Source organism: Rhizobium sp. SRDI943, assembly GCF_057653695.1.
Window position 1 is genome coordinate 2,056,760 of record NZ_CM172787.1, and the last position, 53,975, is coordinate 2,110,734.

Consider the following 53,975-nt stretch of genomic DNA (forward strand, 5'->3'; position numbering starts at 1 on the left):
GCCGGCGGCCGGAATATAGGGCATCAGCGTCAGGTGAACGTAGACGGCGGTACCGCGCGGCAGGTCGTTGCCGAGCTGGCGGATCGCTTCCATGAACGGCATCGCTTCGATGTCGCCGACCGTGCCGCCGATCTCGCAGATGACGAAATCGTAGTCGTCATTGCCCTCGATGACGAAATCCTTGATCTCGTTGGTGACGTGGGGGATGACCTGCACGGTCGCACCGAGATAGTCGCCGCGCCGTTCCTTGTCGATGATGTTCTTGTAGATGCGGCCGGTGGTGATGTTGTCGGTCTTGGTCGCCGAACGCCCCGTAAAGCGTTCGTAGTGACCGAGATCGAGATCGGTTTCCGCGCCGTCGTCGGTGACGAAGACCTCGCCGTGCTGGGTCGGGCTCATCGTGCCCGGGTCCACGTTCAGATAGGGGTCGAGCTTGCGAAGCCGAACCCGATATCCACGGGCCTGCAGCAACGCTCCGAGAGCCGCGGCCGCAATTCCTTTTCCGAGAGAGGAAACCACGCCGCCAGTGATGAATACGTATCGCGCCATGGGATTCACCGGATACCTTTTCAAAAACGATTCCACCAGCCCAAAAATTCTTTTCCAGAACTTTCGATGCGTGGCGCAGGAATCTGAACAAAAGAAAACCGGCAGACCCGAGGGCCTGCCGGCGTTTATGTCGAAGACCGGCTTACTGTCCCGTCGGGACGCCGGAGGGCTGAGCCGGTGCCGGCGCGGCCGGAGCTGCGGGCGTTGCCGGAGCAGTCGTTGCCGGAGCAGTCGTTGCCGGAGCAGTCGTTGAAGGTGCGGTGGCTGCCGGGGCCTGAGTTGCCGGAGCCCCAGTTGCCGGCGTCTGAGCGGCGGGAGCCTGCGGTGCGGGCGTCGCCGCCCCGCTGCTCGGAACGCCGTTGCCGGCCGGCTGGGTTGCTGGAGCCTGTGCGCCACCGCCGAGCGAATCGAGAATGCCGTTGCCCTGGCCGCCTGTAGCCGGAATGCGATCGAGAATGTCGCTCGGACGGCCCTCGTAACGCGTCAGGATGCCGAGGCCGAGCGAGGTCAGGAAAAACAGGGTCGCAAGGATCGCGGTGGTGCGCGTCAGCGCATTGGCCGTGCCGCGGGCCGACATGAAGCCGGAACCGCCGCCGATGCCGAGGCCGCCGCCTTCCGAGCGCTGAATGAGCACGACGCCGACAAGGGCGAGCACGATCATGAGATGGATGACAATCAATACGGTCTGCATGGGTCCAGTCCTGCCCGCCTGGAGACGGACATAAGTAAGAATTCTGGCGGCTCTTTACATGAGGCTTTCATCTATTCCAAGCCCTTCGGCCCGGAATAAAACTAGGAATAAGCAATGCCTCAGGCGAGCAGCGCCTCATAGGCCCGGTAGATGGCGAGGAAGTCGGCCGCTTTCAAGCTCGCTCCGCCGATCAGCGCGCCGTCGACATTGGCGATGCCCATCAGCTCATGGGCATTGGCCGGCTTGACCGATCCGCCATAGAGAAGACGCATCTTGCGGCCTTCGTCGCCGAAGCGAGCCGCGAGCTCTGCCCGCATGAAGGCATGCGCCTTCTCGACATCACCTGATGTCGGCGTCACACCGGTACCGATCGCCCAGATCGGCTCGTAGGCGATAACTGTGGTCTCGGCGGTGGCGCCGTCCGGAACGGAGGCGGAAAGCTGGCGCTTGATGACGTCGAGCGCCTGGCCTGTCCGGCGTTCATCCGCCGTCTCACCGATGCAGATGATCGCCGTCAGCCCTGCGGCAAAGGCGGCCTCCGCCTTGGCGCGGACCAGATGGTCGGTTTCGGCATGGTCGGTGCGCCGCTCGGAATGGCCGACGATGACATAGGTGCCGAAACAATCGGCAATCATCTCGGCCGAGATGTCGCCGGTATGCGCACCGGACGGGTTCTGATGGCAGTCCTGAGCGCCGATCGCCAGCGGGCTGTCGGTGCACAGTGCCGTCGCCACATAGAGCAGCGTCGCCGGCGGGCAGATCAGCGCTTCGACCTTGTCGGCCAGCGGCGGATGAACACCCTCGGCGATCGCCTTGATCTGATCCAGGGAGGCACGCATGCCATTCATTTTCCAGTTTCCCGCCACAAGCGGGCGCACGTCAGGGGTCATGCTGGCCTTCCACAATCTGCATATGCCTTGGGCAATATCAAAAGCTTGTGGCAAAGAAAAGCATCATGCCCCTGACGTAAGGGGAATCTCGTCGATCCCGCGCATATTTCTGCCGAAAACCGCCCTTTCGGCATTTTTGCGCATGGCGTGATCGCAAAAACCGCCGCACATTTTTGCGCGACATGCTTTAGCCAGCCAGAATCCAGTTCAAAACCCGACGCCAGTCGATCATCCGGATCGGCGTCCCGTGATTGCCGGTCTGAAAAAGCGTGAAACGCGCCGGATATTTTGCCTTGTGCAGGCTTTCGAACAGCGCCTGCTGGTCTGTGGCTGCATAGACCGGATCGCGGCTGCCATGGGCGAACCAGAGCGGCAGCTTCGCCTTGTAGAAGGCGCTCCTGGTGAAATCGGGATCAGTGACCCCGCTCATGATCAGCATGCCCTTAAGCCGCTTGACGCTGTCACCATCGCGCGCAATGCCCCAGCAGACCTGGCTGCCCATCGAGGCGCAGGAAAGGATGATGGGCCGGCCGGGCGATTGCGCGCCGGCATGGCGGATGAGGCCGGCAATCGCCGCAACGCCGCTGCTGTCGAAGCTTTTGACCGTCGGCGAATAATAAACGCCGCCATTGCCGGCGACGAGGTTCTTCAGCCGGTTGAAATTGCCGCCGAAGCTATAGTCGTTGGCGCCGAGCCGGCGATCGCCGTCGCGCCCATGGATGAAAATCACCGTGAAAGCGGCACTCTGAGCAGGTCCCACCCTGGTGACATCAAGCTTGATGCCGTCGAGGGACAGCGTCTCGTCCGCTTGCGCCTTGCGGATGCCGAGCGCCACATATTTCTGCTGCACACGCTTTTGCGGGATCTGGTCGCGGCCGTTGATATCGCGCATCTCGTCATAGTCGATGAGCTCGAAGGCGCCGTTATCGCCGGTCTGCAACACGGTCTGCTTCGAAAACAGATCATCCTTGAACGGCGTCAGCACATCGGCTGCCTGCGCTGGTCCACTGGCGGACAGCACGGCTGCGGATAGGAAAAACGCCGCAATTGCGGTGATGATCGTGCAATGACTTGTGGACATTCGCATTCGGATGGTTCCTGAAGCCGGCCGCCGCTTGCCATTCTGCGCCCGGCAACGCAAATCATTGAGGAAAAGGCCGCCAAGTCCGGCGGTGTCGCGTATAGGTGTGCTTTCTGGCAAAATCTGCCTGATTCGCAAACGTGGCATGAAATGCGGTGATTTTGGGTCGGCGGCGGATGCCCGCCCAAGCCAGACCTAAGACAGGATGAAGATCTGAACGGCTCCATGGACGATAGCAACGACCTTTTTTCCGGAATGCCCCTCTCTGAAAAACGCGAGGAGGCGCAGAAGCCCGCCGCTCCGGTCGAACGGCCGCCGGCTCCGGCTGCGCCGGTCGCCGCAGCGCCCCCTGCTGCCGGAGCCTCAGCGCGCCCGGCACCCGCCGCCTCGAACTCGGATGATTACGGCGCCTCGTCGATCCGCGTCCTCGAAGGCCTCGAACCGGTGCGCATGCGCCCGGGCATGTATATCGGCGGTACCGATGAAAAGGCGCTGCACCACCTCTTTGCCGAAGTCATCGACAATGCGATGGACGAGGCGGTCGCCGGTCACGCCAATTTCATTGAGGTCTATCTCGACCTCGAGGGTTATCTGACCGTCTCCGACAACGGCCGAGGCATCCCGGTCGAGAACCATCCGCAGGTGCCGGGCAAGTCGACGCTCGAAGTCATCATGACCAAGCTGCATGCCGGAGGTAAATTCGACGGCAAGGCCTATGAGACCTCGGGCGGCCTGCATGGCGTCGGCGTTTCGGTCGTCAACGCGCTTTCCGACGACCTCGAAGTCGAGGTGGCGCGAAACCGCAAGCTCTACCGCCAGCGCTTCTCCCGCGGACTGCCGCAGGGCGGTCTCGAAGAGCTGGGTGACGTCCACAATCGCCGCGGCACCCGCGTGCGCTTCCATCCCGACCCCCAGATCTTTGGGGATCACATGAAGTTCGATGCCGCCCGCGTCTTCCGCATGGCGCGCTCGAAAGCCTATCTGTTTGGCGGCGTCGAAATCCGCTGGAGCTGTGAGTCGGGCGTGCTGCCCGAAGGCTCCGAGGTCCCTGACAAGGCCGTCTTCCACTTTCCCGGCGGCCTGAAGGACTATCTCCAGGCGACGATGGGCAAGGAGTTCACCGTCACCCGCGAGATTTTCGCTGGCAAGACGGAGAAGGTAAGCGGCCACGGCTCGATGGAATGGGCGATCACCTGGTATGGCGGCGATCCGCAGGTGCATTCCTATTGCAACACCATCCCGACGACCGAAGGCGGCACACATGAAGCGGGGCTGCGCATTGCGCTGACCAAGGGCCTGAAGGCCTATGCCGAGCTGACGCAGAACAAGCGCGCCGCGCAGATCACCACCGACGACGTGATGATCTCGGCCGTCGGCATGCTGTCGGTCTTCATTCGCGAGCCGGAATTCGTCGGCCAGACCAAGGACAGGCTTGCGACCGTCGAGGCGCAGCGCATCGTCGAGAACGCGTTGCGCGATCCCTTCGACCATTACCTTGCCGACAATCCGAACGAGTCTGCCAAGCTGCTCGACTGGGTGATCGAGCGCGCCGAGGAGCGCCTGCGCCGCCGCAAGGAAAAGGAAGTCAACCGCAAGACGGCAGTGCGCAAGCTGCGCCTGCCGGGCAAGCTCGCCGACTGCTCGCAGAACACCGCCGTGGGTGCCGAACTCTTCATCGTCGAGGGCGATTCGGCAGGCGGTTCGGCCAAGCAGGCGCGCAACCGCGCCAACCAGGCAATTCTGCCGCTGCGCGGCAAGATCCTCAACGTTGCCAGCGCCGGCCGCGAAAAACTCGGCGCCAACCAGCAGCTCGCCGATCTCGTCCAGGCTCTCGGCTGCGGCACGCGTTCGAAATACCGCGACGAAGACCTGCGTTACGAGCGCATCATCGTCATGACCGATGCCGACGTCGACGGCGCCCATATCGCATCGCTGCTCATCACCTTCTTCTATCAGGAGATGCCGGAGCTGGTGCGCGGCGGCCATCTCTTCCTCGCCGTGCCGCCGCTCTACAAAATCACCCAAGGGGCGAAATCCGCCTATGCCCGCGACGACAATCATCGCGCCGAGCTGATGCAGACGGAGTTCAAGGGCAAGGCCAAGGTCGAGATCAGCCGCTTCAAAGGTCTCGGCGAAATGATGCCCGCCCAGCTCAAGGAAACCACCATGGATCCGTCCAAGCGCACCCTGCTCAAGGTGCTGATCGACGAGGTGGATTTCGAAGGCACCCGCGCCGCCGTAGACGATCTGATGGGCACCAAGCCGGAAGCCCGCTTCCGCTTCATCCAGGATCGCGCGGCTTTCGCTGAAAACCTCGATATTTAGGGCATGATGCTACCTAGTAGTACCTTCAGCTTGTTCCAAAAAATGGGCTCATCGCGCCGAGCCGTTTTGCGATAGATTTTCTACATTGTCCAAAACGCCGTGCCCGATTTGACTATTCCAGGGAGAACTTGCGGCCCAGGTAAGCGCGAATTGGCGCATCGAAACAAATGGATAAAACATGTGCCACTCCAACAGCGGCCAGGACGGTGACGCTCACGGTGATTAACCGTGGAATGAAGCCATCGGCAAAGTGTTCGAATTGAGCACCAAGTTGAAAAACAGGCTGATGGACCATGTAGAGGGGATAAGACAACTTTCCGAGATATCCAGCGAATGGCCGCTCCTCACTCAGTGGGACTGCAGCCGCTAGCGCCACCACGATCGGAATCACGATAGCGATGCAGATGAAATCGTAGATCTCTCTCGGGACCGTCACCGGAAAGAACAGAACACCGATCAGGACGAAAAGTGGGATTTGAGGCGGTATCGCTCCGACGCGACGATGGATCTGCCAGCGAAAGATGAGAACGCCGGCAAGGAACGAAAACCCAACTCTGACAAATCCTTCAAAGAACGCCCGCCAGCTGCCAAATCCAACTGGCCCGATAGTACCCTCGATCGCGACAATCTGGAAAAGCGCCGCCGCCAATAATACGAGAACTGCTATCTCATGCCACAAATGAAATCTTCGGCGAGCGACGGATCCGTAAGTCACGCTGGCGGCCATTTCAAAACAGAGGGACCAGAGCGGATTGTTAATCGCGAACGCCTCTTGCCCCACCAGAAGCCCCAGGGGCAATAGGAGCATTGCACCAACCGCAAGAATTGAAACGTCGGCGAAAGAAAGACTTGCCGTGGAAGCAAATAGCGACGCGAGTACGCCCAAGGCGACGCCAGCCGCGATCATGGGATAAAGCCGTACCACGCGCTTCAGGAAGAATGTACTGCTCGGCAAAACACCGGACTTCAATTTTTGGTCGTACCCATTTGCGATAACGAAGCCGCTAAGGCAAAAGAAGAAATCCACGCCCAGGTAGGCGTAGGAAAGACCGAAGCCAAAAATCTGGCTGGCGTGTAAGAGAGCCACCGATAACGCAGCTATTCCCCGAAGCTCGTCCAGAAAGATAAAGTGGTTCTTTGCTTGAACCGCTCGGCTAGCAAGATGGGAATCATCGGCCGAACCAGGATCCACTGCCCTACGGAATGCTGAAGCGGTCAACTCGTCGGCCACAATTGGGAGCCCTTCTTACCCATGTCTTTGATCAGCCGGAACGCCACGCATCTTGAACTCACCTGATCCATGAATGGCTTCGTCAGATATGCGAGCGCTGTCCGCTCACCGGTCTGTATGAAGGCCTCCACCGGCACGCCCGGAACAGGCGCCGCCCGACCAAGCCTCTGCCACTCGCCATCGGAAACCTCAGCCCGGACGACACAGCAAATGAGACGCGAACGTTGGTCCGCGGCCACGCTTAGCCCTCGCTTTAGATCACAAGCACCATCTTCCAAGTTGCAATTCAGCGCCGATGATCATCAAAAGATGATTATAAATTGAATTTATAAATGAAAAGTGAAACTTACATTTTTACCCTCATCAGAAGAAATAATGTATTAAAAATGCACTCTAGGGTCGAAAGGCTGAATGCGCCTGTGGGGCGGATGGAAACAGTGTAGCGCGCCGCATTTTAGCATTCACGATTTCACGGAACTGATGAAGAACCGTAACAACTCCGTCAAACAACCGGCGCATGAAGCGGTCGGCGCGCCTTCCTCGGAGGGCATTTGCGCCGGTCGAACCGTTTTCAACCCTTGCCGGATATTTGTCATGACCAAGCGTTTTCTCGCGGCTGCCGCTCTCGCCCTTCTGTCAAGCACAGTCTCCGCCAGCGCCACAGATATCGGCGCCACCTTCGCGACCGCCTGCCCCTTCGGAGATTGCGCCGCTGGCATCTCGCTCTCCTATCTCGGTGAATTCGTCATCCCCACAGGCCATATCGAAAACGGCGTCGAATTCGGCGGCATTTCTGGCCTCGATTTCGATGTCGCCACCGGCCATTATATCGCCATCAGCGACGACCGCTCGGAAAGAGGCCCGGCCCGCTTCTATGAACTCAACGTCGATGTCGACGCGTCGGGCCTTAAGCGCGTTTCGGTCGTCAAGCAGGTGACGCTGAAAGACAAGAACGGCGAGCTCTTCGTTGCCCGGACCGTCGATCCAGAATCGATCCGCCTTGGCAAGGATGGCATCTATTGGGGCAGTGAGGGCGACGGCAAGGCGCTGCTGGCGCCCTTCATCCGCGTCGCATCGCCGGACGGTTCCTTCGTCCGCGAATTCAAGCTGCCGGAGGGCTTTGCACCGACCGCAGACAAATCGACCGGCATCCGCGACAACCTCGCTTTCGAGGATCTCGCGGTCGCGCCCTCCGGCGATGTTTTCGTCGGTGTCGAAGCGGCCCTTTACCAGGACGGTCCGAACCCCTCGCTGACGTCGGGCAGCCTGTCGCGCATCGTCCGCTACGACGGCGCCACCGGCGCGCCGAAAGCCGAGTACGTCTATCCCGTCTCGCCGATCCCGAAGGCCGACGGCGGTAATGACAACGGCATGTCTGAAATGCTTGCCCTCGACGATCACCGCCTGCTCGCCGTCGAGCGGAGTTATGCCCAGGGCTTCGGCAACAGCATCGAGATCATGATGATGGATCTGACTGATGCCACCGATGTATCCGCCATCGCGTCCCTCGCCAAAAACGACCAGCGCGTCGTCCCTGTCCGCAAGAGCCAGGTCCTCGATTTGAGGGCGATCGGCCTCGTTCCCGACAATATCGAGGCCATGTCGCTCGGCAAGGCCAAGGACGGCACCGATCTTCTCATTCTCGGCTCCGACAATAATTTTTCGACCAGCCAGAAGACGCAATTCTATGCCTTCAAGGTTGTCAGCCGTCCGCAGCAGTAAGACGCCCGGGTCTGCGGGTCGAATAGCGACGCTTTGTATACGCTTTCATGGTGCGGACCTTGAAACCGCCGGGTTGATGGCCCATAACCAGAGTACAAGAGAAAGAAGAGGCGCGCGTGGGTGTGTTCGACCGTCAGAAAAGCAATCATGAACCGCGATGGCTCGGATCGTCGGCGCAAACGCGCACGCCGCTGATTCCCTCGATTTCGGCGGCGCGCTGGTTGCTGGTCCTGGTCGTTGCTGCCGGCGTCTATTTCTTCTACGGCTTCCTCGTGCCGGTGCTCGCAGCCCTCGTCATCGGCTTTGCCAGCTGGCCGCTCTACCGCAAACTTCTTGCCCGCGTCGGCGGCAATACGACGATCGCCGCGACCATCGCGATCATCATGATCATCACCTTCCTGGTCATCCCGATCGGGCTTGCGGTCACCTATACGACGGGCGAAGTGCGCACCTGGGTCACCTGGGCGATCCATGCCAACCGCGTCGGCGCCCCGACGCCCGACTGGATCGTCGCACTGCCTTGGGCCGGTGCCTATCTCAATGAAGTCTGGACGAGATATATCGGCAGCCCCGGCGCCCTCGGCGAAGTCATCCAGGCGGTCAGCGGCGCCAATATCGGCAACATATACCGCGCCGTGCTCGCGGCCGGGGGCGGCGCCTTCCATCTGCTGCTGACCCTGCTCTTTATGCTGATCGCGCTGTTCTTCGTCTATCGCGACGGTTTTTCCTTTTCCAAGCAGATCGACATGCTGGGCGAGCGCATCCTGCCCAACCGCTGGGAGCGCATTTCCCGCGTCGTGCCGGCGACGATCAGCTCCACCGTCATGGGCATGACGCTGATCGCGATCGGAGAAGGCATCGTGCTCGGCCTTGCCTACTGGATTGCCGGCGTGCCCTCGCCGGTGACGCTCGGCGTTTTGACCGGTGTGATGGCGCTGATACCGGGCGGTGCGCCGCTCTCCTTCACGCTGGTCTCCATCTATCTGCTGGCGAGCGGCTCGCATGTCGCCGGCATCGGTCTCTTCGTCTGGGGGACGGTCGAGCTCTTCATCGTCGACAAGACCTTGCGGCCGAAACTCGTCGGCGGTCCGATCAAGCTGCCCTTCCTACCGACCTTCTTCGGCCTCGTCGGCGGCGTCAAGACGATGGGTTTCCTCGGCCTCTTCATCGGCCCGGTGCTGATGGCGCTGATCGTCGCCATCTGGCGCGAGTGGATCCACGAGGCCCGCAACGCCGATAAGAGCGAAACCGGGCCGCAGATCATCATCGACGAACAGGCCCCGCCGCCGGTCCCCGGTTCGCCGAAAACCATGCCGCGCGTCGCCGAAGGCTGAACATGGCTTCGCAGACCGGCTAACCCAGCCGCTTTTCCATGAACAGGCTGAGCGGATCCGGCAGATAGCTGCCGAAAGGCTCGATTTCCCGATATCCGTATTTGCGGTAGAGAGCGATCGCCTCGGGCTGGTAGATGCAGGTTTCGAGCCGGATCGCCGTCAGCTCCTTTTCTCCTGCGATTGCTTCGAGCGCATTCATCAGGCCGCTGGCGATTCTCAGCCCCCTCGCCTCGGGATCGACGAACATGCGCTTGATCTCAGCCGTGCCGTCACCGGCCTCGACCAGAGCGCAGCAGCCGACGATCGCATCGCCGTTGCGCGCGACGAGGAAGCTCACCGAAGGCTTCTCCAGCACGGAGAGGTCGACCAGATGGTTGCTTTCCGCCGGATAGAGCGATTGCGCATAGGCATCGGAAAGATCGAGAAGGCGGATGACGCCCTCCTGGCGCGGCGGCTCATGGGCGATGGTGACGGACATGTTGGCTCCTCTGCCGGCGCGTAACAAAATTTTCCCCGATATGACGGAGAGTTAATACCCTTGCCTTCATTCGGTTGGAATTGCGCCCTCTAAGACGATGAGGTGCTCAATAATTAAGGAAGCAAAATATGCAAGCGGTGCTGATCGCGATGACCATTCTCGGCTGCGACGATTCCATCAGCCAGTGCAATTATGTCGCGACGGTCGATAAACGCTGGGAAACTGTTTCCGCCTGTGATGCCGAAGCCGAACGACGGCTGAAGACCTATGTGAATGTCAACTATCCCTCGGTGATCGCGGTGTGCGAGGCGCCGAAAGCCATCGCCGCCGCCGAGCCGCCGAAACCAGCGCCCGCGCCTGCCGCCGCGCCCGAGGTCGCCGTCGCAGCGCCCCAACCAGCAGGAAGGATTGCCGGTTTTGCTGAAGGCATCGCCGGACAGGTCCGCGCCCACCTGCCCTCGGGCAGAAGCGTCAAGGACACACTCACCAAGCCGGTGCATTTCGTCTCCGCCAGTTATTCCTGGGTGGTGACGCGGCTAGCTGATTAGGCCGCCGCAAGCGCCGCATAGACGCGGGCCGATTGTCGCTGCTCGTTAACGTGCAGCTTTTCTACCATGTCGAGCAGTTCGCCGATCGCGCCATGCGCATCGTGATGGCGGAATCTTTCGAGAAGACGGCCGCAGACATTGCCGAGCACGCTGCCCGGCGCTTTTCTGGCGGCATCGCGCCACAGCATCGTCGCCTCGACGAAGATCACGCTGATATCCCTCGGCAGGCCGGCGGACTCGTAGAGCGCGCGCACGGCATGCATGCGCCCGGTGGCCAGGATCGAGCGCACGCGGCGCTCGCTGCACGCGGTCAGATCGACAATCGCGCCGGCAAAGAAATCCACCTTTCCGGCGCAGAGCGCATGCATCAGGAAGGACGGCGTCAGCCGGCCGTTGAGGCGCAAATGCGTCACGAGATCGGGTATTTCGCGCGGGGCGATGTCGCCGGCGATCGAAACGATAGCTGCCTCGGTCGCCTCGCGGCTGATGCGCTGAAGCCGCTGCAGGCCGATTGCCGCCTGCGCCAGCGGCAGCCCGATCAGCGCATTGCTGACATGCTGGGTGAGCAGCTGGCGGGCATCGGCGGGAAGATCGCTGCGGTCGAGAAGCAGGTTGCGGACGTCGCAGCAGTCGCCGAGCCGTTCGGCAATGCGTTTCAACGACAGGCTGGAGATCACCGCGCCGTCATTCTCCAGCAGGCAGAGCAGTTCTTCCTCGTCGCCGACCTCCGCAAGGGCGGCGGAAACCGGCCGCGTCACATGCGCTCTGGCGGCGATCAGCATGCGGGTGGCGCCGTTGCCGCGCGCGGCAAGGTCGACGAGATCGGCATCGCTCAAAAGCGGCGAGCAGGTCACCGCGTGGCAGGCGACCTCGGGCTGGTCTTCGGCAAGCGAAAGAATCAGGTTACGCGGCGCATCGGGCGACCAGGCGATCGCCTCGGCAAGCGCAAGCCGCACGCGCGGCGACGGATCGTCGAGAAGAAAGGTCATCGCCATTTCGGCCGCCGCCCGCTCGTCTGCGGACATTTCGGACTGCAGATAGGCGCGCCCGAGGGCGTTTGCGGCCCGAGCCCGGTCACCGGTCTTGGCCGTTTCGATCCAACGAAGGAAAGCTTCTACGATCACGCGACGCCCCAGCACTTGAACGCGATTCCCTCGCGCTCCATTCAATGCTGCGACCGTAGCGGCAAAAGGTTTAAGATTGGTTCACCATGTTTCTTAAGCCTTTGGACGCCTGGCGGTTGGGCTCAGCCTTGCTGGGGCTTCGGCCGGATCATCTCGAAAACATCGCTGCCTTCGCTGTAATCCATGTAGCCCATCCGGGCCAAAGGTCGGGCGATTGACATGTCGAGGCGGCCGTCCCTGACGATCGCTTCATCGATACGGATGCCGACCACTTCCCCGAAGACGAGGACGTTCTCGGACGGTTCTCCCGACAGCGTCTTCGGCTCGATGATCTCGGTGACCTTGCATTCGAGCACCGCGAAAGCCTCGTCGACATAGGGCGCGTCGATCAGTTCGGCCTGCTTCGGCGTCAGGCCGGCGAAGTCGAATTCGCTGTCGCCGTAGGGTAGCGCCGCCGAGGAGAGGTTCATCTTCTCGGCGAGATCGCGGCTGACGAAATTGCAGGTGAAGACGCCGGTCTCGGCCGCGTTGCGCTGGCTGTGCTTGCGTCCGGTTGAAGAAAACATCACCAGCTTCGGCCGGTCTGCAACGGCGTTGAAGAAGGAATAGGGCGCGAGATTGATCGAACCATCCCTGCCCTTGCTGCCGATCCAGCCGATCGGGCGCGGCGACACGATCGCCTTGAACGGATCATGCGCGAGCCCGTGCCGGTTGCTGTCGGTGGTGTAAAACATCAGTCTTCTCCGCCGACCCAGGTTACGGTATCGGCAAGTTCCGGCCGCGGCCGCTCGATCGCCGGAAATGTCGTCGAGCCGATATGAATGAAGCCCGCCACCTTTTCATCAGTCCCGACGCCGAGCAGTGGATAAGCACGCCCGTCATAGGCAAACCACTCCGTCAGCCAGTTGGCGACATAACCATTGGCATTGGCAGCGAGGATGACGTTGAAGCAAAGCGCGCCGGCCGACATCAGCTGCTCCCATTCCGGGATCTTGATATGCGGCCCCGCCTTGCTGACGATGGCGACGACCACCGGCGCACGGGTGAAACGGCTGCGCTCGACCTGAATCATCTCTTCGGAAAGGTCTGGCTTTGTCTGAAGTGCCAGCGCCAGAAGCTCCTCGCCGAGACGCACGCGCTGCTCTCCGCGATAGACGATGAAGCGCCAGGGCGCGATCTTGCCGTGATCGGGGACACGTGAGGCAAGACGCAGGATCTCCTCGATCTCAGCTTTTTCGGGGCCTGGTTCGCACATCTGGAAAGCGGGGATGGAGCGGCGCACGGCGAGGTAGTCGATCAGCTTGATATCGGATTTCATACGGGAGAAGCTCTCATTTTTATGCTGCTGCAAAGGGTGGGTCTTGAATTTGCCATCGCGTTGGTCTTGAAGTGACCTTTGCGATTTCAGAAGTCAATCGGTTCACGAAACAGATGTTTGGCATTTTGCCTTTTGCACGCATCGGCCTTGCCATTGCCCTGATGGTATTGATGCCCCTCGGCGCCGGCGCTCAGGATGCCTTCAAGGAATTCAAACAGCTTGAATCGACGCCGAAGATGCCGAAGCTCGATGCCTTCATCGCGCCCGGCACTGTGCCCGAAGGGGTCAAGCTGCGCGACGTCCCGATGGAGGCCAAGCTGACGGCGGACGGCACGCCGGTTGAGGAGGGCCTTTCCTGGTACGTCTTCAGCCCGATCGCCGGAGCCGACGGCAAGCTGCCGCTGATCGCCAGCGCCAAGGGCGGGCCTGCCGCCTTCCAGCTCGCGCCCGGCGATTATTTCGTCAACGTCTCCTTCGGCCGCGCCGGCGTCACCAAGAAACTGACCGTGCCCGCTGACGGCGAGGTCGACAAGCAGGTGATGGTGCTCGATGCCGGCGGCCTGCTGCTCAATGCCGTCTCCGGCGCCGATGCCCGCATCCGCCCCGACCAGTTGAGCTTCTCGATCTATTCCTCGGAAGTGCGCGACGATGGCGAGCGTGGCCTCGTTATGGCCGATATCTCGCCGAATACCGTCGTCCGTCTCAATGCCGGCACCTATCACGTCGTTTCCGAATATGGCAGCGTCAACGCCGTGATCCGCGCCGACATCCAGGTCGAGGCCGGCAAGCTGACGGAGGCGACGATCCAACATCGCGCCGCGCAGATCACCTTCAAGCTGGTCTCCGATGCCGGCGGCGAGGCGATCGCCGATACCGCGTGGTCGATCCTGACGGCGGCCGGCGACAGCGTCGGCGAAAGTGTCAGCGCCTTCCCCACCATGGTTCTCGCCGAAGGCGGATATTCCGCCGTCGCCCGTAACAAGGACAAGATCTACCAGCGCGATTTCACTGTCGTCGCCGGCAGGAACACCGATGTCGAGGTTCTGATGAAGGACCAGCAGCCGCAGCCGCCCGTGAGCGACGCGGCCCGCACGGTACAGCAGGTGCCGGTCGGCACACCGCCGCCGCCGGGTGTCCAGCCAGCTCCGGTGGCACCGCTGCCCTCCTACGAACAGCTCGTGCCGCAGGGCGGCGACGACACCAGCCTCGATTGATTTTTCCGTGAGCGGTTTCGGCTCGAGCCGACGTCGGCGCCACTGAGAAGACGGATCGCGGCCAGAAGCCCCCCGGCCGTGCAGCTCAGCAGTGCTCAGGCGCGGATTCCATCATTGGCATAGAGTATTTTTCTGAAACGCACCCCGGTCTTGGGGTGACACGTTCCGATAAACATTATGGCCAGAGATCAGCTTCCGACAGCGCCGAAGCCAGGCGCTGTCGGTTCCCGGCCGTTTTCAGGCCGCCTTGGCTTTTTTTGCTTCGGCCTTCCGACGGATGTCAGGCGGTGTCGCTTCGAGGGCAAGGCTCTCGACGGCGGCGTCGAGCCCCATCGAAACCTGGTCCTGGCTGCCGAGGCGGCGGATGTTGACCGTGCGCTCCTCGGCTTCCTTCCTGCCGCAGACGATGATGACAGGAACCTTCGTGACCGAATGCTCGCGGACCTTGTAGTTGATCTTCTCGTTGCGGAAATCGGTTTCGACGTTGAGACCGGCCTCGCGCAGCGCCTCGGCCACTTCAAGCCCGTAGGCGTCGGCTTCCGAGGTGATCGTTGCGACCACCACCTGCAGCGGCGATACCCAGAGTGGCATATGGCCGGCAAAGTTCTCGATCAGGATGCCGAGGAAGCGCTCCATCGAGCCGCAGATGGCGCGGTGGATCATCACCGGCTGCGTCTTTTCGGAGTTGCTGTCGATGTAGAAGGCGCCGAAGCGTTCCGGCAGGTTGAAGTCGACCTGCGTCGTGCCGCACTGCCATTCTCGGCCGATCGCATCCTTCAGCGTATATTCGAACTTCGGACCGTAGAAGGCGCCCTCGCCCGGCAGGATGCCGGTCTTGATGTTGTTCGACTGCTGCTGGATCGTCTCCAGCACGCCCATCATCACGCTTTCGGCGCGGTCCCAGAGATCGTCCGAGCCGACGCGCTTGTCCGGCCTTGTCGAGAGCTTGATGGTGACTTCGTCGAAGCCGAAATCCTTATAGACCGAAAGAATCAGGTCGTTGATCTTCAGGCATTCGGCGGCCATCTGCTCGTCCGTGCAGAAGATATGCGCATCGTCCTGCGTGAAGCCGCGCACGCGCATCAACCCGTGCAGCGCGCCCGACGGCTCGTAACGGTGGACATTGCCGAATTCGGCCAGCCGGATCGGCAGTTCGCGGTAGGATTTCAGCCCGTGCTTGAAGATCTGGATATGGCCGGGGCAGTTCATCGGCTTCAGCGCAAAGACGCGATCATCGTCGGTGTCGTCGCCGGCAACCGTTACCTTGAACATGTTGTCGCGATACCAGCCCCAGTGGCCGGAGGTCTCCCACAGCGACTTGTCGAGCACCTGTGGCGCATTGACTTCCTGATAGTCGCCGGCCAGCCGGCGGCGCATATAGGCAACCAGCGTCTGAAAGACGCGCCAGCCCTTGCCGTGCCAGAAGACGACGCCGGGACCCTCTTCCTGGAAATGGAAGAGATCCATCTCGCGGCCGAGCCGGCGATGATCGCGCTTTTCGGCTTCGGCAAGCATATGCAGGTAGTTGTCGAGTTCCGACTGCTCGGCGAAGGCCGTGCCGTAGATGCGGCTCAGCATCGGATTGTTGCTGTCGCCGCGCCAATAGGCGCCAGCCACCTTCAAGAGCTTGAAGGCGCTGCCGATCTGGCCGGTCGAGGCCATGTGCGGGCCGCGGCAGAGGTCGAACCAGTCGCCCTGGTAATAGATCTTGAGATCTTGCCCTTCCGGGATCGCATCGACGAGTTCGACCTTGTACTGCTCGCCCTTGTCGGCGAAGACCTGTTTCGCCTTCTCGCGCGACCAGACCTGCTTGGTGAAGGCGGCGTTGCGGGCGATGATCTCCTTCATCTTCTTTTCGATCTTCGGCAGATCGTCGAGTGTGAAGGGCTCGTTCTTGGCAAAGTCGTAATAGAAGCCGTTTTCGATGACCGGGCCGATCGTCACCTGGGTGCCGGGCCAGATCTCCTGCACCGCTTCGGCCATGACATGCGCCGCGTCATGGCGGATGAGTTCGAGCGCGCGGTCGTCATTGCGGGTGATGATCTCGATCCTGCCGGTCGTCACGGGATCGGAAAGGTCGCGCACGGTGCCGTCGATCGCAACGGCGACCGCCTTCTTGGCCAGCGACTTGGAAATGGATTCGGCGACATCCCGGCCGGTTGCGCCGGCATCATAGCCGCGCACGGAACCATCGGGAAATGTCAGGGAAATAGCTTGGGACATCGAAATTCTCCTTGTCCAGTCCCGCCAACGAATGCGGGTGGTTGCAACGACAGCGCCTCCGTCCTTGGATGCGCTGCCGCCTGATACTCAGATTTGCTGTGTGAGTAAAGACGAAGCCGGGCTACATGATCATTTCGGCAAGGCCGCACACGGTGTTCCAGTTGCGCATCGTACCGACGCCGATCCGCTTCGTCGTCAGGGCCGAAAGCAGCTTGGATTGGCTCGGCTTGCCTCCGAAATCGATCCAGAGATCGCCGCCGACGACGGCGATGCGCTGCCCCTCCGTCATCAGCGGTTTCAGCGCCTCCACCTTCTTCGGGTCGACCGGCAGGCGCATCACCCGGACGATCACCTGGTCGCCATTGCCGTCCTTGAAGGGGTTGGTGCTGCAAAGCGCCATCCAAGTGCAGTCGCTACGCACGATAATGTCGACATGTTTGCCGAATTTTTCTTCAAAGGCCTCTTCCAACGTGACCTCGAGTTCGTGCGGCCGCATTTCGTCGGCCTCGAAGACGAGATTGCCTGTGGAAACCAGCGTGCGCGGCTCGCGATAACCGAGCTCTTCGGCAAGGGCGCGCAAATCCTGCATGATGACGCGGCGGTCGGGCGTCAGGACAATGCTGTGCAGAAGGGCTATGAAGGTGCTCATGGCGGTCACCCTCTCTTGCGTCCGAGGGCGAGATAGCGCCAAGGGGTCCACCAGCGGAAGCTGTCGCCGAGCATCTCCGGCACCTGGTCGAGGCCGCTGGTGCCGCCGGGGCCGCAGCGGCCGACGCGAAACAGTGTCATCCAGCCGCCGGCCCAGAGGCCATGGCGGGCGATCGACTCGTAGCCATATTCGGAGCAAGTCGGGATATGCCGGCAGGAATTGCCGACAAAGCCGGAAAGCGTCAGCTGGTAGAGGCGGATCAGCCCCATGCCGAGCAGGCGGTCGGGAGACTTGCGGAACGGGCCGGTATAATTGCGGGAAGTGAGTGCCGCCTTTTCACGCGGCTTTGCTGAACCGGCGGCACCGCCGTCGTCCTCATCGTCAGCCTGCCGAGCGCAGAACTCGCACATGTCAGTTACGCCTCGACAATTTCCGCCCGTTTTGCCTCGATCTGCCCGATCGCATCGACAACCGCATCGAAGGTCAGCATCGTCGAGGCATGGCGGGCCTTGTAGTCCCGCACCGGCAGCAGATAGCGCATGTCTTCGAATCGTCCATGGGGCCCCGCCCCGTCCGCCTTCAACATGGCGAGCATGTCCTGGCGGGCCTGGCGCAATTCGTCCGATGTGGCACCGACGACATGGCGGGCCATGATCGAAGACGAGGCCTGGCCGAGCGCGCAGGCCTTTACGTCATGGGCAAAGCCGGTCACGGTGTCGCCATCCATCTTCAGCCAGATCCGCACCTTTGAGCCGCAGAGCTTGGAATAGGCCTGGGCGCTTGCATCGGCATCATCAAGCGCGCCGGTCAATGGAATATTGCCGGCGAATTCGAGGATTTTGCTGTTGTAGATATCGTCCATGCTGGATTTCCGCTCCAAAATCACTGCGGATCGGCCTCTGTGGGGGCGTTATTGTCATCAAAACAAAAAACACACCGTGTCGTGTGAGGATACTTACATACGATGGCCGTCTTCCTATATGTATGTCGTTCGAAGGCCATTAAAATGCAATGGCCTCGTGTAAGTTTGATTGGGAAACCGTGCCGGACGGGCTGAACTGCCCTGAAAGCCCCGGAGCCTGCCAAAGGTGCATGAATTCCCGCATGGGATTGACCAGTGGCGATTCCGACAGATGGGTCCGCGGTGCGGACCAGGAGACCATTGTTCATGGACGCCATCGTAAAGAATTTTCCGCAGACGAACCGCGACTCGGATCGCCCCTCCCAGCAGGAGGCGGAGGAAGCCGTTCGCGTCCTGCTGCGCTGGGCCGGTGACAACCCGGCGCGTGAAGGTCTGCTCGAAACGCCGGCCCGCGTCGTCAAATCGTACCGCGAGCTTTTTTCCGGTTACGACATGGCGGCGGAAGACGTGCTCGGCCGCACCTTCGAGGAGGTTGCCGGTTACGACGACATGGTCCTCGTCAAGGACATTCCGTTTTACTCGCATTGCGAACACCACATGGTGCCGATCATCGGCAAGGCCCACGTTGCCTACATGCCGGACGGGCGTGTGCTCGGCCTGTCGAAGATTGCCCGTGTCGTCGAGATCTATGGCCGTCGCCTGCAGACGCAGGAAACGATGACCGCCCAGATCGCCCGGGCAATCGACGATACGCTGAATCCGCGCGGTGTCGCCGTGTTGATCGAGGCCGAACACATGTGCATGGCGATGCGCGGCGTTCAGAAGCAGGGCTCGACCACGTTGACGACCACCTTTACGGGAACGTTCAAGACCGAGCCGGCCGATCAGGCCCGTTTCATGACCATGGTGCGGAGCCGCTGATACCGGCTCCCTCAGGAGGGCCGCGATGAGTCAACTGATCTTCAATCAACCATCCGAGGACAAGTCGGCGTTGGAAGACGCCGGCGATTTCACGCCGCGTTTCGACGACCGCGGCCTGATCACCGCGATCGTGACCGACGCCGGCGACGGCGAGTTGCTGATGGTGGCGCACATGAATGCCCAAGCGCTGGCGCTGACCATCCAGACCGGCACGGCGCATTATTTCAGCCGTTCGCGCGGCAAGCTCTGGAAGAAGGGCGAGACCTCGGGCAATCTCCAGACGGTGAAGGAAATCCGCACCGATTGCGATCAGGACGCCATCTGGCTGAAGGTCGAGGTCGCCGGCCACGACGCCACCTGTCACACCGGCCGCCGCTCCTGCTTCTACCGGACGATCACGCTCCGAGATGGAAAGCCGATGCTCGATATCGTTGACGACGAGCGCCAATTCGATCCCGCGGACGTTTACGGAAAATAGGCTGTACCTCCCGGGCATTTGCCCCTTATTGCGCCAGAAACCGTCTCTATATACCATTTGGAAACTGATCGGGCAGACTATCGGAACCAAGTGTTGGGAGGGGAGAACGCCATGCTGAGCTGGAGTTTGCATCGTCAAAGCTCTGAAGGCGAAGGTGCCGGTTCCGGCATGTCGACTACGCTCGAGACGATCCCGCCTCCCTCGCCCCTCAAGAAAATCAAGATCGCTCTGGCTCTCGGCGGCGGCGCTGCCCGCGGCTGGGCTCATATCGGCGTGCTGCGCGCCCTCGACGAGGCAAAGGTCGAGATCGGCATGATTGCCGGCACCTCGATCGGCGCTCTGGTCGGCGGCTGCTATCTCGCCGGCAAACTCGATGAACTCGAAAGTTTCGCGCGCTCGCTGACGATGCGCCGCATCGCAAGTCTGCTCGACCTGACGATCGGCGGCAGCGGCCTGTTCGGCGGCATGCGGCTGACCAAGCGCATGCAGGAACATCTCGAGGGCCTGAACGTCGAGGATCTCGACCGGCCGTTCGTGGCGGTCGCGGCCGAGGTCAATACCGGTCATGAAGTCTGGATTGCCAATGGTTCGCTGATTACGGCGCTGCGCGCCTCCTATGCCCTGCCCGGCATTTTCGAGCCGGTGCGCAGCAATCACCGCACGCTGGTCGACGGGGCGCTGGTCAATCCCGTCCCCGTCTCCGTCTGCCGCGCCTACGAGCAGCCGCTCGTCGTCGCCGTCAATCTCAACTACGATCTCTACGGCCGCTCGGCCGTCGTCCGGCACAATGCCAGCCTGTCGCCGCAGGAAGTGCAGAAGCAGGAAGAGGCGCCCTATGCGCGCCTCGGCATGACCGGCGTCATGGTGCAGGCCTTCAACATTATCCAGGACAGGATCGCCCGCGCCCGCCTTGCCGGCGACCCACCGGATATTTCGCTGCAGCCGCGGCTCAGCTATATCGGCCTTTCCGAATTCCACCGGGCTGGCGAGGCGATCGAACGCGGCTACGAGGAAGCCAGAGCCCGGCTCCCCGAGATCAAGCGCATGCAGGAAGTCTACGCAAGCAACCCCTGATGCACGTCGTCCAAAAGCCTGCAGCGCTTTTGCGGCAACGACATCGCTCAAGCACGGCCGGCGAAAACCTCAGCCGGCGATATAGGCCTTGATTTCCTCGGCCTCACGCTCGACTTCAGCGATACGCGATTTCACCACGTCGCCGATCGAGATGATGCCGGCAAGCTTGCCGTTGCTTTCCACCGGCACGTGACGGAAACGACGGCTGGTCATCAGCTCCATCAACTCGTTGACGGTCGTTTCCTCATGGCAGCGATAGACCTTCGCGGTCATGACCTGGGCCAGCGAGTGGTCGAGGCCTTCCTTGCCGTGTTTGGCGATCGCATGCACGAGATCGCGCTCGGTGAACATCCCCGAAATCCGGTTCTCCATGCCGACGACGACGATGGCGCCGATCTTCTTCTTACTGAGGATGGCCGCCGCCTCGGCGACGGTGGTGTTCGGCCCGGCGGTGACGACGTCCCTGCCCTTCAGGTCGAGGATTGCTTTGACTGAACTGGTCATTCGAACCTCCTATGTCCGTGAAACACTTGTCACAGGCATCCGCGGCGGTTTCTCCCCCCGGCACGGATATAGGTCGATCGTGCACTGCTCGGCTCAGGATTGCAATATATCCTTCTCGGTTCCGTCAGGTTCCATCACCGGCGGGCGCGGCGCCCGGTCGAACAACGAAAACAGCAAGAAGCCGAAGACAAATCCGCCGATATGCGCATCCCAGGCAATCGCCTGGTCGCTGTCGCCGACGAGCGGGATGCCGACAGCGATCAGCGCGTTGCCGACCAGCCAGAGCAGCATGAAGATGATTACGGTGCGGCTCTTCAGCGCCTCGACGATGGAAAGCCGGGGATTGAGATGCGCAGGCGCCATCGGTCGCCGTTCGGCCGGAAAGGCGAATCGGCAGGCGGCGCCCATCAGCCCGGAGATGACGCCCGACGCGCCGATCAGCAATGACACGTCCCCCCAGTTCAGGACCGCGTGCAGGGCGGCGGACGCGACGGCGGAAAAAAGCCAGAAGAGCGCGAAACGCAGCGTCCCGATGCGGCGCACGACCGGCGCGCCGAAGGCCATCAGCCAGAAGGCGTTAAAGAGGATATGCTGGACGCTGCCGTGCAGCAGCGAATAGGTGACGGGTGTCCAGAACAGCTCCGGCCCCTGCTGCGACAGCGGAATCACATAGCGGGCGGGAACGAAGCCGAAGGTGAAGAACAGCCAGTTCAGCGCATCGTCGGAGAGCAGGAGCTCCTGCACCGCATAGATGATACCAAGCAGGCAAAGGCTGAAGAACAGCGCTGGCGGAAGGTTGAAGACCGGTTCGCGCGGTGGCCGTGCCGGCGGCTGGACCTCGGGAGGTTCGGGCGCCTTATGCGGCTCGGCCGTCTGCTCATTCATCTGTGTTTCGCCTCGTTGAGGCCACAGCCATACAGGAGCGACTGTCAAAAAAAAAGCCGTCCGAAGTGCCGGACGGCATACCGGGAGCTCCAGGAAAAGACCTCGGCCCGGGCAGGTTGTGCTGAACTTCGAAAGTCGAAGCGATGGCGGGACATTGTCATGACGGGCATCGCATCTCAACCGAAACCATCTCTTAACCTTAACCGCCGTGATTTGGCATGAAATCCGCAAGGTAGAGCCTGTACGGGCAATGACTGCCCAAAAATGCTCCGGAATGGAACAGGTTGGTGTGAAATGCGGCTACAAACGACCATCGAAATTTTTGACTACTGGAACCGTATCCGCGGCGCTGCCGATGCGCCGCTGAAATCACAGGTCGAACCCTCCGCCGTCCCCCATCTTCTCCAAAGTCTCTTTATTCTGGAGACGCGCAAGGGTGGAGATATCGGCTTCCGACTCGCCGGCACCCGCATCTGTGATCTCTTCGGGCGTGATCTGCGCGGCGAACGTTTTTCGTCTCTCTGGGCAAATGGTCAGCTCGCGGACATCGAACGCACGGCGATGGGTGTCATGGACCATGCCATGCCGGCCCTGTTCAACGCCACCGGCTACAGCACTGTCGGTCATCAGGCATCCTTCGAGATTATCATGATGCCGCTGCGTTCGCCGGACGGCGCCTGCGACCGGCTGCTCGGCGCGATCGCGCCGGCAGCGGCCGCGAGCTGGCTGGAGATCGTACCGCTCGAATTCCTGGCGCTCGACCGCAGCCGTCTGCTGCCCGGAAAATTCGACAAGGCAGCACCGGCCGAACTGCGGCGCCCCATCAACAGGATCGTCGCCGGCAAAAGCATCCATTTCGGGCAGGTCATGCGCCGCATGGTGTCGCAGCTGCTGAGCGTGGAGGCGCGCTGACGGTCCCGTTTCGGCACATCTTGCATACTCGTTTTCCGCTATGTCGGGGTGGGGCAGAACAACCTTCTGTTAATGGATTGTGGGTAAAGATCGGTCTCTGTGATTTTCATGAAGAAGCCCCTTGATGCACTCGTTCCAGCCAGCTCAGACGCAACGACCTGCGCCGCGCCCTGAACAGGGCGTATTCCAGCGCGTGCCCATCAATATGCAGGGCCGGCTGATGCTTGCGAACTACGAGGAATTCGAATGCACGGTGATCGACATGTCGCCTGGCGATATGTACGTCACCTGCCTCGGCCGGCCGCGCGCCAACGAACGCGTCGTCGCCTATATTGACCATCTCGGCCGCGTCGAAGGGTATGTCCAGACGATCGATGGCCGCGGTTTCACCATGTCGATCAATGCCACCGACCGGAAGCGCGAGAAACTCGCGGCCCAGCTCACCTGGCTTGCCAATAAACACGAACTCGGCCTGCCCGAGGATCGCCGCCACGACCGTCTGACGCCACGCGACACGAAGACCGATCTGACGCTGGAGGACGGCACGCTTTATTCCTGCCGCATCATGGACCTTTCGCTGTCGGGCGCCGCCGTCGACGTCGAAATGCGCCCTTCGATCGGAACGGCGGTGCGGCTCGGCAACATGCGTGGTCGCGTCGTGCGCCATTTCGTCGAAGGCGTGGCAATCGAATTCCTGTCGATCCAATCTCGCGAGACGCTGCGCGAATTCCTCTAACAACTGCTGAAGATGGCGCTGCCCTGCCGTGGATTCCGTGGCGGGTGCAAATTCTCGACGGACTTCCATCGAACGCGATTGCCAGGTCCGGTGCGCACCCGGTCAGGTCGTGTTGACAAGCCGCACTTCAAGGCAAGAGCTTTGCAAGCCGCAACGAATCTGGCTTTGGAAAACAAGCGCGAAATCCTGTCGCAAGTCGGTCCACTCAGTCGGTAGATACTATTATGAGGGGAACAAGCTGCGACACCAATCGGCACCCAATCAGGTCGCCCAAAATTGTGCAGTGCTGTTGCGTCCCGGAGTGCCCCGCCCTCGCCGGTCTTCCCTTCGTCACGGATATAACGGATAAGGCCCCGCCTCAACTCGAGAGACGCGCCCATGTCAGCTCTTTATCCCGAAATCGAACCCTATGATCATGGCATGCTCGATACGGGCGACGGCAATCTGATCTATTGGGAGGCCTGCGGCAATCCGGCGGGCCGCCCGGCGCTGGTGCTTCATGGCGGCCCTGGTTCCGGCTGTACGACCGCGGCGCGCCGCTATTTCGATCCCGACGCCTACCGAATCATTCTGTTCGATCAGCGCAATTGTGGCCGCAGCCTGCCGAGCGCTGCCGATCCCGAAACCGATCTCTCCCTCAACACCACCTGGCATCTCGTTGCCGATATCGAGCGGCTGAGGGGCCGTCTGGGCATCGATACCTGGCTCCTTTTCGGCAATTCCTGGGGTTCGACGCTGGCGCTGGCCTATGCTGAAACCCATCCGGAGTGTGTCGCCGCGATCGTCCTGTCAGGCGTGACCACCACCCGGCGCTCGGAAATCGACTGGCTCTATCGCGGCATGGCGCCGCTCTTTCCGGAAGAGTGGCATCGTTTCCGCCAGGCTGTTCCTCCTGGCAGCCAGGGACGGGACGAGGACATGGTCGCCGCCTATCATCGTCTCATTAACGATCCGGACCCGGAAACGCGCATCAAGGCGGCGCGCGACTGGCATGATTGGGAGGCAGCCTCAATCCTGCTCGCCGATCCCCAAGGGCGGCCGCGCCGCTGGGCCGATCTGGCCTATTTGCTGACGCGCGCCCGCATCATCACCCACTACTGCAGCAATGGCGCATGGTTGGAGGACGGCCAGCTTTTGAAGAACGCCGCGCGGCTTACCGGCATTCCCGGTATTCTGCTGCAGGGAAGGTTCGACATCGAGGCGCCGCTCGTCACGGCTTGGGAACTCGCCCGCGCCTGGCCGCAAAGCGAGCTCAGCATCCTTCCGCATGCTGCCCATTCCATCGCAAATCCGGATATGAGCGCGGCGATTGTGACTGCCGCCGATCGATTTCGCGATTTTCCTCAAAAATAATTTTCCCGCCTACATCGGCGATCTGAGCGATATTCTGCTTTCGAACCGGCCGAATTGGTCGTTTCCGGCGGCATCGTCGACCGGCGGCACGCCGCCGCAGATCGCTTATCGGCCGGCGGAATTTACCCGGCTCAACGAAAATCCTTAACATGAGGACGGCAACGCAACCTTTTCACGGGCGAAAGCCTTGTTGCCTGGATTACAATTTTAATCGAATTCGAGACAAATCCGCATCGAATTTTATGCGTATTCGAATCTGTTTTTAGCCAAGGTTTATCGGTATTTGAATCAACTAAGCCTTTAATTCTATTGTGTAATTTTCCGTGAGATAAAAACGTCTGTGCCATTGTCACCTCAACTTACGGGGAGACGGCAATGACAACTGCGAATATCCTGAAAGGCGGCCTTCTGGCTGGTGCGATCATGATGGCAATGGCGGGTTCGGGACAGGCGATGCCCGCCAGCATGGCCCTGGCAGGCAATGCCAGCCCTCCGATCGGACACTACGAATTCTGCAAGGCGAATCCGACGGAATGTGTTGAAGTCGGCGGCGATGCCGGACCGGCCATCCTCACCGAGGATCGCTGGAAGGAAATTCTCAAGGTCAACTACACCGTCAATTCGACGATCCAGCCGATGACCGATGAGCAGATCTACGGTGTCGAGGAGCGCTGGGCCTATCCGCGCACCGTCGGCGACTGCGAGGATTACGCCCTGCTGAAGCGCAAGATGCTGATCGACGACGGTTTCTCGCCGTCCGACACGCTGATCACCGTCGTGCTGCAGCCGAATGGCGAAGGCCATGCCGTGCTGACTGTTCGTACCGATCACGGCGACTTCATTCTCGACAACATGCGCAACAAGGTGCTGCTCTGGTCGGATACCGAATACACCTATCTGAAGCGCCAGTCCGCCGACGATCCGGCCCGCTGGTCGAAGCTTCAGGACGGCCGCGCTGTCGCGGTCGGTAGCGTCAAGTAAGAACAGCCTGCCGGCCAATGCCGGCTGCAGCCTGCGGCCCGGTCAGTCCCCGCATCCCGTCCCCGACCGGTGCCCAAGAGCCGTTCCCGCTGTCCCGGGAACGGCTCGCCCCTTTCCGAGACTTCCCTTACGAAAGCGCTTCGCGATCTCAAGCTGCGCTCCTGCGCTTCAAGTCTTTGTTTTTACGCATGTCGTTATCGCAAACCGCTGCATAGTTTTGCGCGACGGGGTTTAGCACCTTAGTGAATTGTTAACCCTGCCGGTCCGATCATGGCGATGAGAATCATCATCGGACCGGCGGCTCATGTTCTTCCTGCGGCGGACCGAAACGCGAAGAACCGCCATGAGCCATGCCGCGCACAGCGCACCCGACGAGCAGCCGCTTCTTTCCATGGGGTTTCTCCTCCGCACGATGGCGGTGATCGCCGCCCTGGCGGTCCTGACTGTTGCTATCAGCATCGGCGGCCGTTGGTTCGGCCGGCATATCTCGCTTGCCGGAAATACCGACAGCACGGTTGAAATTCAGCTGGCCATCGGCCGCGACACCGTAAAATTCCCCGAGAACGCCATCCGCTTCCCAAGCCAAAGGCATGACGGCGCCGCCGAGCGCGTCGATCTCTACCTCGCCTGGCCGGAGATGCAGGGTTACGGCAAGGAAAATCACGTTCGATTCGACGATATCGCCCAATCCTCCGGGCTGATCTTCCTGCAGATCACCCAGAGCACCATGTCGCGCGACATGTCCGGGCGGCTGGAGCCGATCTATTCGCATCTGCTCGAAGGCCCGGCCGAGCCGTTTCGCGACGGGCTGACGCTGCATCGTCTTCGCGCCGATGCGGGTTACGGCGATGAGGTGCTGCTGACGGCGCCCGTCAAGGGCGGGCCGGATTACGTCGTGCGCTGCATATTGCCGTCAGCTCCGGATAAGGCGGCGGGCGGAGATTGTCAGCGCGATATCAAAGTCGGCAGGGATCTCAGTGTTCTCTATCGTTTTTCGAGCAGCCATCTCGACGACTGGGAACATATTGATGCCGCTATCCGCACCTTTGTAGACGCGCGTCTTGTGAACCGTTCTGCGACAGGTCTCTAAAATGCTCCACGGACAGCGAAATAAACGATTCATCATAAACGGATTGGTAACGCCCAACCGGTAGTTTTAGCAGACGAGCTGCGCGGCGGGAGGTGTGCGGTTCCTGCCAAATTCTGAAATGCCAAATATCTGAAATGCAAGCGAAGAGTGGAATAGTGTCAAGGTCAGTCTCCTCCGTATCATCGTCCCGATCCGGCAGCTTTTTCGCAAGGCTGCTGGCGATCCTTTCGGTGGCCGTCACGATCGTCCTGGTCGACTCGGTGAATGCCGACGCGGAAGCGGCAAATCCGAAATATGCGGGCATCGTCGTCGACGCCAAGACCGGCAACGTTCTCTACAGCGAGAATGCCGACCGGCTGCAATACCCCGCCTCCCTGACCAAGATGATGACCCTCTATATGACCTTCGAGGCATTGGAGCAGGGTCGCATCCGTCTCGATACGCCGGTCCCCTTCTCCGCCCATGCGGCAGCCCAGGCGCCTACCAAGCTCGGTGTGCGCGCCGGCGGCACGATTACCGTTGAGCAGGGCATTCTCGGTCTCGTCACCCTGTCGGCCAATGATGCGGCAACCGCGCTCGGCGAAATGCTGGGCGGCGGCAGCGAGGATCGCTTCGCCCAACTGATGACCGCCAAGGCGCATGCGCTCGGCATGACGCGCACCACCTATCGCAATGCCAACGGCCTGCCGAATACGGCGCAGATGACGACGGCGCGCGATCAGGCCCGCCTCGGCATCGCCCTTCGCCAGCATTTCCCGCAATATTACGGCTATTTCTCCACGCGCGCCTTCAAGTTCGGCAGCCGCACGATCCGCAGCCACAACCGCCTGGTCGGTTCGGTGCGCGGCGTCGACGGCATCAAGACCGGTTACACGCGGGCTGCCGGTTTCAATCTGGTGAGCTCGGTGCAGGTCGACGGCAAGTCGATCGTCGGTGTCGTGCTCGGCGGCGCCTCGACGCCTGCTCGCGATGCCCAGATGCGCAATCTGATCGCCAGTTACCTGCCGAAGGCATCGAGCCGCGGCGGATCGTCGGCGCTGATCGCCCAGGCAGCCCCTGCCCCGGCGATGATCGAGACACCCGCTCCGGTCCAGCCGAAGAAGGCCCAGCAGCAGGTCGCAAAGACGATCACCGCAGCGCAGCCGCCGGTTTCAGCCGCCGCTGCCGATCTCAGCCTGCCGCACAAGGGGCCGCTGCCGGATGCGCGTTATCAGGTCGCCGAGACCGAGGTCGCCTATGCCGAGACTGCTGCGCCGAAATCCGACAATCCGCTGGTGGCGCAGCCGATGCCGGCGCCGACCAAAGTCAAGACCATGGCCTTCAAGCAGCAGGCATCGGTCGCCGTGCCGACGCCGGCACCCGCCTATATGCCGCCGGAACAGGGCGACACGTCGGTCGATAACGTCACCACCGCCTCGACCACTCCCTCCCCGACTCGTGCCGCTTCAACCAGCAACGGTCCGACCGGCTGGGTGGTGCAGGTCGGCGTCTCGCCGAACCGGCAGATGGCCATGGATCTTCTGGAAAGCGCCAAGAGTAAGGGCGGCAAGGCGCTGGCCTCGGCGAAGCCCTTCGCGGTTGCCTATGCCGCTGGTGGTGACCAGCTTTACCGCGCCCGCTTCGGCGGCTTCGACGATCAGCGCGATGCCGTCAACGCCTGCAAGGCCTTGAAGAAGGCCGGCATCAAGTGCTGGGCGGCTGCCCAATGAGCTATTCGATGCTGCCTGCAAGATGGTTGGCGGCATCGGTGACGGCCGGAATCGGTGTTTGCGTTTCCGGCCACCGTTCTTGAACTCGATCAGTATTGCGTACGGGGAAAACAATGGCGATCAATGAGAATGTTCCGGGAATGCCTTCAGACCGCCGCATGGCGGCCAAGGGGCGCTCATCTCTGCATCCGCTGCACGAGGCAGCTTTGCGCCTCGCCGAGATTGGCCTGCAACGGCCGAAGGCGAAGTCTCCGAAGACCCGCGATCTCATCAATCTGCTGCTGTGCCACGGTGCCCGCGCCTGGCGCTATTCCCAGCCCGAAGCCCGTATCCATCTGCATGTGACCTCGCCGGACGGCAGTGCGCCGGTGCAGTTGCGCCTGCGCTGAACTGCAGAGTACCGCGCGTCCTTTCAGACGCGCGGGGACGTTCAATCCACGCATACATCTTTCCAAAAATCGCTTCGATTTTCGGGGATTAGAGCAGGCCAAGGTCCGTAAGCTCGCGGCGAAGATCCGCCGGCATTTCGGCAATGCCGGCGCCAAGGCTTGTCAGGTCGCGCGGCACGTCGTCCTCAGTGTAATAACGCCAGCCCTGGAAGGGACGTTTCGGCTGCACGGCCGTCTCGATGACCTCAGGGCCGAGCATCAGGCGGCAGCGCGAGATACCCTCGCCGTCGGTGAAGGTCTCGATGTCGAGCAGCTTCTGCCTCGCCTGCACCTGCCCCTTGATCACCCAGTAGAGCGAGCCGCCGTCAAGCAGCTCCTCCATACGCTTCGGCGCCATGCGCGTCGTATGCACCGAATGCGGCTCGAGGCCGGCGGCGATGGCGCGCAACGAGCGTTCCGCCACCCATTCGCGCAGATCGTCTATCGAGTCGGCGCCGACACAGAGTTTGATGAGATGCAATGCCATGCTGCCGTTGAAATCCTTTTGGCAGCGAGCGTCAAGCGCCAAGCATGCAGCGTCCACAAACTCAGCATTCAACGACGTTGACCGCAAGACCTCCGGTCGAGGTCTCCTTGTATTTCTCGCTCATGTCGTGGCCGGTCTGGCGCATCGTCTCGATACAGGCGTCGAGCGGCACGAAATGCTGGCCGTCGCCCTTGATGGCGAGCGAAGCCGCAGTGACCGCCTTGACAGCGCCGAGCGCATTGCGCTCGATGCAGGGAACCTGCACCAATCCGGCGATCGGATCGCAGGTCATGCCGAGATGATGTTCGAGCGCGATTTCGGCGGCGTTCTCGATCTGCTCCGGCGTACCGCCCATGACGGCGGCAAGGCCCGCGGCCGCCATCGCCGCCGCCGAGCCGACCTCGCCCTGACAGCCGACCTCGGCGCCCGAGATCGAGGCATTATGCTTGATGATGCCACCGATGGCGGCGGCCGTCAGCAGGTAGTCGCGGATGCCGTTCTGGTCCCAGTCCTCGTGGAAATGCTCGTAGTAGCGGATCGTCGCCGGGATGACACCGGCAGCACCATTGGTCGGTGCCGTAACGACGCGCCCACCGGCTGCATTCTCCTCGTTGACCGCCATCGCATAGACGCTCAGCCAGTCATTGGCGAGCAGCGGGTTGACGCGGTTGCTGCGCCACTCCTCCTCCAGCTTGTCGTGAATCCTGCGGGCGCGGCGCTTGACGTTGAGGCCGCCGGGCATGATGCCCTCGACCTTGAGACCACGCTCGATGCAGGAGCGCATTGCCTCCCAGATACGGTCGAGCCCCTGGTCGAGCTCCTCTTGGCTGCGCTGGCTCTCCTCGTTCGCCCGCTTCATCTGGGCGATCGACAGCCCGGAGCGCTCCGCCATCTCGAGCATCTGCTTGGCGGTGGAGAAGGGATAGGGCACACGCGTGCCGCCGGGCGCGTTCTTCTTCGCCCGCATCTGCTCCAGCTCGGTGTCGGTGACGACGAAGCCGCCGCCGACCGAATAATAGATGCGCTTGACGAGCAGCCGGCCGTCTTTGTCATAAGCGGAAAAGACCATGCCGTTGGCATGGCCGGGCAGCGGCTGCTTCTTGTCGAAGATCAAGTCGGTTTTCGGCTGGAACTGATAGCCGGGATGGCCCTCCGGCGTGATGCGGCCCGTGCGCTCCACCGTGTCGACAATGCCGTCCATCTTGTCGGGATCGACGCTGTCGGGCGCTTCGCCCATCAGCCCGAGAATGACAGCCCTGCCCGTGCCGTGGCCGATACCGGTATGGGCGAGCGAGCCGTGCAGGCTGACCTTGATGGCTGTGACCTGCGCGCCCGATGACGGGCGCGGCCATTCGTTCGAGAGGATCAGCTCGAGAAACCGTTTGGCCGCCGACATCGGACCCATCGTGTGTGAGCTCGACGGCCCGACACCAATCTTGAAGACATCGAATACCGAGAGAAACATGGGTGCGCCTTCTGAAGATGAGGATGCAAGCTTAAGCGAGGCCGGTTTCGAATCCGTGCGGCGCACCGACATCGCATGGAGCCGGTGCGACATTCGCACTGCACGCTGGAGCGCCACCCGTCCAATAGGACGCTCCAGCACTTTGAGCTTGCGCATAATCCCGTCCGAAAATCGAATCCGATTTTCGGGATCATGCGCTAAACCAAACGGCCCGTCTTACCAATCATTGCTGCATTCAATGAAGGCTATGCGGAGGAAGAACTGGTTGCCTTATCTTGACAGTCTGCTCCGGCTCCCAATGTCCTGCTGACGTCGATGCTAGACGACACCTTGTAGATTGGGAGATTGGACACATGCCGCTCAAACGGATGGACAACGTAGGAATCGTCGTCGATGACCTCGACGAGACGATTGATTTCTTTCGCGAGCTCGGCCTCGAGCTCGAAGGGCGGGCTGCGATCGAAGGAGAATGGGCGGGGCGTGTCACTGGACTGGGCGATCAGCACGTCGAGATTGCCATGATGCGCACGCCTGATGGCCACAGCCGGCTCGAGCTCTCCCGCTTCCTCAGGCCGCCTGCCGTCGCAGATCACCGCAATGCCCCGGTGAACGCTCTAGGCTACCTCCGCGTCATGTTCACCCTTGATGACATCGACGAGACGCTTGAGAGGCTCCGCAAGCGCGGCGCACAGCTCGTCGGCGAAGTGGTGGACTATCAAGACACCTATCGGCTCTGCTACATCCGCGGGCCTGGAGGGCTTCTCATCGGACTCGCCCAAGAACTTAGCTGAGCTATGCGCGAAGCTTCTCGTTGCGATCATCCTGAATGACCGCGCCGTCGGCTCCATCCCAGGGTTCGGCCGTGGTTGAGATTTGTCGTTGATCGGCCATTGCTGACGTTGCGCCGCTCAGCAGGCGCTTTTCGATTTCTTGCAGGTCGAGGATCGCGCGGTCCATTTGGTCAACCGGAGTTTCGCGCGAAACCAGACGCCAGCGATTATCCTGCCATATCAGGACCAGCAGCCGCCGGCCTGGAACCTCTATCGTCTCGTGGATGAACCATGCCCCGACGACCGCAATGCAAAGCGTCACCACGATGAGCGCCGGTTCGGGCATCATGGCATCAAAAGTCAGACGCGCCAGGAACATGATGGGGACATGGAAAAGGTAAAGTGAAAAACTGATCTTTCCGAAAAACCGCATTGGTGCAGCTGCCAGGACACGGGCTGCGATGGGAGGCTGTCGAGCGACGAGCCCGACAATGACGGCTGCGGCCACCGCACTTTGCAGGCTCCAAAATTCCGGGGAAAAGCCGGGCAAGATATGCCGGTAAACGAAAAACACCGCCAGGAGAAAAAGCGTTGAAATGCCTGTGAGGGCAGATGGAATCCAGCTGTTCCAGAGGGAATGCATCATTCCGGCCAGTGCGCCGAAAAGAAAGTACGGGAGCTTCGAGACGAGCAGGATTCCCGGGCCTGGTAATTCAACCAGGCCATCCACGACGACGACCACGGTGAGGCCCACAATCATGCCGCTATAGCGGCGCGGCTGGGCCAAGCAAAGCCACAGGACGGGAAAGAGCAGATAGAACTGGATCTCGGGTGGTATCGACCAGAAAACACCACTCGAGCCGAGAAGAACGATATGACGGACAAAATCCGTGCCGCTAACGATCGGCTGAACAAAATCCAGATTTTGTATGCTCGACAGCATCGCTACGAGAACGACAGCCGCTAGGTAAACCGGATAGATGCGGGCAAAGCGGCTGACAAGAAAATCCAGAACATTGTCTCTCGTGACCGGCCGTGAGCCGTAGAGATGAGCCATCAGGAAGCCGCTGAGAGCAAAAAACAAACCGACGGCTTCGTCGCCCATCGTCACGAGATGTGGAGCTGTGATCGGAAAGATAAGGCCAATATGCGCTCCAACGACCAGAAGCGCAGCGACACCGCGCAGGCCATCAAGACTCGGGATGTAATCCGGCCGACTCATGGGTCACTTTTGAATTCGGAGTTCAGGTTCAATCCTGAACAATTGGCCATCACGACTTTACAAGCGGTTAACGCGGCGCCCTGCTCGTGCGCCTCTAGACTGGTGTGGCGTTAGAGCGACGCATCGTGCTTTCCGAAAATCGATTCCGATTTTCGGGGCGATGCGCTAGCGTGCATCCTCAAGACGGCAAATTGCTTTGGAAAACGGGACCACTTCTCCATGACAGCCACCAACCGCATCGCCCTCTCCAGCGACCACGCCGCCATTCAGCTCCGACAGGCTATTGCCGGTCATATCGCGGCGCAGGGCTGGATAGCGGTCGATATCGGACCGACAACGCCGGAGAGCACTCACTATCCCAAGCACGGCGAAGCGGCGGCGCGTCTTGTCGCCTCCGGCGATTGCCGGTTTGGCATCATCCTATGCGGCACCGGCCAGGGCATCATGATGGCGGCGAACAAGGTAAAGGGCATCCGTTGCGGCGTCTGCGTCGACACATTCTCAGCCCGCATGATCCGCCAGCACAACGATGCCAACATGCTTTCGATTGGCGTGCGGGTGGTGGGCGAAGGGCTGGCGCTCGATATCGTGGATGCGTTCCTGACCGGCCAGTTCGAGGGCGGCCGGCATGCGACGCGGGTGAGGATGATTGAGGCGCTGGAAGGCTAGCGCCGTCCTTTTCTTCTTCTTTGGGCGCCGTTCCGAATCCCCAAGCGACGGATGACCGCTGCAGTTAGTTCCAGAAGATGCCGGTCAGCGATCCACCAAGCCTTGTCGTTTCCCGACGCCTCGATTATGCCGAACTGCCGCATGGCCAAAAGCCTGCGCCGAGCCGCCGAACTCGGCCATGCGTCATAATCCGGCTTGCGGCATGATGGCCGCGTTCATGCGGAGACTGAACACTGATGACGACGGCGGACTATATCGCTCTGGCCTTCTTTGCCTGTGTCTGGGTGGGCTATTCCTGGCTGCTGCACGGCCGCACCTTCTTCGGACGCACCAGCCTGACCCACGCGATGACCGAACGGCGCCGGGAGTGGATCTACAATTCGCTGCGCCGCGACCTGAAGATGATCGACACGCAGATCATGGCCGGCCTGCAGAACGGCACCGCCTTCTTCGCCTCGACCTCGATCTTCGCGCTCGGCAGTTGCTTCGCTCTGCTCGGTGCGACGGAAAAGGTCGACGCGGTCTTCGCCGATCTGCCCTTCGTCCTCCATGGCGGCCATGCCGTCTTCGAGATGAAAGTCGGCGGACTGGCAGTGCTTTTCGGCTACGCCTTCTTCAAATTCGGCTGGTCCTATCGGCTGTTCAACTACTGCACCATTCTCTTCGGCTCGATCCCGATGATGCGCGACAGCGAGCGCGACATCATCGCCGCCGAGCGTGCCGCCGAACGCGTCATCCGCATGAACGTCATTGCCGGCAGCAATTTCAACGAGGGCCTCAGAGCGATCTTCCTGTCGATCGGCTATCTCGGCTGGTTCATCAACCCTTATGTCTTCATGATGACGACGGCGATCGTTATCTTCGTGCTGACACGCCGGCAATTTTTCTCGCAAGCGCGACTGGCGATCATGGATACCGGCCCGCCATCAAATCTCCACCTTTCTGCTATTCGCCGCGATAGACCGTCGAGCGACGGAAGTGATTTGCCGGAGGAACTTTGATGACATTGCCGGCAAGGGAAACCGAGGCAGCGGCAAAACCGCCGCGCATCGGCCTATTGGATACGGCGCGCGGCGTCGCGTTGATCGCCATGGCGAGCTACCATTTCAGCTGGGACATGGAGTTCATGGGCTATCTCGCGCCGGGCACGGCCGAGACAGGCTGGCTGAAGATCTATGCCCGGGCGATCGCCACCACCTTTCTCTTCATCGTCGGCGTCAGCCTGGTGCTGTCGAGCAAGCCTGAGATTCGCTGGCCATCCTTCTGGAAGCGCTTCGGCATGATTGCCGCGGCAGCCGCGGTGATCTCGATCGCCACGCGCATCGCCATGCCGAACGAGTGGATCTATTTCGGCATCCTGCACTGCATCGCGGTGCTCACGCTCATCGGCGTCGTTTTTTTGAGATTGCCGCTCGCCTTCACGCTCATCGCCACGCTCGCGCTCCTTGCCGCCTGGATAACCGATAATTTCGGACCACCCGGCCTGCTTCGCTCATCCTTCTTCGATCCCCGATATCTCGCCTGGATCGGCCTTGCGGTGACGCCGGAGCGCTCCAACGACTACGTGCCGCTGTTTCCCTGGGCAACGCCCTTCTTCGCTGGATTGAGTATCGCCTCGATCGCCATCAGAACCAGGCTGCTGCACCGGCTTGCCGCCGTCGGCACCGGCTCCTGGTGGCCGGCAAAGCTCGGCCGCCACAGCCTTGCTTTTTATCTCATCCACCAGCCGGTGTTGATCGCCATCGCCTACGGGATTTCCCTCGTCTTCCCGCCGCAGGCGCCGGATCCGGTCGCGACTTACCTTAGGCAATGCAACGCCTCTTGCGTCATGCAGCAAGGCGAAGCGCTCTGCCACAGCTTCTGCCAGTGCACGCTGGGGAAATTGCAGGCGCAAGCCCTGTTCACGCCGCTGCAGGAGGGCGCGATCGATATACAGAACGACGAGCGGGTCCAGACGATCGCTGCCGAATGCAGCGCCGAGGCTGAATGAGTTCGCCGACAGTACGGCGCGTGATCAGGTGGTGACGCCGATTTCGGCGAGGCGGCCGAGGCAGGTCTCTTCGATAGCGTCGAGTTCCGCCAGCGTGTCGTCGATATCCTTGCGCTTCTGGCGCAGGTCGTCGCGCTTCTCGTCGACGCGCTTCATCAGGAGCTTCAACTGGCCGAGTTCGCCCGGCGGCTCCTTGTAGACCTGGATGATCTCGCGGATCTCCGCGATGGTGAAGCCGATGCGCCGGCCGCGCAGGATTTCCCCGATCAGCCGCCGGTCGGCTTGCCGGAACAGACGGGTACGCCCGCGCCGCTCCGGATGGATTAGTCCCTCGTCTTCGTAGAAGCGGAGCGTGCGCGTCGAGACCCCGAATTCGCGCGTCAGTTCCGTTATGCTATAATATTTGTTCACCGGCATGTGTTCCCCGTCGTCGGACAGACGATAATATTGACTTTTACGTAATAGTCAATTTTTGGGCGGTTCAGATGCCGAACCACCAAGTGGCGATACCAAGAAAGGCGAAGAAGCCGGTACAGTCCGTCACCGTCGTGACGAAGACCGACGAAGCGATCGCCGGGTCGGCGCCCATCTTGTCGAGCAACAACGGCAGAAGGATGCCGGCAAGAGCGGCTGCCATCAGGTTGATGACCATCGCCGCCGCAATCACCCCGCCGAGCTGGTAGTCGTGGAACCAGGTCCCGGCGATCGCGCCCATGATCGTCGCGAAGACGATGCCGTTGAGGATGCCGACGCCCGCCTCCCTGCGGATGATGCGGCCGGCATTGTAGATGTCGAGATCGCGGGTGGCGAGCGCGCGCACCGTCACCGTCATTGTCTGCGTGCCGGCATTGCCGCCCATCGAGGCGACGATCGGCATCAGCACGGCGAGCGCAATCATCTTCTCGATCGAGCCGTCGAACAGCCCGATGACGCTTGCCGACAGCATCGCCGTGCCGAGATTGATCAAAAGCCACAGGAAGCGCGAACGCACCGTCGAAAGCACATTGTCCGACAGCTCTTCGTCGCCGACGCCGCCGAGGCGCTTGATGTCCTCGTCCGCCTCCTCATGGATGACGTCGACGACGTCGTCGATGGTCAGCACGCCGACCAGCCGGCCGTTCTCGTCGACGACGGCGGCCGAGAGAAGGTCGTACTGCTCGAAGAGCTGGGCCGCCTCCTCCTGGTCCATCTCGGCCGGAACCGGATGGTTGGTCTCACGCATGATCTGCTCGATCTTCGTCTGCCGCTTGGTGCGCAGGATCTGGTCGAGATCGACGGCGCCGAGCAGCTTGAAGGTCGGATCGATGACGAAGATCTGCGAGAAGGAATAGGGCAGATCCTCTTCGTCGCGCATGTAGTCGATCGTCTGGCCGACCGTCCAGAACGGCGGCACGGCGACGAATTCCGTCTGCATGCGGCGCCCGGCCGAACTTTCGGGATAGTCCAGCGCCCGGCGCAGCCGCACCCGCTCGGTGAACGGCAGCTGGGCGAGGATCTCTTCCCGGTCCTCCTTGTCGAGGTCTTCGAGAATGTAGACGGCATCGTCCGAATCGAGCTCACCGATCGCCGCGGCGATCTGCGCGTTCGGCATCTGGTCGACGATTTCGCGGCGGATCGCCTCGTCGACCTCGGTCAGCGCCGTCATGTCGAAATCGTCGCCGAGCAGGCGCACCAGCGCCAGGCGCTGATCCGGCTGGATCGATTCCAGCAGGTCGCCTATTTCGGATTCATGCAGGCGGGCAACGTTCTGGCGCAGGAACAGTGTGTCGCGGTCGGCGATCGCAGCACCCACGAGCGCCAGGAAATCGCCGCGGACATTGCCGTCTTCGTCGTAGATATCGGCTTCCTCGTCATCGGGACGCCTGCGAATGCGGTCTTCCCCATCGGTCGTCGTCATCTGCCGCCCTCGCATCTGGTTCGAATTTCAACGACTGCCGCGCCGCATTCGCAAATGTCGGCCGAAAACACATTATCAACAAGCGGATAAGCGAATCCGACGCGAGGCTCCCGCAGCCGGAATTCTTGGTTCCTGCTAGCCCAAAGCATCCGTGTCGTAAAGCGGCAAACGTGCTTCGTGATGACAATCCCCGCGGCCGGCGATAGTTTCCTCCCCCGTCCAAGCAGAGGAAACCTTCCCCATGCCCATCCGTCCGATTCTGCGCTATCCGCATCCGGGCCTGAAGACTGTCTGCGCGCCGGTGACAGCCTTCGATTCCTCGCTTACAGCCCTTGCCGGCGACCTGCTTGCGACGATGCGCGCAGCCCCCGGCGTCGGCATCACCGCCGCCCATATCGGCGTCTTCAGCCGTGTCACGGTGTTGGAGCTCGACAAGGCCGACGGCGTGCGCCTCTACGTCAACCCTCATATCACCTGGTTTTCGCAGGAGACGATGAGCCATGTCGAAGGCAGCGTCTCGATGCCCGGCGCGACCGACGAGGTCACGCGCCCTCGGGCGATCCGCTTCCGCTATCAGGATGCCGAGGGCGCCGTGCACGAGGACGGTGCCGAAGATTTCCTCGCCATCTGCGTCCAGCACGAAGTCGACCAGCTCGACGGCATATTCTGGCTGCAGCGCCTCTCGCGGCTGAAGCGCGACCCTCTCGTGAAAAAATGGGAGAAGACCCAGGACTGACAATCACGGCTGACAAATCGCCGTCCACACCGAACCATTCGCCGCTGCCGGCGTTTCCAGCAGAGAAACAAGGAGCAAATGCAATGGCAAGGATCGGTGACAAAACCCAGTTTTCCCGGGAGAAGCCTGAGCTTTCCCGGGAAGAAGATTATCGCGATCTCGAAGAGCGCAATCTCGACGACGGCTGGCCCTATGCCGATGGCAGCGGCGCCGGCACCGGCGGCCCTGATAATCGCCCCTACGGCGAGACAGCGGCCAATTTCGACAGCGATCCCAACAAGGGCTTCCGGGTCGACGGCACGGATGAGGACGGCAATGAAAACCGCCTGAGAGATTCGCTGCGGGCCGATACGATCGACCGCGATGAAAGCGACGAACTCGAAGCGCGGGTAAACGACAATCTCGAAAACATTCCCGAGGTCGATATCGACAGTATCGAGGTTCATGCAGACGGTCACGTCGTCACGCTGGAAGGCTCGGTGGAGACGATCGGCATCGCCCGCAAGGTCGAACTCGGCGCGCTTTCGGTCGACGGCGTCCATCATGTCCGCAACAAACTGCAGCTGACAGGTGTCGATGCGCATATCCCGAACGAGGACTGAACTTCACGCCAAAGCGCGGATCATAACGGGCGGCGGGCTGCCGTCGCCTGTTGACGATCTTTATCAACATTACCAAAAGTTAACAATTTACGATTGTAGCAACAACTGTCTTATTTCTGAGACCAATCGCCGATTTTTGTTAGGCGACTTCTGTCACAAGAACGTTAGTTTCGTTGACAACACTGTGATTTCATTTGGACAAATGGTCGCGGCTGCGTCGCCATATTATCACAAAATTGCCTGAATTGGAGCGCGAACTCGTGTGTGCCGAGGGTTAGTTTACGTTTGTGGAATTCAACAGCAGATTGAGGAGATAGACCCATGCGCATCAAATTCGCCCTTGCCGCGTCCCTGTTCGCCGTCAGCCTTGCAGGCGCTGCCTTCGCCCAGCCGACCTATTCCGACGACTACAACAACGACAGCGACGGCTTCGCCCCAAGCCCCATGTCAAAGCCTGCTCCGGTCCACTACAGCAGTCGCAAGGCGCCGGCCTATTCCAGCGACTACACCAATGACAGCGACGGCTTCGCCCCGAGCGCCATGGCGTCTCCTGTCGTCGACAAGACCGCAACGGCCAGCATCAATTCCCTGCCTCCGTGCCATAGCATGATCGGCCCGAAGGGCTCCCATACCAAGGGTGCCGACAGCGGCGCCTCCCGCACCGAAGCATGCCGCGCGACGCATTGATCCGATAAAAGACCGGGATCCTATAAAGGACCGAGATCCGATAAAAGAAAGGGCCGGAAACGGCCCTTCTCTTTTTCAATCGACGTGCTTGTCGTCTCAGAACACGAACGGAACGAGCCGGTAACGGGTCGTGGTCATGAAGGCCTCGTAAGCAGGATCCTGCTTCAACAGGCGCTCCTCCGCCAACAGACGGAAACACTGTGCGGAAAGGGCCGTCGCATAGATGGCAAAATTCCAAAGGCTCGGATGGGTCAGGAAGAAGCCGATATGCGTCATTAGATAACCCGCATACATCGGATGGCGTATAAACTTGTAGGGTCCGCCGATCTTGACGCCGCGATTGGCCGGCACCAGGCCGAAGCTTCGCCGCAATGTCAGCTTTGCCGATATCTGCAGGACGAAACCAAGTGCCATCACCGTCCCGCAGAATGCGAGCGGCGCTAGCGGCTGTGTCGCGGAGGGCGCGGCGAGCAGCGGGAAGATCGTGCCGATGGCGGTGACCGTCCAGTCGAAGAGGCGTAAAGACGCGTTTTTCGTCGGCCGGCGCGTCAGGATGAGGAAGGCGGCGGCTCCCTCCGAAACGATCAGCAGGCAATCGATGATCGCCCGATTATCCTGCATCTGCGGCAGGACACGCATGACGATCCCGACGAAAAAATAGCCGATGAGGACTTTCTCGATAAGATCGAGAACGAAATACACATCGAGGAATGACCAGCTTGCCGCTGCATTTTTTTTCATTGTCCTCAGACTTCCATATTCACAGAGCTGTAGTGTCGTATATATTTGCCATTGCTAATTATAGGTTAAAATGTTGGCTCGCATCTGACAGTGAAGCGATTGCCGAGCCTGACTGCGGGATGCGCCAGGCAATGCAAATTGCCCCGGTCGCCGCCGTGATCAGTCAGATTTCGCCGGTCGTTTCGCCGAAAACCGCTTCGAAGGCGGTGCGCAGCCGGATATCGACATCAGCCATCATCACCGGCAAGCCAAGATCGACGAGGCTGGTCACGCCGTAGGCCGATATCCCGCAGGGCACGATGCCGCCGAAATGATCGAGATCGGGATCGACGTTGAGCGACAAACCGTGGAAGGTCACCCATTTCCGCAGCCTTATGCCGAGGGCGGCGATCTTATCCTCGGCCATCGCCCCATCGGTCAGCAGTGGCTTTTCCGGCCGGCGCACCCACACGCCGACGCGATCTTCACGTCGCTCGCCGCGCACATTCATCATGTCGAGCGTGCGGATGACGACATCTTCAAGGGCAGCGACGAAGGCCCGCACGTCCTGGCGCCGCCTTTTCAGGTCGAGCATGACATAGGCGACGCGCTGGCCGGGTCCGTGATAGGTGTATTCACCGCCGCGCCCTGTCGCAAAGACCGGAAACCGGTTCGGCTGGACAAGGTCCCTCGCATTGGCGCTGGTGCCGGCAGTATAGAGCGGCGGATGTTCGACGAGCCAGACGAGCTCATCACCGCCATCAGCGATCACAGCCACCTCGCGCTCCATCGTTTCCACCGCCTCCTCATAGGGGACGAGGCCGTCGGCAATGCGCCAGCGGACCGGCCGGGTGCCGAGTTGGGGAAGCATGGAAAATTCGAGATCGGTGCGAAGCATAGCCATTCCTTGCCGCTCTCCCCGAAACGCCTGCGAAAAAGGGGCGGCAGGACAGCTATATGGACCCGTTTCGGGGCCAATTCAAATGCTGTGAGCGGTTTTCAAAAAAACTGTCATATCGCCCTTGTGCACCCCAGATGCTTTTGCTACATGCTGCCCCGCCGACGCAAATCGGCACCTACCACGATGCGGTCGTGGCGGAATTGGTAGACGCGCAGCGTTGAGGTCGCTGTGGGGCAACCCGTGGAAGTTCGAGTCTTCTCGACCGCACCATTCCCCTTCAGGGAAACGCTTTCTAAGCGACGATTTCGATTTCACCTCGAAGCTATTTGCGGTTGCTCGGCTTGATTGCCCAACCTTCTCATGGTTGATGGCATCATCCTCGCAAGAATCAGCAGCCATGTCAGAGCCCCATCAAAATTCCCTGCAGGGCATGGCCATCATGTCCGGCGCCATGCTCATCCTGCCGATCATGGATGCGATCGCCAAATACATGGCGACCTTCGAAGCGATGTCGCCGGGTCAGGTGACCTTCTACCGATTCTTTTTCCAGATCGCCTGCACCCTGCCGATTCTTTTCGCCCTTTTCGGCCTGAAGGCGCTTTCGGCGCAACGGCCGTGGATGAACCTGTTGCGCGGTGCGCTGCATGGTGGTGCGAGCCTGCTTTTCTTCGTCGCCGTCAAATACATGCCGCTTGCCGATGTCTTCGCCATCTATTTCGTCGAGCCCTTCATGCTGACCGCCCTGTCGGCGCTGTTTCTCGGAGAGAAGGTCGGCTGGCGGCGCTGGACGGCGATTGTCGTCGGTTTCGGCGGCGCGATGATCGTCATTCAGCCGAGCTACGAGATTTTCGGCTTGAAGGCGCTGCTGCCGGTCGCCTGCGCCTTTCTGTTCTCGCTCTATCTCTTCCTCAACCGCGCCATCGGCGAGGCCGATTCTCCGCTGACCATGCAGACGATGGCCGGCATCGGCGGAACGGTCTTCATGGTGGCCGCCCTTTTCCTCGGCAACAGTTCCGGCAATGCCGATTTTGCCGTCTCCCTGCCCTCTTCCGTCCTTGGCCTTGTCCTGCTTCTCGCCCTCGGCTCGATCTCGGGATATGCGCATATGCTCATCGTCCGGGCTTTCCGGCTCGCGCCGCTGTCGCTGCTTGCGCCGTTCCAGTACTTCGAGATCATCTCGGCCACCGTTCTCGGCTATGCGCTGTTCAACGATTTCCCGAGCTTTTCCAAATGGATCGGCATCTTCATCATCGTTGCTTCGGGCCTCTTCATCATCTGGCGAGAGCGGCTGCAGGCGCGATCATTAAAATCTTCCTGACCTCGGGAATATCGGGTTAACTCCGCTTCTTGAGGGATCGTCAATTCGCAGACGGTAAAACTGTCTCCGGTTTCATGATGAAGCCTGGAGTTAAAACATGAGCGAATTTCGTCTCGCTTTTCCGGCCTGTGTCGTGGCCGGCAAGCATCGGTTGACGGCCGAAGATATAGTGCTGTTGCGCAAACATGCTTTCCCGGAGGGCATCCGGACATCCGACGATGTCGTGGCGATGTTGGCGCTCAATAATTCCTGCCCTGAAAAATGTGCCGCGTGGAACGCTTTCTTCGTCGAGCAGCTCGCCGGCTTCATCGTCCATTACACCTATCCGCAAGGCTCGCTGGATGAAATCAACGTCGCCTGGATCATGCGCATGTTCACGACCGATGGTGTCGTCAACTCGGCGCTGGAGCTCGAGCTCATTCTCCACGTCATGGAGATTTCGGCCGATGTTCCCGGTGAGTTGAGAGCGCTCGCCCTCGATCAGCTCCGCCTGGCGATTACCGACAATATCGGTGGCTACAAGCTGTCGCGTGCCGTCGATCGCCGGGGCGTCACGCGCCAGGACGTCGACTACGCGATGCGCATCTTCAGAAGCGTCGCCGAAGGCGGTGTCATCCCCGTCTCGTCGGTTGAATACGGCGTTCTCCAGCAGATCGAGCGGGCAACGCTGTCGGGCGCCAATCATCCGCACTGGACGGGGATCATGGCTGCCGTCGAGCTGCGCGATTATGCCGAGCCGCGGCGCAGCCGCTGGCTGCGCATCGTCGACGAGGAACCCGTCGCAGAAGCTGCCGTCGCCTGAGCCTCCGCAAGCCTGATTGTGCGTTCCGGTGTTTTGTGCGTAAAACTCCGGGATGCATTTCTGGGTGGAGTCTCGATGTTCAAGAAAATCCTGATCGCGAATCGCGGCGAAATCGCCTGCCGCGTGATCAAGACTGCGCGCCGTATGGGCATTTTGACCGTCGCGGTCTATTCGGATGCGGATCGGGACGCGCTGCATGTCGAGATGGCTGACGAGGCTGTGCATATCGGCCCGGCCGCGGCGTCCGAGAGTTATCTGGTTGCCGAAAAGATCATTGCCGCCTGCAAGGCAACTGGTGCGGAGGCGGTGCATCCGGGTTACGGCTTCCTCTCCGAACGCGCCTCCTTTTGCGCTGAACTGGAAAAGCAGGGCATCGTCTTCATCGGCCCGAAGCCGAAGGCCATCATGGCGATGGGCGACAAGATTGAATCGAAGAAATTCGCCAATGCCGCCGGCGTCTCCACCGTGCCCGGCCATCTCGGCATCATCGAGGATGCCGCCCATGCGGAAGTGATATCAGGCGGGATCGGTTATCCCGTCATGATCAAGGCGTCGGCCGGCGGCGGCGGCAAGGGCATGCGCATTGCCTGGAACGAGGCGGAAGTGCCCGACGGCTTCGAGCGCGCCCGCTCGGAGGCGAAAAGCTCGTTCGGCGACGACCGCGTCTTCATCGAGAAGTTCGTCGTCGAGCCGCGCCATATCGAGATCCAGGTCCTGGCCGATGCGCATGGCAACGTCGTCTATCTCGGCGAGCGCGAATGCTCGATCCAGCGGCGGAACCAGAAGGTGGCGGAAGAGGCGCCCTCGCCCTTCCTCGACGAAGCGACCCGCAAGGCGATGGGCGAACAATCGGTGGCTCTGGCGAAAGCCGTCGATTACCAGAGCGCCGGCACCGTCGAATTCATCGTCGACCGAGACCGCAATTTCTATTTTCTCGAAATGAATACCCGCCTGCAGGTCGAGCATCCCGTGACCGAACTCATTACCGGCATCGATCTCGTCGAGCAGATGATTCGTGTTGCAGCGGGAGAGCCCCTTCCCTTTGCTCAGCAGGACATCAGGCTCGACGGCTGGGCGATCGAGAGTCGGCTCTATGCCGAAGACCCCTACCGCAACTTCCTGCCCTCGATCGGTCGCCTGACGCGCTACCGCCCGCCGGCGGAAGGCAGGACCGGCAATGTCGTCGTCCGCAACGATACCGGCGTCTTCGAAGGCGCCGAGATCTCGATGTATTACGATCCGATGATCGCCAAGCTCTGCACCTGGGCGCCGACGCGGCTGGAGGCGATCGAGGCCATGGGCCGGGCGCTGGACGGCTTCGTCGTCGATGGCATCGAGCACAATGTTCCTTTCCTGTCGGCGCTGATGAAACATCCGCGCTGGCGCGAAGGCCGGCTTTCCACAGGCTTCATAGCCGAGGAATATCCTGACGGCTTCGCGCCGATGAAACCGGACCCCGCGGAAGAAGCCGTGCTTGCCGCGATCGCCCTCTCCGCCTCGCTGATCGAGACGAACCGCCGTGAACGTTTCGCCGATCGTCTGCGCGCCGCATCGGGCGCGCTGCGCGAGGAATGGGTGATCAAGATCGGCGACAACCACGTCGCGGCAAGATTGCTCGATGGCCTCGTCACTATCCCCTTCGATATGGATATCGCGATCGATGGGGCGATAGAGGGCGGGAGCCAGAATGTTGTCACCGATTGGAGACCGGGCGACCCTGTCTGGAGGGGCAAGGTCGGCGGTCGCGACATCACCGCGCAGATCCGCCCCGTTCTGAACGGCTTGCGCATCGACTGGCAGGGACTTTCAGTGACGACCAAGGTCTTTTCGCCGCGTCATGCCGAGCTCGACAGGCTGATGCCGGTGAAGCTGCCGCCCGATACTTCCAAGCTCCTGCTCTGCCCGATGCCCGGCCTCGTCGTCGCCATCGCGGTGGCCGAGGGCCAGGAGGTCAAGGCCGGTGAGACGCTTGCGATCGTTGAAGCGATGAAGATGGAAAACGTGCTGCGCGCCGACCGCGATCTCGTCGTCTCGAAGATCAATGCCGCGGCCGGCGAAAGCCTGGCCGTCGATGCCGTCATCATGGAATTCGCCTGAGAGACAAGCCAGGCGGCCGGCTTCACATCGGCCCGGCTTGCCGACCATGCCAAGCTCAGCCCGACAAGCAGCTGGGTACCGACAAAATCAGCAGGGAGATATCAAGATGGACGTTCGCGCCGCCGTTGCCCTTCAGGCAGGAAAACCGCTGGAAGTGAAGGCCGTGCAGTTGGAGGGGCCGCGGGCCGGCGAAGTGCCGGTGGAGGTCAAGGCGACGGGGGCTGCGGCCACCTATAGGGCAGACCTCAGGAGTCTTGATGAACTTACCACGCGGGAACTCTACGACCTCTTGAGAATGCGCGTCGATGTCTTCGTCGTCGAGCAGAACTGCCCCTACCCGGAGCTTGACGGAAAGGATATCGATGCCTTGCATCTGCGGCTGCTGGAAGGTGGCAAACTCCTGGGCGCGGCGCGAATCCTGAAACCGTATGAGCCACAGGATCCGTCGAAGATCGGCCGCGTTGTCGTCTCGCCTGACCATCGCGGCAAGCGGCTGGGCGATGTACTGATGAGCGAGGCGATTGCCGCTTGCGAGCGGCTTTATCCGGAAAATCCCATTGCCTTGTCGGCACAGGCCCATTTGCGCCGGTTCTACGAATCTTTCGATTTCATCGCGGTGTCACAGGAATATCTGGAAGACGGCATTCCCCATATCGATATGGTCCGCCCGCCGGCCACGCAACCGGCATAAGGATATTGCCATGATCTATGTCGACGCCGATGCCTGCCCGGTGAAGCCGGAAATCCTGAAGGTGGCCGAACGCCACAGCCTCGAAGTCACCTTCGTTGCCAATTCCGGCCTGCGTCCCTCGCGCGATCCGATGATCCGCAACGTCATCGTCTCCAACGCCTTCGACGCCGCCGACAACTGGATCGCCGAACGTGCCGGCACGGGCGATGTCGTCGTCACCGCCGATGTGCCGCTTGCCGTGCGCTGTGTCGCGACCGGCGCCTTCGTCAGCGGCCCCACAGGGCGCGTCTTCGACGAGACCAATATCGGCATGGCGAGCGCCATGCGCGATCTCGGCGCGCACTTGCGCGAAACCGGCGAGAGCAAGGGCTACAACGCCGCCTTCAGCCCGAAGGACCGCTCACGCTTCCTCGAAACCTTTGATCGCCTCTGCCGCCGCGCCAAGAGCCTTGCCTCGGAGGCTGGCGGGCAGCCGTGATGCAGCAACTAAAGCTGCTACAGCGTCCTTTGCACGTCTGAAAGCCGCGCGGCGCTGTAGACAGCAAGAAACGGGTGGCATGGCAGCCATGCCGATTCCTATCTTGAAGTCGGCCGTTTCCTCACGCATTATAAGCGCTATCGCAGACGACTGCGGCATCCTCTGGGATGCAACTGTCGCGGGGACGGCCTCGCTCTTGAACAAGGAGAGTCGCATGGCCTGGTTTCTGCTTTTTCTCGCCGGTCTTTTCGAATGTGGCTGGGCAATCGGCCTTAAATATACCGAGGGTTTCACACGTCCGCTGCCGACGGCGCTGACCGTCATATCCATGGTGGTAAGCATCGTGCTGCTCGGCCTGGCGGTGAAGCACCTGCCGATCGGCACCGCCTATGCGGTCTGGACCGGCATCGGCACGGTCGGTACCGTATTTCTCGGCATCTGGCTGCTTGGCGATGAGGCAAGTGTCTCCCGTCTTGCCTGCATCACGCTGATCGTCGCCGGCATCGCTGGTCTGAAGCTTACCGCCTGATGTGAAGGTTGAGGGGCGTCGCGACGCCCCTCAGTCTATCGTTCAGGCTGCTTTGCGGTTATCGACGGCAAAAGCGCCGGGACCGGAGAAGAACAGGTAGAGGAAGACGAAGCAGAACAGGATCGCGGCGTCGCCCTGGTTGACGGCCGGGAAGAAGCTGCTCGGGGCATGCGCCATGAAATAGGCGACGGCCATCTCGCCGGCCAGCAGGAAGGCGACCGGGCGCGTCAGCAGGCCGACGAGAATGAGGATGCCGCCGATAAGCTCAAGAAGGGCGGCGAACAGCATCAGCGGCGGCAGCGAGCCCTCCATCTGCGCGACCGGGAAAGCGAAAAGCTTCATCGTGCCGTGTTCGATGAACAGCAGCGCGGTGATGATTCTGAGAGCGGCCAGCCCATAGGGGCGATAGGCAGAAAGACGCTCGAAAGTTGACATTAAACCTCTCCTTTAAAATAATAAGAGCCGAGCGTTAGCCTGTCCTCCGCAAGGATTGAACACACGGATCGCTGACGGCCGTTCACTTTTTCGACAGCGGCTAAACACCTGACCGGACAGTTTTATTCGCCGGCAGCCGTCAAAGCGGAATGTTGTCGTGTTTCTTCCAGGGATTGGCGAGATCCTTGTTGCGCAACATCTTTAGACCGCGCGCCAGCCGCCTGCGGGTCGAGTGCGGCATGATCACCTCATCGACATAACCGCGCTCGGCGGCGACGAAGGGCGAGAGAAACCGGTCCTCATACATTTTCGTGTGCGCAGCGATCTTCTCCGGATCGGCAATATCCTTGCGGAAGATGATCTCGACGGCGCCCCTGGCGCCCATCACGGCGATCTGTGCCGTCGGCCAGGCATAGTTGAGGTCGCCGCGCAGATGCTTCGACGCCATCACATCATAGGCGCCGCCGAAGGCCTTGCGGGTGATGACGGTGAGCTTCGGCACCGTCGCCTCGGCATAGGCAAAGAGCAGTTTGGCGCCGTGCTTGATGAGGCCGCCATATTCCTGCGCCGTACCCGGCAGGAAGCCCGGCACGTCGACGAAGGTGACGATCGGAATATTGAAGCAGTCGCAGAAGCGCACGAAACGGGCCGCCTTGCGTGAGGCGTCGCTGTCGAGAACACCGGCCAGCACCATCGGCTGGTTGGCGACGAAACCGACGGTGGAGCCTTCGACGCGGCCGAAGCCGCAGACGATGTTTTTGGCAAAGCTCGTCTGGATCTCGAAGAAATCCCCCTCGTCGGCCACCTTTCGGATCAGTTCCTTGATGTCGTAAGGCTTGTTGGAGCTCGCCGGCACCAGTGTATCGAGCGACATGTCGACCTCTGTCACCGACTGGTAACATTCGATCTCCGGCAATGGCGCGGTGTTCGAAAGCGGAAGGAAATCGATCAGCCGTCGCACCTGCAGCAGCGTTTCGACATCATTGTCATAGGCGCCGTCGGCAATCGACGAGCGCACCGTATGCACGATAGCGCCGCCGAGTTCTTCTGCCGTCACTGTCTCGTTGGTGACGGTTTTCACCACATCGGGACCGGTGACGAACAGGTAGGAGGTATCACGCACCATGAAGATGAAATCGGTCATGGCAGGCGAATAGACGTCGCCGCCGGCGCAAGGACCCATGATCACCGAGATCTGCGGAATGACGCCCGAGGCCAGCACATTGCGCTGGAACACCTCGGCATATCCGCCGAGGGCCGCCACGCCCTCCTGGATGCGGGCGCCGCCCGCATCGTAGATACCGACGATCGGCGCGCGGTTCTTCAGCGCCATGTCCTGCACTTTCATGATCTTCTCGGCATGCGCCTCAGACAGCGAGCCGCCGAAGACGGTGAAGTCCTTGGCGAAGACGAACACGGTGCGGCCATTGACCGTGCCCCAACCGGTGACGACGCCGTCGCCGGCGATACGGCTCTTGTCCATGCCGAAATCGGTGGAGCGGTGTTCGACGAACATGTCGAACTCCTCGAAGGAACCTTCGTCGAGGAAGAGGTCGATGCGCTCGCGCGCCGTCAGCTTGCCGCGCTTGTGCTGGGCGTCGATACGCGCCTCGCCGCCGCCGAGGCGGGCAATGTCGCGGCGCCGTTCCAGTTCTTCGAGAATTTCCTTCATGCGATCTCCCTCGCCGCTGCGGGCGGCAATCCGGCGGTTAAAACGTCGCGCTAATGAGCGCGCCCGCTGAGTGAGAAAACCGAGCGTATCCTAGCAGCGGCGTCCTCAGCCAGGATCTCGTCGGCAAGCTTGGGATCGGCAGCGATGCTGGTGACGTCGAAGGCGCTGACGGCGATGACCGAGCCGTCCTCCACCGAGGCCGCGTCGATGCTGATTTTGACGACGTTGCGGTCCTTCTGGAAGCCGAGGCCCTTCTGGATGGAAACCACGCGGATCGTCAGCACCACCCGCGGCAGCACGGTGTCGCGCACGGTGGCATTGATCGCTGCGTTGACACGGTCGTTGATGCCGGAAAGCAGCTCGGCCGGCATGTTCGGGCCGGAGAGAACGACGGCGCTGCGCACATCATAGACCGGCGCCGCCGGCTTGGTGACCGAGAGACTGCCGCAGGCCGTGAGCGCGACACAGACGAGTGTCGCCCGGCAAAAACACGACCTCAGCCAATTCATTGCAAAAATCCCGCACCACCCCGTTGGAGTCGCAGACTTCGTCATAATGCATTGGAAGGCAATATGTTTCAGGCGCTTAGGGCAAAAAAAACATCCGCTGCGGCCTTGAACTCGGCAAAGCGCTTGGCCCGCCGCTGCTCGGCTTCCTCGTCGCTGCCCCAATGCTCGATCGTCCAATCTTCGTCGAGATGGGCAAGCGACCAAGCCTCCTCCACCGTCACCCGGCCCTCGGCGAAGGCAAGCGCCAGGATCGCTGAGCCGGTCAGCGTGGTGACTGTGTGGAGGGCGGCCAGCGCCATCGGGCTATCATATCTTGCGAGCGTGACGGCGAAGGCGGCCGTCGCCTCGCGCGGCTGCTCCTGCGGCATCACCCCTTCGACGAGGATGAAGCGGGCGCCGAGATCATTCGCTGCCCAGTCGATCACCGGATCCCAGTGCTCGGCCTGGCGCTCGACCAGCAATTCCGGCTCCTCGGCGCGATAGCAGATGAGGTCGCTCGCGGAAAAGCGCAATATATCCTCGAAGATCGCCTGCGCGTTGGCGGCAACCCCGTCGAGTGCGGTGTTGACGAGCCGGGTCACCGGCATGCTTACGGGATTGATCTCTTCGCCCTGCGCCTGCCATTCGGCGGCGACAAGCCGCGCGAGCGCCTCGGTCGGCACGGCGAGAACTTGGCGCGCCGGCGTACGCACCATCTTGCCGTCGAGGGTGATCGCAAAACCACCCTCGTGCTCGGCAACGGAGACGTCGGTATAGAAGCGCTTCGGCAGCGGCTTCTTCATCTGAATCTGCGCGCGGCGGATGGGATCGGGATGGCTCAGGCCTTCGGAAAGGTCGTTCAGCAGATCGCGCATGGGCTCACCTCAGGAAAAATGACGCAATATCTCGTTGGGATGGTAGGCGATCGCATCAGCGCCGTTGGCGATCAGCTCATCCACGCTGGCATAGCCCCAGGCAACGCCGATCGCCTTGGCGCCGGCAGCCTTTGCCATCTGCATATCGTAAACCGCATCGCCGATGACAATGGTGTCGGCAGCATTCATTCCTGTTTCATCGCAGCATTCCGTCACCATGGCCGGATGCGGTTTGGAGGGGCAATCGTCGGCGGTGCGTGCGACAATGAAATGCTTGTCGAAGCCATGCGTCTCCATCACCACCTTGAGCCCGCGGCGGGATTTGCCCGTCACCGCGCCGATCAGCAGGTCATCGCGTCCGCTGATCGCGTCGATCATCTCGCGAATGCCGGGAAACAGCGGCTCCTTGTAGTCAAGATCCTGACGCACGATCGAGAACAGCGATTTGTAATGCGCCGTCATGTCTATGTCTTCCTGCTCCACATGCGGCCTGCCCTGCATGCGGGCAATCGCAATATCGAGGGACAGGCCGATAATGGCCTTGGTGTCTTCAAATCGCGGTTCCGGCTTGCCGAACTTTTCGAAGGTCCTGCGCATGGTTTCGTGGATCAGACTGGCACTGTCGACCAGCGTGCCGTCGCAATCGAAAAGCGCCAGTTTCATTCGGCGTCCCTTTCGGCACCGGCAAGGTCGAGACCGAGAAGGTTCCAGGTCTGCACCATATGCGCTGGCAGCGGCGCACTGATGCGCAGGCGGCCGCCGGAGGGATGCGGGATGTCGATGTGACGCGCGTGCAGATGCAGCTTCTTCTGGACGCCGCCTGGAAAATCCCAATTCGGATCGTCGTCGAAATATTTCGGATCGCCGATGATCGGATGGCCGATATGCAGGGCATGGACGCGCAACTGATGCGTACGGCCGGTATAGGGCTCCATCTCCAGCCAGGCGAGGTTCTGTGCCGCCGTCTCCAGCACGCGGTAGAAGGAAATCGCATGATCGGCGCCGTCCTCGCCGTGCTTGGCGATGCGCATGCGGTCGCCGTCGGCGGTCGGCTCCTTCACCAGCCAGGTCGAGATCTTGTCCTCGTGCTTGCGCGGCACGCCCTTGACCAGCGCCCAGTAGGTCTTCTTGGTGTCGCGCTCGCGGAAGGCAGCCGTCAGCTTCTGCGCCGCGCCGCGGGTGCGGGCGATGACGAGAACACCCGATGTGTCGCGGTCGAGGCGGTGGACGAGCCGCGGCTTCTCACCCTTCGGGCTGGTCCAGGCTTCGAGCATCTGGTCGATATGCCGGGCCACACCCGAGCCGCCCTGCACCGCAAGACCGGGTGGCTTGTTGAGCACGATCACCTTTTCGTCCTCGTGCAGCACCATGCGCGACAAGAGTTGGAAATCCGTCGAATGTTTGAGATCCTTGCCGGCGATCGGTCCGGATTTCAGCTTCGCATCGACATCCATCGGCGGCACGCGCACCGTCTGGCCGGGCTGCACGCGCGCATCCGATTTGACACGCCCACCGTCGACGCGCACCTGGCCGGAGCGCAAGAGCTTTTGCAGCGGACCGAAGCCGAGCCCCGGAAAGTGCACCTTGAACCAGCGATCGAGCCGCATGCCGGCTTCGTCGGGTTCAACCTTGATATGTTCTATGCCAGCCATAAACGATCTTTCGGAAATTGCAGCGCAGGCCGAGCCGGCGTTCTTGCCGCAGCCTTTAGAGCATTTTCAAGCAAAACGGAAACCGGAAAAGAAATCAGGCCAAAGCGCGCATGACGGCGAGCCCGGCGATGACGGCCGCCATCGAAAGTCCGACGCTCGCAGCGATGTAGATACCGCCGGCGACGGCCTCGCCGCGCTCGAACAGCGAGATCGCATCCAGCGAGAAGGCCGAGAAGGTTGTGAAGCCGCCGAGGAAGCCGGTGATCAGCAGCAGGCGCAGCTCCACCGAGGCGTTGAACTTCCGCGCGATTAGCTCGGCGAAGACGCCGATGACGAAGCAGCCGACAACATTGACGGCGAGCGTGCCCCACGGAAATGCCGGACCCATGAGTCTCAGCGCCCACTGGCCGACATAATATCTGAGAAGAGAACCGATGGCGCCGCCAACGGCGACGAGAAGAGCCTGGATCATCAGCCGGATTTATCGCAACTCCGCAGCGATTCCAATCGAGAAGGAATGAATTCTTACCATCCGGTAAAATGCCGATGATTTTTTTATGATGGCGCCAAGATCGTGCCGATACCGTGATGGCATGACCCAGCTCCTGTCGATATCGGCCAACACCGCCGCCATTGCCTTCGAATCGCTCCGAATCCCGCAGCGTGTCGCGACGAGCACTGCGGCGCGCGATGCCCGCCGCGTTGCCGACCGGCAGTTGAAGGCTGAAGGAGCTGAAGAAATAGACGAGCCCTCCAGCATCATCCAGTCGACCGAAGTGGCACTCGACCTGATGGCAAAGGGCAACCGCCAGCCGCAGGCCGGCCTGAAACAGGCACTGCGATCCTACGAAGACTTCTGAGGCGATCGCCTTCCAAACGACAGCCCGCGACTGCCGTTACAGTCGCGGGCTTTTCTGTTTAATGAGTCTGCTCTCACTTGCCCTGTGCCGACAGCACCTGCAGCACCAGATCGACCTTGCCGGCCTTTTCGAAGGTCAGCGTCACCGGCACCGTATCGCCCTGCTTGAACGGCGTCTTCACCTTCTGGAACATCAGGTGCAGGTTGCCGGGCTCGAGCTTGACCGTCTCGCCGGCGCCGATGGCGATGCCGTCCTTCAGCTGGCGCATCCGCATGACATTGTCCTTCGTCACCATCTCGTGAATCTGAACCTCGCCTGATACAGGCGAGCTAACGGACACCAGGCGATCGTCCGTCTGGCCGTTATTCTTCACCGTGAAGAAGCCGCCGCCGACCGGCTGGCCGGGCAGCATCGCCTTGGCGAAGCCGCCGGAGACTTCGAGATCGCCGGCCTTGACCGTTTCGCCGGCCGGCGCCGCAGCGCCCATGCCTGCCATACCGGACATATCCATGCCGGCCATGTCGTCATGGTCATGGCCACCTTCGCCGGCGACGACCTTCAACAGCGGCGCCGGGCTTTTCAGTCCGTGCGCGTCGCCGCCTCCCGCCGCCACCTGATCCCA

General features: G+C 61.2%; 60 protein-coding genes and 1 tRNA gene (2 of these 61 running past the window's edge). 31 read left to right on the plus strand and 30 right to left on the minus strand.

What is annotated here, in order from left to right; all coding sequences use genetic code 11:
* The 3 genes from pyrG to tpiA form a co-directional block, all read right to left on the minus strand.
* Positions 1–549, minus strand: the 5' portion of a protein-coding gene (pyrG, locus tag AC245Y_RS10730) for a CTP synthase (RefSeq protein WP_012757532.1). It extends 1,080 nt beyond the left edge of the window; the window shows 549 of its 1,629 coding nt (coding positions 1–549); the start codon lies at positions 547–549; the stop codon falls past the left edge of the window.
* 142 nt (positions 550–691) lie between these two features.
* On the minus strand, positions 692–1,240 hold the full coding sequence (secG, locus tag AC245Y_RS10735) for a preprotein translocase subunit SecG (RefSeq protein ID WP_017994130.1): 549 nt from the start codon (positions 1,238–1,240) through the stop codon (positions 692–694).
* A gap of 119 nt (positions 1,241–1,359) precedes the next feature.
* On the minus strand, positions 1,360–2,130 hold the full coding sequence (tpiA, locus tag AC245Y_RS10740) for a triose-phosphate isomerase (protein ID WP_012757534.1): 771 nt from the start codon (positions 2,128–2,130) through the stop codon (positions 1,360–1,362).
* Here tpiA and AC245Y_RS10745 point away from each other — a divergent pair.
* Positions 2,078–2,281, plus strand: a complete 204-nt coding sequence (locus tag AC245Y_RS10745) for a hypothetical protein (protein WP_162770397.1) — start codon at positions 2,078–2,080, stop codon at positions 2,279–2,281. The two genes, tpiA and AC245Y_RS10745, sit on opposite strands and share 53 nt — an antisense overlap.
* A gap of 36 nt (positions 2,282–2,317) precedes the next feature.
* Here the strand turns inward: AC245Y_RS10745 and AC245Y_RS10750 are convergent, their stop codons facing one another.
* On the minus strand, positions 2,318–3,217 hold the full coding sequence (locus tag AC245Y_RS10750) for a phospholipase (RefSeq protein WP_012757535.1): 900 nt from the start codon (positions 3,215–3,217) through the stop codon (positions 2,318–2,320).
* A gap of 219 nt (positions 3,218–3,436) precedes the next feature.
* Here AC245Y_RS10750 and parE point away from each other — a divergent pair, with 219 nt between their 5' ends.
* The gene (parE, locus tag AC245Y_RS10755) at positions 3,437–5,536 is read left to right on the plus strand and encodes a DNA topoisomerase IV subunit B (protein WP_012757536.1); all 2,100 of its coding nucleotides are present in this window, start codon (positions 3,437–3,439) and stop codon (positions 5,534–5,536) included.
* Positions 5,537–5,648: 112 nt separating this feature from the next.
* Here the strand turns inward: parE and AC245Y_RS10760 are convergent, their stop codons facing one another.
* Positions 5,649–6,767, minus strand: coding sequence for an acyltransferase family protein (locus tag AC245Y_RS10760; protein WP_020486978.1), 1,119 nt, complete (start codon positions 6,765–6,767; stop codon positions 5,649–5,651).
* A gap of 594 nt (positions 6,768–7,361) precedes the next feature.
* Here AC245Y_RS10760 and AC245Y_RS10765 point away from each other — a divergent pair.
* Entirely contained in the window at positions 7,362–8,489 is a 1,128-nt protein-coding gene (locus tag AC245Y_RS10765; RefSeq protein WP_017994133.1) for an esterase-like activity of phytase family protein, read from the plus strand.
* A 116-nt stretch (positions 8,490–8,605) separates the two neighbouring features.
* The gene (locus AC245Y_RS10770; protein ID WP_012757539.1) at positions 8,606–9,823 is read left to right on the plus strand and encodes an AI-2E family transporter; all 1,218 of its coding nucleotides are present in this window, start codon (positions 8,606–8,608) and stop codon (positions 9,821–9,823) included.
* Positions 9,824–9,842: 19 nt separating this feature from the next.
* Here AC245Y_RS10770 and AC245Y_RS10775 read toward each other — a convergent pair whose 3' ends face one another.
* A complete protein-coding gene (locus AC245Y_RS10775; protein WP_017994134.1) occupies positions 9,843–10,301 on the minus strand; it encodes a GNAT family N-acetyltransferase in 459 nt (152 codons plus the stop codon).
* A 128-nt stretch (positions 10,302–10,429) separates the two neighbouring features.
* On the opposite strand from AC245Y_RS10775, the gene AC245Y_RS10780 reads away from it, so the two are divergent.
* Complete coding sequence (locus AC245Y_RS10780) at positions 10,430–10,849, plus strand: hypothetical protein (RefSeq protein ID WP_012757541.1); 420 nt, start codon at positions 10,430–10,432, stop codon at positions 10,847–10,849.
* On the opposite strand, the gene AC245Y_RS10785 is transcribed toward AC245Y_RS10780, so the two are convergent.
* From AC245Y_RS10785 to AC245Y_RS10795, 3 genes are all read right to left on the minus strand, one after another.
* Complete coding sequence (locus tag AC245Y_RS10785; RefSeq protein WP_012757542.1) at positions 10,846–11,988, minus strand: DUF2336 domain-containing protein; 1,143 nt, start codon at positions 11,986–11,988, stop codon at positions 10,846–10,848. The genes AC245Y_RS10780 and AC245Y_RS10785 overlap by 4 nt on opposite strands.
* Before the next feature lie 107 nt (positions 11,989–12,095).
* Positions 12,096–12,707 (minus strand): flavin reductase family protein, encoded by a 612-nt coding sequence (locus AC245Y_RS10790; RefSeq protein WP_017994135.1) that lies wholly within the window; start codon positions 12,705–12,707, stop codon positions 12,096–12,098.
* Positions 12,707–13,291, minus strand: a complete 585-nt coding sequence (locus tag AC245Y_RS10795) for a nitroreductase family protein (protein ID WP_017994136.1) — start codon at positions 13,289–13,291, stop codon at positions 12,707–12,709. Before AC245Y_RS10795 ends, AC245Y_RS10790 begins: the two co-directional genes overlap by 1 nt.
* Positions 13,292–13,404: 113 nt before the next feature.
* On the opposite strand from AC245Y_RS10795, the gene AC245Y_RS10800 reads away from it, so the two are divergent.
* Positions 13,405–14,505 carry a hypothetical protein gene (locus tag AC245Y_RS10800; protein WP_026157357.1) on the plus strand — a complete coding sequence of 367 codons (1,101 nt, stop codon included), beginning with the start codon at positions 13,405–13,407 and terminating at the stop codon, positions 14,503–14,505.
* Positions 14,506–14,742: 237 nt separating this feature from the next.
* Here AC245Y_RS10800 and thrS read toward each other — a convergent pair whose 3' ends face one another.
* The 4 genes from thrS to AC245Y_RS10820 form a co-directional block, all read right to left on the minus strand.
* On the minus strand, positions 14,743–16,728 hold the full coding sequence (gene thrS / locus AC245Y_RS10805) for a threonine--tRNA ligase (protein WP_012757546.1): 1,986 nt from the start codon (positions 16,726–16,728) through the stop codon (positions 14,743–14,745).
* A 121-nt stretch (positions 16,729–16,849) separates the two neighbouring features.
* Positions 16,850–17,377, minus strand: a complete 528-nt coding sequence (locus AC245Y_RS10810; RefSeq protein WP_026157358.1) for a DUF1697 domain-containing protein — start codon at positions 17,375–17,377, stop codon at positions 16,850–16,852.
* 5 nt (positions 17,378–17,382) lie between these two features.
* Positions 17,383–17,787 (minus strand): membrane protein insertion efficiency factor YidD, encoded by a 405-nt coding sequence (gene yidD / locus AC245Y_RS10815; protein WP_017994139.1) that lies wholly within the window; start codon positions 17,785–17,787, stop codon positions 17,383–17,385.
* Positions 17,788–17,792: 5 nt separating this feature from the next.
* Positions 17,793–18,239, minus strand: coding sequence for an iron-sulfur cluster assembly scaffold protein (locus AC245Y_RS10820; protein WP_017994140.1), 447 nt, complete (start codon positions 18,237–18,239; stop codon positions 17,793–17,795).
* A 306-nt stretch (positions 18,240–18,545) separates the two neighbouring features.
* On the opposite strand from AC245Y_RS10820, the gene folE reads away from it, so the two are divergent.
* The 3 genes from folE (at position 18,546) to AC245Y_RS10835 (ending at position 20,712) form a co-directional block, all read left to right on the plus strand.
* Positions 18,546–19,160 (plus strand): GTP cyclohydrolase I FolE, encoded by a 615-nt coding sequence (gene folE, locus AC245Y_RS10825; RefSeq protein ID WP_012757551.1) that lies wholly within the window; start codon positions 18,546–18,548, stop codon positions 19,158–19,160.
* 25 nt (positions 19,161–19,185) lie between these two features.
* Positions 19,186–19,638: a phosphoribosyl-AMP cyclohydrolase gene (gene hisI / locus AC245Y_RS10830; protein WP_012757552.1), complete on the plus strand. Its 453-nt coding sequence runs from the start codon at positions 19,186–19,188 to the stop codon at positions 19,636–19,638.
* Between the two features lie 111 nt (positions 19,639–19,749).
* Positions 19,750–20,712, plus strand: coding sequence for a patatin-like phospholipase family protein (locus AC245Y_RS10835; RefSeq protein WP_012757553.1), 963 nt, complete (start codon positions 19,750–19,752; stop codon positions 20,710–20,712).
* A 69-nt stretch (positions 20,713–20,781) separates the two neighbouring features.
* Here the strand turns inward: AC245Y_RS10835 and AC245Y_RS10840 are convergent, their stop codons facing one another.
* Both AC245Y_RS10840 and AC245Y_RS10845 read right to left on the minus strand, forming a co-directional pair.
* Complete coding sequence (locus AC245Y_RS10840) at positions 20,782–21,216, minus strand: CBS domain-containing protein (RefSeq protein ID WP_011652090.1); 435 nt, start codon at positions 21,214–21,216, stop codon at positions 20,782–20,784.
* Positions 21,217–21,309: 93 nt separating this feature from the next.
* Positions 21,310–22,101, minus strand: coding sequence for a rhomboid family intramembrane serine protease (locus AC245Y_RS10845; RefSeq protein WP_017994141.1), 792 nt, complete (start codon positions 22,099–22,101; stop codon positions 21,310–21,312).
* 264 nt (positions 22,102–22,365) lie between these two features.
* On the opposite strand from AC245Y_RS10845, the gene AC245Y_RS10850 reads away from it, so the two are divergent.
* The 7 genes from AC245Y_RS10850 to AC245Y_RS10880 all read left to right on the plus strand — a co-directional run bounded on the left by AC245Y_RS10850 (position 22,366) and on the right by AC245Y_RS10880 (position 29,271).
* Positions 22,366–23,013, plus strand: a complete 648-nt coding sequence (locus AC245Y_RS10850) for a PAS domain-containing protein (RefSeq protein ID WP_017994142.1) — start codon at positions 22,366–22,368, stop codon at positions 23,011–23,013.
* A 124-nt stretch (positions 23,014–23,137) separates the two neighbouring features.
* Positions 23,138–23,749 (plus strand): PilZ domain-containing protein, encoded by a 612-nt coding sequence (locus AC245Y_RS10855; protein ID WP_017994143.1) that lies wholly within the window; start codon positions 23,138–23,140, stop codon positions 23,747–23,749.
* Between the two features lie 378 nt (positions 23,750–24,127).
* The gene (pip, locus tag AC245Y_RS10860; protein ID WP_017994144.1) at positions 24,128–25,102 is read left to right on the plus strand and encodes a prolyl aminopeptidase; all 975 of its coding nucleotides are present in this window, start codon (positions 24,128–24,130) and stop codon (positions 25,100–25,102) included.
* A gap of 375 nt (positions 25,103–25,477) precedes the next feature.
* Entirely contained in the window at positions 25,478–26,083 is a 606-nt protein-coding gene (locus AC245Y_RS10865) for a transglutaminase-like cysteine peptidase (RefSeq protein WP_011652094.1), read from the plus strand.
* A gap of 304 nt (positions 26,084–26,387) precedes the next feature.
* On the plus strand, positions 26,388–27,173 hold the full coding sequence (locus AC245Y_RS10870) for a hypothetical protein (protein ID WP_017994145.1): 786 nt from the start codon (positions 26,388–26,390) through the stop codon (positions 27,171–27,173).
* 134 nt (positions 27,174–27,307) lie between these two features.
* Positions 27,308–28,882 carry a D-alanyl-D-alanine carboxypeptidase gene (locus tag AC245Y_RS10875; protein ID WP_017994146.1) on the plus strand — a complete coding sequence of 525 codons (1,575 nt, stop codon included), beginning with the start codon at positions 27,308–27,310 and terminating at the stop codon, positions 28,880–28,882.
* Positions 28,883–28,995: 113 nt separating this feature from the next.
* Positions 28,996–29,271: a hypothetical protein gene (locus AC245Y_RS10880; RefSeq protein ID WP_003539905.1), complete on the plus strand. Its 276-nt coding sequence runs from the start codon at positions 28,996–28,998 to the stop codon at positions 29,269–29,271.
* A gap of 88 nt (positions 29,272–29,359) precedes the next feature.
* Here the strand turns inward: AC245Y_RS10880 and AC245Y_RS10885 are convergent, their stop codons facing one another.
* Together AC245Y_RS10885 and AC245Y_RS10890 are read right to left on the minus strand one after the other, a co-directional pair.
* Positions 29,360–29,797: a DUF1489 family protein gene (locus AC245Y_RS10885; RefSeq protein ID WP_003559632.1), complete on the minus strand. Its 438-nt coding sequence runs from the start codon at positions 29,795–29,797 to the stop codon at positions 29,360–29,362.
* Between the two features lie 61 nt (positions 29,798–29,858).
* Positions 29,859–31,262, minus strand: coding sequence for an L-serine ammonia-lyase (locus AC245Y_RS10890; RefSeq protein WP_012757561.1), 1,404 nt, complete (start codon positions 31,260–31,262; stop codon positions 29,859–29,861).
* Between the two features lie 353 nt (positions 31,263–31,615).
* On the opposite strand from AC245Y_RS10890, the gene AC245Y_RS10895 reads away from it, so the two are divergent.
* Complete coding sequence (locus tag AC245Y_RS10895; RefSeq protein WP_017994149.1) at positions 31,616–32,053, plus strand: VOC family protein; 438 nt, start codon at positions 31,616–31,618, stop codon at positions 32,051–32,053.
* 1 nt (position 32,054) lies between these two features.
* On the opposite strand, the gene AC245Y_RS10900 is transcribed toward AC245Y_RS10895, so the two are convergent.
* A complete protein-coding gene (locus AC245Y_RS10900; protein WP_017994150.1) occupies positions 32,055–33,254 on the minus strand; it encodes an acyltransferase family protein in 1,200 nt (399 codons plus the stop codon).
* 219 nt (positions 33,255–33,473) lie between these two features.
* Here AC245Y_RS10900 and rpiB point away from each other — a divergent pair, with 219 nt between their 5' ends.
* From rpiB to AC245Y_RS10915, 3 genes are all read left to right on the plus strand, one after another.
* Positions 33,474–33,923 (plus strand): ribose 5-phosphate isomerase B, encoded by a 450-nt coding sequence (gene rpiB, locus AC245Y_RS10905; RefSeq protein WP_017994151.1) that lies wholly within the window; start codon positions 33,474–33,476, stop codon positions 33,921–33,923.
* A gap of 236 nt (positions 33,924–34,159) precedes the next feature.
* Positions 34,160–34,924, plus strand: a complete 765-nt coding sequence (locus AC245Y_RS10910) for a DUF599 domain-containing protein (protein ID WP_012757565.1) — start codon at positions 34,160–34,162, stop codon at positions 34,922–34,924.
* On the plus strand, positions 34,924–35,913 hold the full coding sequence (locus AC245Y_RS10915; RefSeq protein WP_017994152.1) for a heparan-alpha-glucosaminide N-acetyltransferase: 990 nt from the start codon (positions 34,924–34,926) through the stop codon (positions 35,911–35,913). Before AC245Y_RS10910 ends, AC245Y_RS10915 begins: the two co-directional genes overlap by 1 nt.
* A 24-nt stretch (positions 35,914–35,937) precedes the next feature.
* Here AC245Y_RS10915 and AC245Y_RS10920 read toward each other — a convergent pair whose 3' ends face one another.
* Together AC245Y_RS10920 and mgtE are read right to left on the minus strand one after the other, a co-directional pair.
* Positions 35,938–36,330 carry a MerR family transcriptional regulator gene (locus AC245Y_RS10920; protein ID WP_011652104.1) on the minus strand — a complete coding sequence of 131 codons (393 nt, stop codon included), beginning with the start codon at positions 36,328–36,330 and terminating at the stop codon, positions 35,938–35,940.
* Positions 36,331–36,394: 64 nt separating this feature from the next.
* Positions 36,395–37,810 (minus strand): magnesium transporter, encoded by a 1,416-nt coding sequence (mgtE, locus tag AC245Y_RS10925; RefSeq protein ID WP_012757567.1) that lies wholly within the window; start codon positions 37,808–37,810, stop codon positions 36,395–36,397.
* 241 nt (positions 37,811–38,051) lie between these two features.
* On the opposite strand from mgtE, the gene AC245Y_RS10930 reads away from it, so the two are divergent.
* From AC245Y_RS10930 to AC245Y_RS10940, 3 genes are all read left to right on the plus strand, one after another.
* The gene (locus AC245Y_RS10930) at positions 38,052–38,546 is read left to right on the plus strand and encodes a peptide deformylase (RefSeq protein ID WP_017994153.1); all 495 of its coding nucleotides are present in this window, start codon (positions 38,052–38,054) and stop codon (positions 38,544–38,546) included.
* A gap of 83 nt (positions 38,547–38,629) precedes the next feature.
* Positions 38,630–39,148 (plus strand): BON domain-containing protein, encoded by a 519-nt coding sequence (locus AC245Y_RS10935; protein WP_012757569.1) that lies wholly within the window; start codon positions 38,630–38,632, stop codon positions 39,146–39,148.
* Between the two features lie 321 nt (positions 39,149–39,469).
* Positions 39,470–39,835 (plus strand): hypothetical protein, encoded by a 366-nt coding sequence (locus tag AC245Y_RS10940; protein ID WP_012757570.1) that lies wholly within the window; start codon positions 39,470–39,472, stop codon positions 39,833–39,835.
* 96 nt (positions 39,836–39,931) lie between these two features.
* On the opposite strand, the gene AC245Y_RS10945 is transcribed toward AC245Y_RS10940, so the two are convergent.
* Together AC245Y_RS10945 and lipB are read right to left on the minus strand one after the other, a co-directional pair.
* Positions 39,932–40,576 (minus strand): methyltransferase family protein, encoded by a 645-nt coding sequence (locus AC245Y_RS10945; protein WP_017994154.1) that lies wholly within the window; start codon positions 40,574–40,576, stop codon positions 39,932–39,934.
* A 163-nt stretch (positions 40,577–40,739) separates the two neighbouring features.
* Positions 40,740–41,459, minus strand: coding sequence for a lipoyl(octanoyl) transferase LipB (gene lipB / locus AC245Y_RS10950; RefSeq protein WP_017994155.1), 720 nt, complete (start codon positions 41,457–41,459; stop codon positions 40,740–40,742).
* Positions 41,460–41,641: 182 nt separating this feature from the next.
* Between lipB and AC245Y_RS10955 the strand changes: the two genes are divergently transcribed.
* The 7 genes from AC245Y_RS10955 to sugE all read left to right on the plus strand — a co-directional run bounded on the left by AC245Y_RS10955 (position 41,642) and on the right by sugE (position 47,371).
* A tRNA-Leu gene (locus AC245Y_RS10955) sits at positions 41,642–41,726 on the plus strand.
* A 97-nt stretch (positions 41,727–41,823) separates the two neighbouring features.
* Entirely contained in the window at positions 41,824–42,774 is a 951-nt protein-coding gene (locus AC245Y_RS10960; protein ID WP_017994156.1) for a DMT family transporter, read from the plus strand.
* A gap of 97 nt (positions 42,775–42,871) precedes the next feature.
* Entirely contained in the window at positions 42,872–43,576 is a 705-nt protein-coding gene (locus tag AC245Y_RS10965) for a hypothetical protein (RefSeq protein WP_017994157.1), read from the plus strand.
* A 75-nt stretch (positions 43,577–43,651) separates the two neighbouring features.
* Positions 43,652–45,673, plus strand: coding sequence for an acetyl-CoA carboxylase biotin carboxylase subunit (locus AC245Y_RS10970; protein ID WP_017994158.1), 2,022 nt, complete (start codon positions 43,652–43,654; stop codon positions 45,671–45,673).
* A 106-nt stretch (positions 45,674–45,779) separates the two neighbouring features.
* Positions 45,780–46,364 carry a GNAT family N-acetyltransferase gene (locus AC245Y_RS10975; RefSeq protein ID WP_017994159.1) on the plus strand — a complete coding sequence of 195 codons (585 nt, stop codon included), beginning with the start codon at positions 45,780–45,782 and terminating at the stop codon, positions 46,362–46,364.
* Between the two features lie 10 nt (positions 46,365–46,374).
* Positions 46,375–46,842: a YaiI/YqxD family protein gene (locus AC245Y_RS10980; RefSeq protein ID WP_017994160.1), complete on the plus strand. Its 468-nt coding sequence runs from the start codon at positions 46,375–46,377 to the stop codon at positions 46,840–46,842.
* A gap of 214 nt (positions 46,843–47,056) precedes the next feature.
* Positions 47,057–47,371, plus strand: a complete 315-nt coding sequence (gene sugE, locus AC245Y_RS10985) for a quaternary ammonium compound efflux SMR transporter SugE (protein WP_003559670.1) — start codon at positions 47,057–47,059, stop codon at positions 47,369–47,371.
* 42 nt (positions 47,372–47,413) lie between these two features.
* On the opposite strand, the gene AC245Y_RS10990 is transcribed toward sugE, so the two are convergent.
* From AC245Y_RS10990 to crcB, 7 genes are all read right to left on the minus strand, one after another.
* A complete protein-coding gene (locus AC245Y_RS10990) occupies positions 47,414–47,806 on the minus strand; it encodes a DoxX family protein (protein WP_017994162.1) in 393 nt (130 codons plus the stop codon).
* Positions 47,807–47,945: 139 nt separating this feature from the next.
* Positions 47,946–49,478: an acyl-CoA carboxylase subunit beta gene (locus AC245Y_RS10995; protein ID WP_017994163.1), complete on the minus strand. Its 1,533-nt coding sequence runs from the start codon at positions 49,476–49,478 to the stop codon at positions 47,946–47,948.
* A gap of 50 nt (positions 49,479–49,528) precedes the next feature.
* Complete coding sequence (locus AC245Y_RS11000; RefSeq protein ID WP_012757579.1) at positions 49,529–49,987, minus strand: calponin homology domain-containing protein; 459 nt, start codon at positions 49,985–49,987, stop codon at positions 49,529–49,531.
* Positions 49,988–50,055: 68 nt separating this feature from the next.
* A complete protein-coding gene (locus AC245Y_RS11005) occupies positions 50,056–50,841 on the minus strand; it encodes an ATP12 family chaperone protein (protein WP_017994164.1) in 786 nt (261 codons plus the stop codon).
* Positions 50,842–50,850: 9 nt separating this feature from the next.
* Positions 50,851–51,504, minus strand: a complete 654-nt coding sequence (locus tag AC245Y_RS11010; RefSeq protein WP_017994165.1) for an HAD-IA family hydrolase — start codon at positions 51,502–51,504, stop codon at positions 50,851–50,853.
* A complete protein-coding gene (locus AC245Y_RS11015; RefSeq protein ID WP_017994166.1) occupies positions 51,501–52,493 on the minus strand; it encodes an RluA family pseudouridine synthase in 993 nt (330 codons plus the stop codon). The genes AC245Y_RS11010 and AC245Y_RS11015 overlap by 4 nt, the downstream gene beginning before the upstream one ends.
* 94 nt (positions 52,494–52,587) lie before the next feature.
* A complete protein-coding gene (gene crcB / locus AC245Y_RS11020) occupies positions 52,588–52,965 on the minus strand; it encodes a fluoride efflux transporter CrcB (RefSeq protein WP_003539962.1) in 378 nt (125 codons plus the stop codon).
* Between the two features lie 121 nt (positions 52,966–53,086).
* On the opposite strand from crcB, the gene AC245Y_RS11025 reads away from it, so the two are divergent.
* A complete protein-coding gene (locus AC245Y_RS11025; protein WP_017994167.1) occupies positions 53,087–53,353 on the plus strand; it encodes a hypothetical protein in 267 nt (88 codons plus the stop codon).
* Between the two features lie 73 nt (positions 53,354–53,426).
* On the opposite strand, the gene AC245Y_RS11030 is transcribed toward AC245Y_RS11025, so the two are convergent.
* On the minus strand, positions 53,427–53,975 hold the 3' portion of the coding sequence (locus AC245Y_RS11030; RefSeq protein WP_017994168.1) for a DUF1775 domain-containing protein. It continues 450 nt past the right edge of the window; only the last 549 of its 999 coding nucleotides appear in the window; its start codon lies beyond the right edge, outside the window; its stop codon occupies positions 53,427–53,429.

Bases quoted from the DNA above. Each gene is read 5' to 3' on its own strand.
- AC245Y_RS10820 (WP_017994140.1), bottom strand. From the start codon at position 18,239: ATGGACGATATCTACAACAGCAAAATCCTCGAATTCGCCGGCAATATT.
- AC245Y_RS10880 (WP_003539905.1), top strand. From the start codon at position 28,996: ATGGCGATCAATGAGAATGTTCCGGGAATGCCTTCAGACCGCCGCATG.
- mgtE (WP_012757567.1), bottom strand. From the start codon at position 37,810: ATGACGACGACCGATGGGGAAGACCGCATTCGCAGGCGTCCCGATGAC.
- tpiA (WP_012757534.1), bottom strand. From the start codon at position 2,130: ATGACCCCTGACGTGCGCCCGCTTGTGGCGGGAAACTGGAAAATGAAT.
- AC245Y_RS10895 (WP_017994149.1), top strand. From the start codon at position 31,616: ATGCCGCTCAAACGGATGGACAACGTAGGAATCGTCGTCGATGACCTC.
- AC245Y_RS10995 (WP_017994163.1), bottom strand. From the start codon at position 49,478: ATGAAGGAAATTCTCGAAGAACTGGAACGGCGCCGCGACATTGCCCGC.
- hisI (WP_012757552.1), top strand. From the start codon at position 19,186: ATGAGTCAACTGATCTTCAATCAACCATCCGAGGACAAGTCGGCGTTG.
- parE (WP_012757536.1), top strand. From the start codon at position 3,437: ATGGACGATAGCAACGACCTTTTTTCCGGAATGCCCCTCTCTGAAAAA.
- sugE (WP_003559670.1), top strand. From the start codon at position 47,057: ATGGCCTGGTTTCTGCTTTTTCTCGCCGGTCTTTTCGAATGTGGCTGG.
- AC245Y_RS10790 (WP_017994135.1), bottom strand. From the start codon at position 12,707: ATGTTTTACACCACCGACAGCAACCGGCACGGGCTCGCGCATGATCCG.
- AC245Y_RS11015 (WP_017994166.1), bottom strand. From the start codon at position 52,493: ATGGCTGGCATAGAACATATCAAGGTTGAACCCGACGAAGCCGGCATG.
- AC245Y_RS10845 (WP_017994141.1), bottom strand. From the start codon at position 22,101: ATGAATGAGCAGACGGCCGAGCCGCATAAGGCGCCCGAACCTCCCGAG.
- AC245Y_RS11005 (WP_017994164.1), bottom strand. From the start codon at position 50,841: ATGCGCGATCTGCTGAACGACCTTTCCGAAGGCCTGAGCCATCCCGAT.
- AC245Y_RS10795 (WP_017994136.1), bottom strand. From the start codon at position 13,291: ATGAAATCCGATATCAAGCTGATCGACTACCTCGCCGTGCGCCGCTCC.
- AC245Y_RS10960 (WP_017994156.1), top strand. From the start codon at position 41,824: ATGGCATCATCCTCGCAAGAATCAGCAGCCATGTCAGAGCCCCATCAA.
- AC245Y_RS11010 (WP_017994165.1), bottom strand. From the start codon at position 51,504: ATGAAACTGGCGCTTTTCGATTGCGACGGCACGCTGGTCGACAGTGCC.
- AC245Y_RS10775 (WP_017994134.1), bottom strand. From the start codon at position 10,301: ATGTCCGTCACCATCGCCCATGAGCCGCCGCGCCAGGAGGGCGTCATC.
- AC245Y_RS10970 (WP_017994158.1), top strand. From the start codon at position 43,652: ATGTTCAAGAAAATCCTGATCGCGAATCGCGGCGAAATCGCCTGCCGC.
- rpiB (WP_017994151.1), top strand. From the start codon at position 33,474: ATGACAGCCACCAACCGCATCGCCCTCTCCAGCGACCACGCCGCCATT.
- AC245Y_RS10780 (WP_012757541.1), top strand. From the start codon at position 10,430: ATGCAAGCGGTGCTGATCGCGATGACCATTCTCGGCTGCGACGATTCC.
- AC245Y_RS10890 (WP_012757561.1), bottom strand. From the start codon at position 31,262: ATGTTTCTCTCGGTATTCGATGTCTTCAAGATTGGTGTCGGGCCGTCG.
- AC245Y_RS10870 (WP_017994145.1), top strand. From the start codon at position 26,388: ATGTTCTTCCTGCGGCGGACCGAAACGCGAAGAACCGCCATGAGCCAT.
- AC245Y_RS10855 (WP_017994143.1), top strand. From the start codon at position 23,138: ATGCACTCGTTCCAGCCAGCTCAGACGCAACGACCTGCGCCGCGCCCT.
- AC245Y_RS10840 (WP_011652090.1), bottom strand. From the start codon at position 21,216: ATGACCAGTTCAGTCAAAGCAATCCTCGACCTGAAGGGCAGGGACGTC.
- AC245Y_RS10800 (WP_026157357.1), top strand. From the start codon at position 13,405: ATGTTTGGCATTTTGCCTTTTGCACGCATCGGCCTTGCCATTGCCCTG.
- AC245Y_RS10875 (WP_017994146.1), top strand. From the start codon at position 27,308: ATGCAAGCGAAGAGTGGAATAGTGTCAAGGTCAGTCTCCTCCGTATCA.
- AC245Y_RS11000 (WP_012757579.1), bottom strand. From the start codon at position 49,987: ATGAATTGGCTGAGGTCGTGTTTTTGCCGGGCGACACTCGTCTGTGTC.
- AC245Y_RS10915 (WP_017994152.1), top strand. From the start codon at position 34,924: ATGACATTGCCGGCAAGGGAAACCGAGGCAGCGGCAAAACCGCCGCGC.
- secG (WP_017994130.1), bottom strand. From the start codon at position 1,240: ATGCAGACCGTATTGATTGTCATCCATCTCATGATCGTGCTCGCCCTT.
- AC245Y_RS10935 (WP_012757569.1), top strand. From the start codon at position 38,630: ATGGCAAGGATCGGTGACAAAACCCAGTTTTCCCGGGAGAAGCCTGAG.
- AC245Y_RS10900 (WP_017994150.1), bottom strand. From the start codon at position 33,254: ATGAGTCGGCCGGATTACATCCCGAGTCTTGATGGCCTGCGCGGTGTC.
- AC245Y_RS10865 (WP_011652094.1), top strand. From the start codon at position 25,478: ATGACAACTGCGAATATCCTGAAAGGCGGCCTTCTGGCTGGTGCGATC.
- AC245Y_RS10910 (WP_012757565.1), top strand. From the start codon at position 34,160: ATGACGACGGCGGACTATATCGCTCTGGCCTTCTTTGCCTGTGTCTGG.
- pip (WP_017994144.1), top strand. From the start codon at position 24,128: ATGTCAGCTCTTTATCCCGAAATCGAACCCTATGATCATGGCATGCTC.
- AC245Y_RS10975 (WP_017994159.1), top strand. From the start codon at position 45,780: ATGGACGTTCGCGCCGCCGTTGCCCTTCAGGCAGGAAAACCGCTGGAA.
- AC245Y_RS10990 (WP_017994162.1), bottom strand. From the start codon at position 47,806: ATGTCAACTTTCGAGCGTCTTTCTGCCTATCGCCCCTATGGGCTGGCC.
- crcB (WP_003539962.1), bottom strand. From the start codon at position 52,965: ATGATCCAGGCTCTTCTCGTCGCCGTTGGCGGCGCCATCGGTTCTCTT.
- folE (WP_012757551.1), top strand. From the start codon at position 18,546: ATGGACGCCATCGTAAAGAATTTTCCGCAGACGAACCGCGACTCGGAT.
- AC245Y_RS10750 (WP_012757535.1), bottom strand. From the start codon at position 3,217: ATGCGAATGTCCACAAGTCATTGCACGATCATCACCGCAATTGCGGCG.
- AC245Y_RS10850 (WP_017994142.1), top strand. From the start codon at position 22,366: ATGCTCCGGAATGGAACAGGTTGGTGTGAAATGCGGCTACAAACGACC.
- thrS (WP_012757546.1), bottom strand. From the start codon at position 16,728: ATGTCCCAAGCTATTTCCCTGACATTTCCCGATGGTTCCGTGCGCGGC.
- AC245Y_RS10980 (WP_017994160.1), top strand. From the start codon at position 46,375: ATGATCTATGTCGACGCCGATGCCTGCCCGGTGAAGCCGGAAATCCTG.
- AC245Y_RS10940 (WP_012757570.1), top strand. From the start codon at position 39,470: ATGCGCATCAAATTCGCCCTTGCCGCGTCCCTGTTCGCCGTCAGCCTT.
- AC245Y_RS10930 (WP_017994153.1), top strand. From the start codon at position 38,052: ATGCCCATCCGTCCGATTCTGCGCTATCCGCATCCGGGCCTGAAGACT.
- AC245Y_RS10945 (WP_017994154.1), bottom strand. From the start codon at position 40,576: ATGAAAAAAAATGCAGCGGCAAGCTGGTCATTCCTCGATGTGTATTTC.
- AC245Y_RS11025 (WP_017994167.1), top strand. From the start codon at position 53,087: ATGACCCAGCTCCTGTCGATATCGGCCAACACCGCCGCCATTGCCTTC.
- AC245Y_RS10745 (WP_162770397.1), top strand. From the start codon at position 2,078: ATGCCATTCATTTTCCAGTTTCCCGCCACAAGCGGGCGCACGTCAGGG.
- yidD (WP_017994139.1), bottom strand. From the start codon at position 17,787: ATGTGCGAGTTCTGCGCTCGGCAGGCTGACGATGAGGACGACGGCGGT.
- lipB (WP_017994155.1), bottom strand. From the start codon at position 41,459: ATGGCTATGCTTCGCACCGATCTCGAATTTTCCATGCTTCCCCAACTC.
- AC245Y_RS10835 (WP_012757553.1), top strand. From the start codon at position 19,750: ATGCTGAGCTGGAGTTTGCATCGTCAAAGCTCTGAAGGCGAAGGTGCC.
- AC245Y_RS10920 (WP_011652104.1), bottom strand. From the start codon at position 36,330: ATGCCGGTGAACAAATATTATAGCATAACGGAACTGACGCGCGAATTC.
- AC245Y_RS10765 (WP_017994133.1), top strand. From the start codon at position 7,362: ATGACCAAGCGTTTTCTCGCGGCTGCCGCTCTCGCCCTTCTGTCAAGC.
- AC245Y_RS10810 (WP_026157358.1), bottom strand. From the start codon at position 17,377: ATGAGCACCTTCATAGCCCTTCTGCACAGCATTGTCCTGACGCCCGAC.
- AC245Y_RS10965 (WP_017994157.1), top strand. From the start codon at position 42,872: ATGAGCGAATTTCGTCTCGCTTTTCCGGCCTGTGTCGTGGCCGGCAAG.
- AC245Y_RS10885 (WP_003559632.1), bottom strand. From the start codon at position 29,797: ATGGCATTGCATCTCATCAAACTCTGTGTCGGCGCCGACTCGATAGAC.